Annotated in this window: 60 protein-coding genes, 2 tRNA genes, 1 other RNA gene, 1 pseudogene and 1 riboswitch (1 of these 65 running past the window's edge); of the genes and pseudogenes, 42 read left to right on the forward strand and 22 right to left on the reverse strand. The window is 73.4% G+C overall.

The window, feature by feature from the left end; all coding sequences use genetic code 11:
* Positions 1-279: 279 nt before the first annotated feature.
* Positions 280-1,179, reverse strand: a complete 900-nt coding sequence (locus tag A6V29_RS13960; RefSeq protein ID WP_137160856.1) for a helix-turn-helix transcriptional regulator — start codon at positions 1,177-1,179, stop codon at positions 280-282.
* Between the two features lie 161 nt (positions 1,180-1,340).
* Between A6V29_RS13960 and A6V29_RS13965 the strand changes: the two genes are divergently transcribed.
* The 6 genes and pseudogenes from A6V29_RS13965 to A6V29_RS13980 all read left to right on the forward strand — a co-directional run bounded on the left by A6V29_RS13965 (position 1,341) and on the right by A6V29_RS13980 (position 4,692).
* Complete coding sequence (locus A6V29_RS13965) at positions 1,341-2,219, forward strand: aldo/keto reductase (protein WP_137160857.1); 879 nt, start codon at positions 1,341-1,343, stop codon at positions 2,217-2,219.
* A 5-nt stretch (positions 2,220-2,224) separates the two neighbouring features.
* Positions 2,225-2,956, forward strand: coding sequence for an SDR family oxidoreductase (locus A6V29_RS13970; RefSeq protein ID WP_137160858.1), 732 nt, complete (start codon positions 2,225-2,227; stop codon positions 2,954-2,956).
* Positions 2,956-3,453 (forward strand): NADPH-dependent FMN reductase family protein, encoded by a 498-nt coding sequence (locus tag A6V29_RS13975; protein ID WP_212719396.1) that lies wholly within the window; start codon positions 2,956-2,958, stop codon positions 3,451-3,453. Before A6V29_RS13970 ends, A6V29_RS13975 begins: the two co-directional genes overlap by 1 nt.
* A complete protein-coding gene (locus tag A6V29_RS21335; RefSeq protein WP_249933227.1) occupies positions 3,437-3,655 on the forward strand; it encodes an NADPH-dependent FMN reductase family protein in 219 nt (72 codons plus the stop codon). Before A6V29_RS13975 ends, A6V29_RS21335 begins: the two co-directional genes overlap by 17 nt.
* Positions 3,656-3,778: 123 nt before the next feature.
* Positions 3,779-3,931, forward strand: a pseudogene (locus tag A6V29_RS21965) (aldo/keto reductase); the annotation flags it as partial.
* Positions 3,932-4,050: 119 nt separating this feature from the next.
* Positions 4,051-4,692, forward strand: coding sequence for an aldo/keto reductase (locus A6V29_RS13980; protein WP_283956364.1), 642 nt, complete (start codon positions 4,051-4,053; stop codon positions 4,690-4,692).
* Between the two features lie 211 nt (positions 4,693-4,903).
* Here the strand turns inward: A6V29_RS13980 and A6V29_RS13985 are convergent.
* Positions 4,904-4,977 (reverse strand) — tRNA-Ile (locus A6V29_RS13985).
* Positions 4,978-5,166: 189 nt separating this feature from the next.
* Positions 5,167-5,326: riboswitch (cyclic di-AMP (ydaO/yuaA leader) on the forward strand.
* Positions 5,327-5,436: 110 nt separating this feature from the next.
* Here A6V29_RS13985 and A6V29_RS13990 point away from each other — a divergent pair.
* Together A6V29_RS13990 and A6V29_RS13995 are read left to right on the forward strand one after the other, a co-directional pair.
* Positions 5,437-6,564, forward strand: coding sequence for a M23 family metallopeptidase (locus A6V29_RS13990; RefSeq protein ID WP_137160930.1), 1,128 nt, complete (start codon positions 5,437-5,439; stop codon positions 6,562-6,564).
* A 35-nt stretch (positions 6,565-6,599) separates the two neighbouring features.
* Positions 6,600-7,262, forward strand: coding sequence for a TVP38/TMEM64 family protein (locus A6V29_RS13995; RefSeq protein WP_137160859.1), 663 nt, complete (start codon positions 6,600-6,602; stop codon positions 7,260-7,262).
* Here the strand turns inward: A6V29_RS13995 and A6V29_RS14000 are convergent.
* The gene (locus tag A6V29_RS14000) at positions 7,249-8,142 is read right to left on the reverse strand and encodes a maleylpyruvate isomerase N-terminal domain-containing protein (protein ID WP_137160860.1); all 894 of its coding nucleotides are present in this window, start codon (positions 8,140-8,142) and stop codon (positions 7,249-7,251) included. The genes A6V29_RS13995 and A6V29_RS14000 overlap by 14 nt on opposite strands.
* A gap of 127 nt (positions 8,143-8,269) precedes the next feature.
* On the opposite strand from A6V29_RS14000, the gene A6V29_RS14005 reads away from it, so the two are divergent.
* Together A6V29_RS14005 and A6V29_RS14010 are read left to right on the forward strand one after the other, a co-directional pair.
* Entirely contained in the window at positions 8,270-9,418 is a 1,149-nt protein-coding gene (locus A6V29_RS14005; protein ID WP_137160861.1) for a GGDEF domain-containing protein, read from the forward strand.
* 435 nt (positions 9,419-9,853) lie between these two features.
* The gene (locus A6V29_RS14010) at positions 9,854-10,321 is read left to right on the forward strand and encodes a DUF3145 domain-containing protein (protein ID WP_249933228.1); all 468 of its coding nucleotides are present in this window, start codon (positions 9,854-9,856) and stop codon (positions 10,319-10,321) included.
* A 173-nt stretch (positions 10,322-10,494) separates the two neighbouring features.
* On the opposite strand, the gene A6V29_RS14015 is transcribed toward A6V29_RS14010, so the two are convergent.
* From A6V29_RS14015 to A6V29_RS14040, 6 genes are all read right to left on the reverse strand, one after another.
* Complete coding sequence (locus A6V29_RS14015; RefSeq protein ID WP_137160863.1) at positions 10,495-11,907, reverse strand: acyl-CoA carboxylase subunit beta; 1,413 nt, start codon at positions 11,905-11,907, stop codon at positions 10,495-10,497.
* Between the two features lie 19 nt (positions 11,908-11,926).
* On the reverse strand, positions 11,927-13,165 hold the full coding sequence (locus A6V29_RS14020; RefSeq protein ID WP_137160864.1) for a beta-ketoacyl-[acyl-carrier-protein] synthase family protein: 1,239 nt from the start codon (positions 13,163-13,165) through the stop codon (positions 11,927-11,929).
* 28 nt (positions 13,166-13,193) lie between these two features.
* Positions 13,194-13,436, reverse strand: a complete 243-nt coding sequence (locus A6V29_RS14025) for an acyl carrier protein (RefSeq protein WP_137160865.1) — start codon at positions 13,434-13,436, stop codon at positions 13,194-13,196.
* A 73-nt stretch (positions 13,437-13,509) separates the two neighbouring features.
* On the reverse strand, positions 13,510-14,478 hold the full coding sequence (locus A6V29_RS14030; RefSeq protein WP_137160866.1) for a beta-ketoacyl-ACP synthase III: 969 nt from the start codon (positions 14,476-14,478) through the stop codon (positions 13,510-13,512).
* The gene (locus A6V29_RS14035; RefSeq protein ID WP_137160867.1) at positions 14,475-15,677 is read right to left on the reverse strand and encodes an acyltransferase domain-containing protein; all 1,203 of its coding nucleotides are present in this window, start codon (positions 15,675-15,677) and stop codon (positions 14,475-14,477) included. Before A6V29_RS14035 ends, A6V29_RS14030 begins: the two co-directional genes overlap by 4 nt.
* Before the next feature lie 162 nt (positions 15,678-15,839).
* Entirely contained in the window at positions 15,840-17,000 is a 1,161-nt protein-coding gene (locus tag A6V29_RS14040; protein ID WP_137160868.1) for a PucR family transcriptional regulator, read from the reverse strand.
* 45 nt (positions 17,001-17,045) lie between these two features.
* On the opposite strand from A6V29_RS14040, the gene A6V29_RS14045 reads away from it, so the two are divergent.
* From A6V29_RS14045 to A6V29_RS14055, 3 genes are read left to right on the forward strand one after another with little or no spacing between them, the layout of a single operon-like run.
* The gene (locus tag A6V29_RS14045; protein ID WP_249933229.1) at positions 17,046-17,729 is read left to right on the forward strand and encodes a phosphatase PAP2 family protein; all 684 of its coding nucleotides are present in this window, start codon (positions 17,046-17,048) and stop codon (positions 17,727-17,729) included.
* Positions 17,726-18,277 (forward strand): pirin family protein, encoded by a 552-nt coding sequence (locus A6V29_RS14050; protein WP_137160869.1) that lies wholly within the window; start codon positions 17,726-17,728, stop codon positions 18,275-18,277. Before A6V29_RS14045 ends, A6V29_RS14050 begins: the two co-directional genes overlap by 4 nt.
* Before the next feature lie 37 nt (positions 18,278-18,314).
* Positions 18,315-19,517 carry a M20 metallopeptidase family protein gene (locus A6V29_RS14055; RefSeq protein ID WP_137160870.1) on the forward strand — a complete coding sequence of 401 codons (1,203 nt, stop codon included), beginning with the start codon at positions 18,315-18,317 and terminating at the stop codon, positions 19,515-19,517.
* Here A6V29_RS14055 and aceE read toward each other — a convergent pair.
* A complete protein-coding gene (gene aceE, locus A6V29_RS14060; RefSeq protein ID WP_137160871.1) occupies positions 19,510-22,329 on the reverse strand; it encodes a pyruvate dehydrogenase (acetyl-transferring), homodimeric type in 2,820 nt (939 codons plus the stop codon). The genes A6V29_RS14055 and aceE overlap by 8 nt on opposite strands.
* Positions 22,330-22,742: 413 nt before the next feature.
* Between aceE and A6V29_RS14065 the strand changes: the two genes are divergently transcribed.
* The 4 genes from A6V29_RS14065 (at position 22,743) to A6V29_RS14080 (ending at position 24,903) form a co-directional block, all read left to right on the forward strand.
* Positions 22,743-23,162, forward strand: coding sequence for a DUF3052 domain-containing protein (locus A6V29_RS14065; protein ID WP_137160872.1), 420 nt, complete (start codon positions 22,743-22,745; stop codon positions 23,160-23,162).
* A 22-nt stretch (positions 23,163-23,184) separates the two neighbouring features.
* Positions 23,185-23,646 carry a peroxiredoxin gene (locus A6V29_RS14070; RefSeq protein ID WP_137160873.1) on the forward strand — a complete coding sequence of 154 codons (462 nt, stop codon included), beginning with the start codon at positions 23,185-23,187 and terminating at the stop codon, positions 23,644-23,646.
* Positions 23,647-23,687: 41 nt separating this feature from the next.
* A tRNA-Val gene (locus tag A6V29_RS14075) sits at positions 23,688-23,759 on the forward strand.
* Positions 23,760-23,814: 55 nt separating this feature from the next.
* Positions 23,815-24,903, forward strand: coding sequence for a hypothetical protein (locus tag A6V29_RS14080; protein WP_137160874.1), 1,089 nt, complete (start codon positions 23,815-23,817; stop codon positions 24,901-24,903).
* 6 nt (positions 24,904-24,909) lie between these two features.
* Here the strand turns inward: A6V29_RS14080 and A6V29_RS14085 are convergent, their stop codons facing one another.
* On the reverse strand, positions 24,910-25,719 hold the full coding sequence (locus A6V29_RS14085) for an esterase/lipase family protein (RefSeq protein WP_212719402.1): 810 nt from the start codon (positions 25,717-25,719) through the stop codon (positions 24,910-24,912).
* Positions 25,720-25,934: 215 nt separating this feature from the next.
* Here A6V29_RS14085 and A6V29_RS14090 point away from each other — a divergent pair, with 215 nt between their 5' ends.
* Positions 25,935-26,846, forward strand: a complete 912-nt coding sequence (locus A6V29_RS14090) for an alpha/beta fold hydrolase (protein ID WP_137160876.1) — start codon at positions 25,935-25,937, stop codon at positions 26,844-26,846.
* 4 nt (positions 26,847-26,850) lie between these two features.
* Here the strand turns inward: A6V29_RS14090 and A6V29_RS14095 are convergent, their stop codons facing one another.
* From A6V29_RS14095 to A6V29_RS14105, 3 genes are all read right to left on the reverse strand, one after another.
* Positions 26,851-27,885 (reverse strand): NAD-dependent epimerase/dehydratase family protein, encoded by a 1,035-nt coding sequence (locus A6V29_RS14095; protein WP_137160877.1) that lies wholly within the window; start codon positions 27,883-27,885, stop codon positions 26,851-26,853.
* Entirely contained in the window at positions 27,882-29,369 is a 1,488-nt protein-coding gene (locus tag A6V29_RS14100; protein WP_249933241.1) for a WS/DGAT/MGAT family O-acyltransferase, read from the reverse strand. Before A6V29_RS14100 ends, A6V29_RS14095 begins: the two co-directional genes overlap by 4 nt.
* A 148-nt stretch (positions 29,370-29,517) precedes the next feature.
* Positions 29,518-30,483: an alpha/beta fold hydrolase gene (locus A6V29_RS14105; protein ID WP_137160879.1), complete on the reverse strand. Its 966-nt coding sequence runs from the start codon at positions 30,481-30,483 to the stop codon at positions 29,518-29,520.
* Between the two features lie 71 nt (positions 30,484-30,554).
* Here A6V29_RS14105 and A6V29_RS14110 point away from each other — a divergent pair, with 71 nt between their 5' ends.
* The 3 genes from A6V29_RS14110 to A6V29_RS14120 are packed head-to-tail and all read left to right on the forward strand — an operon-like array spanning position 30,555 to position 33,232.
* Positions 30,555-31,391, forward strand: a complete 837-nt coding sequence (locus A6V29_RS14110; protein ID WP_137160880.1) for a Nif3-like dinuclear metal center hexameric protein — start codon at positions 30,555-30,557, stop codon at positions 31,389-31,391.
* A 9-nt stretch (positions 31,392-31,400) separates the two neighbouring features.
* Positions 31,401-32,141: a zinc ribbon domain-containing protein gene (locus A6V29_RS14115; protein ID WP_137160881.1), complete on the forward strand. Its 741-nt coding sequence runs from the start codon at positions 31,401-31,403 to the stop codon at positions 32,139-32,141.
* Positions 32,138-33,232, forward strand: coding sequence for a bifunctional RNase H/acid phosphatase (locus A6V29_RS14120; protein WP_137160882.1), 1,095 nt, complete (start codon positions 32,138-32,140; stop codon positions 33,230-33,232). Before A6V29_RS14115 ends, A6V29_RS14120 begins: the two co-directional genes overlap by 4 nt.
* 10 nt (positions 33,233-33,242) lie before the next feature.
* On the opposite strand, the gene A6V29_RS14125 is transcribed toward A6V29_RS14120, so the two are convergent.
* Both A6V29_RS14125 and A6V29_RS14130 read right to left on the reverse strand, forming a co-directional pair.
* Entirely contained in the window at positions 33,243-33,998 is a 756-nt protein-coding gene (locus A6V29_RS14125; RefSeq protein WP_137160883.1) for a sulfite exporter TauE/SafE family protein, read from the reverse strand.
* Positions 33,999-34,026: 28 nt separating this feature from the next.
* Positions 34,027-34,503, reverse strand: coding sequence for a nucleoside deaminase (locus A6V29_RS14130; protein WP_137160884.1), 477 nt, complete (start codon positions 34,501-34,503; stop codon positions 34,027-34,029).
* Positions 34,504-34,530: 27 nt separating this feature from the next.
* Between A6V29_RS14130 and A6V29_RS14135 the strand changes: the two genes are divergently transcribed.
* From A6V29_RS14135 to A6V29_RS14150, 4 genes are all read left to right on the forward strand, one after another.
* Positions 34,531-35,250, forward strand: a complete 720-nt coding sequence (locus A6V29_RS14135) for a PIG-L deacetylase family protein (protein ID WP_137160885.1) — start codon at positions 34,531-34,533, stop codon at positions 35,248-35,250.
* Between the two features lie 122 nt (positions 35,251-35,372).
* Positions 35,373-35,787, forward strand: an RNA gene (gene rnpB, locus A6V29_RS14140) — RNase P RNA component class A.
* 89 nt (positions 35,788-35,876) lie between these two features.
* A complete protein-coding gene (locus tag A6V29_RS14145) occupies positions 35,877-36,557 on the forward strand; it encodes a hypothetical protein (protein ID WP_212719405.1) in 681 nt (226 codons plus the stop codon).
* 32 nt (positions 36,558-36,589) lie between these two features.
* Positions 36,590-36,874, forward strand: coding sequence for a hypothetical protein (locus tag A6V29_RS14150; protein WP_212719408.1), 285 nt, complete (start codon positions 36,590-36,592; stop codon positions 36,872-36,874).
* Here the strand turns inward: A6V29_RS14150 and A6V29_RS14155 are convergent.
* Positions 36,871-37,041 carry a DUF1059 domain-containing protein gene (locus A6V29_RS14155; RefSeq protein ID WP_137160886.1) on the reverse strand — a complete coding sequence of 57 codons (171 nt, stop codon included), beginning with the start codon at positions 37,039-37,041 and terminating at the stop codon, positions 36,871-36,873. The genes A6V29_RS14150 and A6V29_RS14155 overlap by 4 nt on opposite strands.
* Before the next feature lie 142 nt (positions 37,042-37,183).
* Between A6V29_RS14155 and A6V29_RS14160 the strand changes: the two genes are divergently transcribed.
* From A6V29_RS14160 to A6V29_RS14205, 10 genes are all read left to right on the forward strand, one after another.
* A complete protein-coding gene (locus A6V29_RS14160; RefSeq protein ID WP_137160887.1) occupies positions 37,184-37,834 on the forward strand; it encodes a class I SAM-dependent methyltransferase in 651 nt (216 codons plus the stop codon).
* A gap of 81 nt (positions 37,835-37,915) precedes the next feature.
* Positions 37,916-38,584 carry a prepilin peptidase gene (locus A6V29_RS14165; RefSeq protein ID WP_137160888.1) on the forward strand — a complete coding sequence of 223 codons (669 nt, stop codon included), beginning with the start codon at positions 37,916-37,918 and terminating at the stop codon, positions 38,582-38,584.
* Between the two features lie 230 nt (positions 38,585-38,814).
* Complete coding sequence (locus A6V29_RS14170; protein ID WP_249933230.1) at positions 38,815-39,051, forward strand: Flp family type IVb pilin; 237 nt, start codon at positions 38,815-38,817, stop codon at positions 39,049-39,051.
* 135 nt (positions 39,052-39,186) lie between these two features.
* A complete protein-coding gene (locus tag A6V29_RS14175) occupies positions 39,187-39,624 on the forward strand; it encodes a TadE/TadG family type IV pilus assembly protein (protein ID WP_249933231.1) in 438 nt (145 codons plus the stop codon).
* Positions 39,612-40,613: a pilus assembly protein TadG-related protein gene (locus tag A6V29_RS14180; protein WP_137160890.1), complete on the forward strand. Its 1,002-nt coding sequence runs from the start codon at positions 39,612-39,614 to the stop codon at positions 40,611-40,613. The genes A6V29_RS14175 and A6V29_RS14180 overlap by 13 nt, the downstream gene beginning before the upstream one ends.
* Positions 40,614-40,618: 5 nt before the next feature.
* Positions 40,619-41,272, forward strand: a complete 654-nt coding sequence (cpaB, locus tag A6V29_RS14185; RefSeq protein WP_137160891.1) for a Flp pilus assembly protein CpaB — start codon at positions 40,619-40,621, stop codon at positions 41,270-41,272.
* A 3-nt stretch (positions 41,273-41,275) separates the two neighbouring features.
* Positions 41,276-42,469 carry a CpaE/TadZ family protein gene (locus A6V29_RS14190; protein ID WP_137160892.1) on the forward strand — a complete coding sequence of 398 codons (1,194 nt, stop codon included), beginning with the start codon at positions 41,276-41,278 and terminating at the stop codon, positions 42,467-42,469.
* Positions 42,466-43,941 (forward strand): TadA family conjugal transfer-associated ATPase, encoded by a 1,476-nt coding sequence (locus A6V29_RS14195; RefSeq protein WP_170977874.1) that lies wholly within the window; start codon positions 42,466-42,468, stop codon positions 43,939-43,941. The genes A6V29_RS14190 and A6V29_RS14195 overlap by 4 nt, the downstream gene beginning before the upstream one ends.
* Entirely contained in the window at positions 43,941-44,879 is a 939-nt protein-coding gene (locus tag A6V29_RS14200; RefSeq protein WP_137160893.1) for a type II secretion system F family protein, read from the forward strand. Before A6V29_RS14195 ends, A6V29_RS14200 begins: the two co-directional genes overlap by 1 nt.
* Entirely contained in the window at positions 44,879-45,763 is an 885-nt protein-coding gene (locus A6V29_RS14205) for a type II secretion system F family protein (RefSeq protein ID WP_137160894.1), read from the forward strand. Before A6V29_RS14200 ends, A6V29_RS14205 begins: the two co-directional genes overlap by 1 nt.
* Before the next feature lie 82 nt (positions 45,764-45,845).
* Here A6V29_RS14205 and A6V29_RS14210 read toward each other — a convergent pair whose 3' ends face one another.
* Positions 45,846-46,181, reverse strand: coding sequence for a DUF8129 domain-containing protein (locus A6V29_RS14210; RefSeq protein ID WP_137160895.1), 336 nt, complete (start codon positions 46,179-46,181; stop codon positions 45,846-45,848).
* A gap of 140 nt (positions 46,182-46,321) precedes the next feature.
* Here A6V29_RS14210 and A6V29_RS14215 point away from each other — a divergent pair, with 140 nt between their 5' ends.
* The 3 genes from A6V29_RS14215 to A6V29_RS14225 all read left to right on the forward strand — a co-directional run bounded on the left by A6V29_RS14215 (position 46,322) and on the right by A6V29_RS14225 (position 48,210).
* The gene (locus A6V29_RS14215) at positions 46,322-47,446 is read left to right on the forward strand and encodes a baeRF2 domain-containing protein (protein ID WP_137160896.1); all 1,125 of its coding nucleotides are present in this window, start codon (positions 46,322-46,324) and stop codon (positions 47,444-47,446) included.
* 12 nt (positions 47,447-47,458) lie between these two features.
* The gene (locus A6V29_RS14220; protein WP_137160897.1) at positions 47,459-47,689 is read left to right on the forward strand and encodes a hypothetical protein; all 231 of its coding nucleotides are present in this window, start codon (positions 47,459-47,461) and stop codon (positions 47,687-47,689) included.
* An 80-nt stretch (positions 47,690-47,769) separates the two neighbouring features.
* Positions 47,770-48,210 (forward strand): ChaB family protein, encoded by a 441-nt coding sequence (locus A6V29_RS14225; RefSeq protein ID WP_137160898.1) that lies wholly within the window; start codon positions 47,770-47,772, stop codon positions 48,208-48,210.
* A 22-nt stretch (positions 48,211-48,232) separates the two neighbouring features.
* On the opposite strand, the gene A6V29_RS14230 is transcribed toward A6V29_RS14225, so the two are convergent.
* Together A6V29_RS14230 and A6V29_RS14235 are read right to left on the reverse strand one after the other, a co-directional pair.
* On the reverse strand, positions 48,233-49,555 hold the full coding sequence (locus A6V29_RS14230; protein WP_137160899.1) for a M24 family metallopeptidase: 1,323 nt from the start codon (positions 49,553-49,555) through the stop codon (positions 48,233-48,235).
* A 58-nt stretch (positions 49,556-49,613) separates the two neighbouring features.
* Entirely contained in the window at positions 49,614-50,750 is a 1,137-nt protein-coding gene (locus tag A6V29_RS14235; RefSeq protein WP_249933232.1) for a GGDEF domain-containing protein, read from the reverse strand.
* Between the two features lie 127 nt (positions 50,751-50,877).
* Between A6V29_RS14235 and A6V29_RS14240 the strand changes: the two genes are divergently transcribed.
* From A6V29_RS14240 to A6V29_RS14255, 4 genes are all read left to right on the forward strand, one after another.
* Positions 50,878-51,060, forward strand: a complete 183-nt coding sequence (locus tag A6V29_RS14240; RefSeq protein ID WP_137160900.1) for a hypothetical protein — start codon at positions 50,878-50,880, stop codon at positions 51,058-51,060.
* Between the two features lie 71 nt (positions 51,061-51,131).
* The gene (gene npdG, locus A6V29_RS14245; RefSeq protein WP_137160901.1) at positions 51,132-51,827 is read left to right on the forward strand and encodes an NADPH-dependent F420 reductase; all 696 of its coding nucleotides are present in this window, start codon (positions 51,132-51,134) and stop codon (positions 51,825-51,827) included.
* Positions 51,827-52,111: a DivIVA domain-containing protein gene (locus A6V29_RS14250; protein WP_137160902.1), complete on the forward strand. Its 285-nt coding sequence runs from the start codon at positions 51,827-51,829 to the stop codon at positions 52,109-52,111. Before npdG ends, A6V29_RS14250 begins: the two co-directional genes overlap by 1 nt.
* An 89-nt stretch (positions 52,112-52,200) precedes the next feature.
* Positions 52,201-52,620 (forward strand): DUF2784 domain-containing protein, encoded by a 420-nt coding sequence (locus tag A6V29_RS14255; RefSeq protein ID WP_249933233.1) that lies wholly within the window; start codon positions 52,201-52,203, stop codon positions 52,618-52,620.
* On the opposite strand, the gene panB is transcribed toward A6V29_RS14255, so the two are convergent.
* Both panB and A6V29_RS14265 read right to left on the reverse strand, forming a co-directional pair.
* Positions 52,547-53,377, reverse strand: coding sequence for a 3-methyl-2-oxobutanoate hydroxymethyltransferase (gene panB, locus A6V29_RS14260; RefSeq protein WP_137160903.1), 831 nt, complete (start codon positions 53,375-53,377; stop codon positions 52,547-52,549). The genes A6V29_RS14255 and panB overlap by 74 nt on opposite strands.
* Positions 53,374-54,605, reverse strand: the 3' portion of a protein-coding gene (locus tag A6V29_RS14265) for an NAD+ synthase (protein ID WP_249933234.1). It continues 601 nt past the right edge of the window; only the last 1,232 of its 1,833 coding nucleotides appear in the window; its start codon lies off the right edge, out of view — the gene reads right to left on this strand; its stop codon occupies positions 53,374-53,376. The genes panB and A6V29_RS14265 overlap by 4 nt, the downstream gene beginning before the upstream one ends.

Consider the following 54,605-nt stretch of genomic DNA (forward strand, 5'->3'; position numbering starts at 1 on the left):
CACCCCGCGGGACGTCACCCAACGCGCTGACCAGCGCTTATAACGGTGGGGCGGGTGGGGCTCGAACCCACGACCCAGGGATTATGAGTCAGGCGCAACGGGTGTCGGCCGTGACTGCTGATGGCCGAGTGCGCACGTTCGACCAGGTCAGACCACGTCGCTGGTCCGAAACCGTTCGCGCTCGATCGACTCTGCGTCGCGCGAATGTGCCCACTGTGTGCCCGCTGCGGTCCTTGGACCAAGGGGCACGCCTGGGCAGGTCATGCGAGGGCGGATGCGCTACTGCCGACGCGTCGACTCTTCGTGCTCCGACGGGGCGCGGCTGCTCCAGCTCGCGAGGAACGCAAGAGCCTGCTCCGACGGGCTGGCGGGCTCGACGGTGTAGACGACGATGCGCAGGCCGGGGTCACCAGGAAGTTCGAGAGCCTCGCCGGTGACCTCGAGGTCGCCGACGACGGAGTGGTGGATCTTCTTGGTGGAGGTGCGGTGGAACTTCACCGCGTGGGTAGCCCACCAGCCGGCGAATTCCTCGCTGCGGGTGGTCAGCTCGCCCACCAGGTCGGTGAGGCCGCGGTCGTAGGGGTTGCGGCCGGCGTAGGCGCGCAGCGAGGCGACCGAGTCGCGGGCGACGGTGTCCCACTCGAGGTAGAAGTCCCGTGAGCGGGGGTCGAGGAACAGGTACCGAGCGAGGTTGAAGCCGCTGCTCGTGTCCCCGTACGCGTCGGTGAACAGGGCACGGCCGAGCCGGTTGGTGGCCAGGACGTCCATCCGCCCGTTGGCCACGTAGGCCGGGGCGCCCTGGCTGTCGAGGATGCGGCGGACGCCCTCGCGCACGTTCGTTCGGGCCGAGGACCGCCGCGAGGCGTCGGCGGCCTGCCCGCGCGCACGCCCGGAAGGACTGGCCGCACCGGCCAGATCGAACAGGTGGGCCCGCTCGGCTTCGTCGAACTGCAGCGCGCGGGCCAGTGACTCCAGGACTGCTTCGGAGACGCCGGTCAGGTTCCCCCGCTCCAGGCGGGTGTAGTAGTCGGTGCTCATCCCGGCGAGCATCGCGACCTCCTCCCGGCGCAGTCCCTTGACCCGGCGCCGGTCGCCGTAGGAGGGCATTCCTGCCCGCTCCGGGGTCAGGCGCTCGCGACGGCTGGTGAGGAAGTCGCGCACCTCGGCCCGGTTGTCCATGTCCCAACCGTAGGGCGGGCGCCCACCGGCAGGGAGGGTCTGGCGTTACCGGTAAAGGCGTGCACTGCCACGCCCGCGCGGAAGGGGGTTCTGTAGTGCCAGCGGCGAAGAAGCCACCGCGGACAGCGCGAGTGCACCACCCGACCAGCAAGGGACAGGTCATGCAGACCATCACACTGAACAACGGCGTCGAGATGCCCGCTCTGGGCCTCGGGGTCTTCCAGACGCCGCCGGATGAGACGCGCTCTGCGGTCTCCGCGGCGCTGGACGCCGGTTACCGACACATCGACACCGCTGCGGCCTACGGCAACGAGCTGGAGGTCGGGGAGGCGGTCCGCGACTCCGACGTCGCCCGCGAGCAGGTCTTCCTGGAGACCAAGATCTGGATCAGCGACTACGGCTACGACCAGACGCTGCACGGCTTCGACAAGAGCGCCGCGAAGCTCGGGGTTGACCAGATCGACCTGCTGATCCTGCACCAGGCCCTGCCCTCGGAGTTCGACAAGACGATCGCCGCCTACAAGGCGCTCGAGCAGCTGCTGGCGGACGGCAAGGTCCGTGCCATCGGCGTCAGTAACTTCATGGTCGACCACCTCACCCGGCTGCTGGGAGAGGTCAGCGTCGTGCCGTCGGTCAACCAGATCGAGGTGCATCCGTACTTCCAGCAGCGCGAGGTGCAGGCGTTCGGTGCCGAGCGCGGCATCGTGACCCAAGCGTGGTCCCCGATCGGGGGCATCACGTTCTACCGCGACGGTGAGCACACCAGCACGCTGGCCGACCCGACGATCGTCGGCATCGCCGAGGCCCACTCCAAGAGCCCGGCGCAGGTCATGCTGCGCTGGCACCTGCAGCAGGGGCGCTCGGTCATCCCGAAGTCGACCAAGGCGCACCGGATCGCGGAGAACATCGACGTCTTCGACTTCGAGCTCAGCACCGACCAGCTCGCCGCCATCGACGGCCTCGACACCGGCAAGCGCGGTGGCCCCGAGCCCGAGGCCATCACCCTGGAGGCCTTCGGCCGCCCCATCCCGGAGGCCTGAGCACCATGGCCACCGCCAACAGCCAGAACCGCGTCGCCGTCGTCACCGGTGCGTCATCGGGCATCGGTGAGGCAACCGCCCGGGCGCTCGCGGCGAGCGGCTACCGGGTCGCGCTGCTGGCCCGCCGCCTGGATCGCATCACCGCACTGGCCGAGGAACTGGCCAACGGCTCGATCGCCATTGCCGCTGACGTCACCGACCGCGACAGTCTCGTGGCCGCAGCAGATCGAGTCCGCCAGGAGCTCGGCGGGGCCGACGTGCTGGTCAACAACGCCGGCGTCATGCTGCTGGGCCCCTTCATGGGGGACCAGCGCGACGACCACCGCCAAATGGTCGAGGTCAACCTGCTCGGCGCGCTCACCGCGACCGAGGTGTTCCTCGACCAGCTCAAGGACGGCGGTGGCGACATCGTCAACATCTCCTCGGTCGCCGGGCGGACCGCGCGGGCCGGCAACGGCGTCTACGCGGCCACCAAGTGGGGCCTCAACGGCTGGTCGGAGTCCCTGCGCCAGGAGTTATTGCCCGACGTCCGGGTCACGCTCATCGAGCCCGGCGTCGTGGCCACCGAGCTGCCCGGCCACATCACCCACGCGGAGACGCGAGAGGGCGTTCAGGCGCTCTACGACAAGGCCGAGGTCAGCGCCGCCGACATCGCCGAGATCATCGCCTTCGTCCTCAGCCGCCCCCGCCACCTGGCCATTCACGAGGTGCTCATCCGCCCGGCGGGACAGCTCTGATGCCTGCCCCGGCCACCGCGCTGGATCGGCGGGCGTTCCTGCGAACGGCCCTCACGATCGCCACCGGCGCGGTGGCCGGGGCCGGGCTTGCCGGCTGCAGCACGGCGACGCCGCGGACCACCAGCACAGCTCCCTCGACACAACCAACGGAGGCAGACTCGACCGTGCCCGGGACCAACGTGTTGCTCGCCTACTTCTCGCGGGCGGGGGAGAACTACCACTACGGCGGCCGACGGCGACTGAGCGTCGGCAACACCGAGGTGCTGGCCAACCTGATCCGGCGGCACCTCGACTGCGATGTCTACCGCATCGAGGCGGCCGACCCCTATTCCGAGGACTACGACGACACCGTCGCCCGCAACGTCCGCGAACAGGACGCTGACGCCCGCCCGGCCATCGCCCATCCGCTGCCGGCAGTCGGGCAGTACGACACCGTTCTGGTCGGGGAGCCCGATCTGGAACGTGCGCGCACCGATGATCATGTCCACGTTCGTTGAGGGCCTGGACCTGGCCGGGAGGACGGTCCTGCCGTTCACCACTCACGCCATGAGCCGCCGCGGGAACGCCCCACGCGACTACGCGCGACTGCTCCCCGCCTCGACCATCGGCGACGGGCTCGCCGTGCAAGGCGAGACAGTCGCGGACGCCGACGGCGACGTCCAGCGGTGGCTACGGACCACCGGGCTCCTGCCGGACTGACGTCCCTCCACTACCGAAAAACCGACCCAGCAGCATCCCTGACCGGAAGGAACAGCCATGCGGCACACCACTCTAGGCACCCTCGACGTCTCCCGGATCGGCCTGGGTGCCATGGGCATGTCCATGGCCTACGAGGGCGGCGGCGCCCTGGATGACGCAGAGTCCATCCGCACCGTGCACCGCGCGCTGGACTTGGGCGTCACCCTCATCGACACCGCCGAGATCTACGGCCCGTACGTCAACGAGGAGCTCATCGGCCGCGCCATCGCCGGCCGCCGCGACGACGTCGTGCTGGCTACGAAGTTCGGCTTGGTCTCCCACGCCGGCGGCGGGCCGGGGACCTCGACAGCAGCCCGGCCAACATCCGCACGGCGGTCGAGGGCTCGCTGCGTCGGCTGGGTACCGATCGCATCGACCTCTACTACCAGCATCGGGTCGACCCCAACACCCCGATCGAGGACACGGTCGGCGCGCTGGCCGAACTTGTCGCCGAGGGCAAGATCCGGCACATCGGCCTGTCCGAGGCATGGGTAGGCACCATCCGCCGCGCCCACGCCGTCCATCCGATCACCGCGCTGCAGTCGGAGTTCTCGCTGTGGACCCGTGATCCGGAGGGCGAGCTCCTGGACGTGCTGCGGGAGCTCGGCATCGGCTTCGTGGCCTACTCACCGCTCGGGCGGGGCTTCCTCACCGGCTCGATCAGCTCACCGGCCGACCTCGCCGACAGCGACTCCCGCAAGGGCCACCCGCGGTTCACGCCGGAGGCCTTCGCGCAGAACATGCGCATTGCCGAGGAGACCAAGGCTGTAGCCGCCCAGGTCGGCGCCACCCCCGCTCAGGTGGCACTGGCCTGGCTACTGGCCCAGGACGAGGGCATCGTGCCCATCCCCGGCACGCGCCGGGTGAGCCGGGTGGAGGAGAACGCGGCTGCCGATGACGTCGTCCTCACTCCCGAGCAGGTGCAGCGGCTGACCAACCTGCCGCCCGCGGTGGGGGGACACCACACCGACGAGCAGATGACCATGATCGAGCGATAAGGCCGCCCGACGCTTGGATCGCGTCCCTTGGCTGTGGGTCGGCGACCTGGTCGTCGACCCACAGGCGACAACCTCAGCGCGCTCGCCGAACGCGTAGATGCCGCGCAGGACGCCCACAAGGCCGCGCGATCTGTGGGCACCGTGTGGGCACCGGGCCCGTCGTCAAGATCGGCGAGGAAAGCACCGACCCTCTGACCTGCACATATATCGGTGGGGCGGGTGGGGCTCGAACCCACGACCCAGGGATTATGAGTCCCATGCTCTGACCGGCTGAGCTACCGCCCCCGGCCCGACAGCCTGCCAGAGAGGCGTGCCTCACACCGTAGAAACTTCAAGGAGTGAGGGTCGCTGGTCACGTCGGCGAGTCGGCCGGCAGCCACCTCCCGCCGTCGTTACGAGCCTGTGACTTTCCCGCGTCGCGCTATTACCGTCGCCCGCGGTCCACCGAGCACCGTCCTCGAACCCGAGGGCCTCGGTCGGACCCCGCCGAACTCGCCGGCCTGATGGTCGGCGGGACCGGGGACCCACCGCAGCACTGGGGTGAGTCCTGCCCGCGTACGGGGACGCCGGGCAGGTAGGGCACCTAACGGCCCGAACCCGTCAGCTAACTCGGTAGGCGGACGTGAGGAACGGAGACGCGTCGCGTTGGCGACCCTGCACAACCCGCACAGCACATCCCTCCCGTCCCCCCGCCGCAGGCGACTGCGCACTTCGCTCGCCCTGGCCGGAGTTCTCGTGGCCGCGATGGTCGGCGCGCCCGCGGCTCTCGCCGCCCCGGTGGACGACGCCCGCTCGGAGCACGACGCCGTCGCCGCGGAGGTCGCCGCCCTCGGCGCTCGGGTCGCCGAGGCCGAGCAGCACCTGCAGCGCATGACCCTCGAGGCCGAGGCAGCCGCCGGCCACGCGCTCGAAGCCCAGGCCGCACTGGACGCCGCCAACGGGCAGGCCTGGCTCGCCGGCATCGCGCTGGACGAGGCGGGCGAGGCGGTGGACCAGGCCCAGGACGAGGTGGGCGAGATCGGCCGGCAGGCCTACATGGGCGGCCAGCAGGAGGCATTCGGCGGCATCGACCTGCTCCTGGACGCCTCGGGCCCCGCCGAGCTCCTGCAGCAGGCCGCGACGCTCGACGTCCTCGGCGCCGGCCGGGCGAAGACCCTGGCGGAGATGAAGACCATCGAGGTGGAGCAGGCCCGCGCCGAGCGGACCGCCCGTGACGCCGCGGCCGAGCGGGACCGCGCGGCAGGCGAGGCCGCCGAGGCCCGCTACGCCGCCGAGGAGAAGCTGTCCGGCGCGCAGGCCGAGTTCGACGCGCTCGCGGCCGAGAAGGCGGCCCTCGACGAGCAGCTGCGCGCGGCGGAGATCCGCCTGCTGGAGATGCAGGGCGCGGCGGACGCCGCTGCGGCCTGGGAGGCGCAGCAGACCGTCCGGCTCGCCGCCGGTGCCGCGGCCAGCGCCGTCTCGGTGGCACCCGGCGGCGCCGTCGCCCCCACCACCGGCCGGGTCACCTCCTGCTACGGGCCGCGCTGGGGCACCATGCACTCGGGCGTCGACATCGCCGCCCCGATCGGCACGCCGGTGTACTCGCCCGAGGGCGGCGTCGTCCTCCAGGCCGGTCCGGCCAGCGGCTTCGGCCTGGCCGTCGCGGTGCAGCACGGCGACGGCACGATCACCCTCTACGGCCACGTCAACCAGTTCTTCGTGTCGGCCGGGCAGGTCGTCGCGGCGGGGGAGCGGATCGCCGAGGTCGGCAACCGCGGCCAGTCCACGGGCCCGCACCTGCACTTCGAGGTCCACAAGGGCGGCCTCTACGCCAACCGCACCAACCCGATGCCGTGGCTGAACGCCCGCGGCATCTCCCTCGGCGGCTGCTGACATCCCCGCCCGCACCCGTCCCGGATCATGGACGGGTGCGGACGCCGGGGGGAGCTGACACCACGTGGCTCCGGGCGACGGTCCTGGTCGGGCTGCTCGCCGTCGGCGCCGTCGTCGCCGTCAGCGTCGACCTGCCCGACGTCGACGTCGTCCGCGACTGGCTGCGGGACGCCGGGCCGTTCGGGTGGATGGGGCTCGGTGCCGGGGTGGCCCTGGTGCTGACCGCACCCGTGCCGCGCACCGCCGTCTCGGTGGCCCTCGGTCTCGTCGCAGGCTTCGTCCCCGGCCTCGTCGTCGCGCTGACCGGAGCGATGGTGGCCGCCGTCGTCAGCTTCGGGCTCAGCCGGTGGCTGGGCCGCGAAGCCGTCACCCGTCTGGCCGGGTCACGCCTGGAGCGGCTCGACGGCCTGCTGGCCGAGCGGGGCTTCGTCCCGCTGCTGGTCGGCCGGCTCCTGCCGGTGGTGCCCTTCGTCGTGCTCAGCTACGGCGCCGGGCTGACCGCGATGCGGCTGCTGCCGTACGTCGCGGCCACCGCCCTCGGCATCCTGCCCAGCACTGTCGTCCAGGTGGGCGTGGGCGCGTCGGCGCCGGCCCTCGCCTCCAGCGCGGCGGCGGCCGTCGCCGTCCCGGTGCTCGTCCTCGTCGTCGTCGCGGTGGTCTGGTTCCGACGTCGACGCGCGGGCCTCAGCCTCTCCTGAACAACCGGCCCAGCACCCCGCCCGCGCTGCCCATGGTGCGTGCGGCCAGCTGCAGGATCGGGCCGCCGGGGATGCCGGGCACCTTCTGGACGATCGGGGCCAGCTGCAGCAGCCCACCGACGTCGTGCACCTTGATCCGGCGCATGGCGGCCGCCGGCACGGGGTTGATCCGGCCCGACGCGGCCTCGAGCAGCAGATCGGCTGCCCCCTCGACGGCCGGGCCGTCGTAGGTGTCGGCGGGCACCGGGCGCACCACCCAGCCGTCGGGGTCGGCGGCGAACGACCAGCCGCCGTCGGGGGTCGCCAGGGTGACCCGGCCGGTGATGCCGCAGGAGACGGCCAGCGCTCCGGTGACGTCGGTGAGGGCGGCGAGACCGGCCTGCAGCACCTCCGCCGGTGGCGGCTCGGCACCGCACGAGACGAGGTCGAGGCCGTGGACGGCGAGCTCGTAGGCCTGGCCGAGCACGACGCTGAGCAGCGGCAGCCGCCCGACGACGGACACGGTCGGTGCGGTGTCCAGCTCCACCGGCTCCTCGGCGAGGTAGCGGGCGGTGGCCTCCCGGTTGCGGTGCAGCGCCGCGAGGACCTCCTCGCGCGAGGCGTCCCGATGGGCGGCGGTGACGCGGGCGTTCACGGCGTCGGGATCCGGCTGCGTCCCGGAGCCGCCGGACCGCGCCGAGGCGATCAGGTCGGCCATCGCGGTGTGGTCCGGCCAGCTGCCGAGGTGCACGCAGATCTCGTGCGCCCGCCATCCCGGCAGCCGGGAGTCGTGGTCGAGATCCACCTTCTCCGCCTCGGCGATGAAGGCGTCCCACGCTCCCAGCACCATGCCGCTGATCCGATCCCGGCCGGCGTCGGCCATGCCCTGTCGTCGCTCCACGGGCGCGCCTTACCCGGTCCGCCGTCCGACAGGCCTGGGGTATGTACCGATTCAGTCCGCAAGTGGTCTCCCTCCGCGGGGTGAGCGGGTGCTCAAGGGCGGGCCGACCGATGTCGATCTTGTCGACGTGAGCAGTGCACTGCCCGGGGACCGCCGCGACCGCGGCGCGTGGCCGGCGGACGCCCGCGGTGCGGGGCGGGTCCGCCGGCTCCTCGGCGCGCTGCTGGACGGGCTGTTCCCGCCGTTGGCTGCCGACGACGACCGCGTCGCCTACCTGGTGCGGCACGTCCGGTACGGCGTCCTGCTCAGCGAGCTCTGCGCGCTGGGCGTGCTCGTCTACGCGCTGTTCACCGACACCCCGGCCGGCCGGCACGCCTGGCTGGTGGTCGGTCTGGTGAGCATGGTCGTGGTGCTGTGCCCGGCGTTGCTGCTGCTGCCGCTCGACACGATCCTGCGGGACCGGCGCGGCCCGGTGATGTTCTACCTCTGGACCCTCGCCACCACGGTGGTCATCCTCGTCGCCACCGCTCTCGACGGTGGCTCGGCGAGCCCGCTGGACGCCCTGCTGTTCCTCACCCTGACCTACATGGCCGCGACCTATCCGCCGCACGGGGTCGTCGCCATCGGCGCGGTGATGACAGGGAGCTACGTCCTGGTGTTCGGCGCCGGTGGCCTGACGACGTCGGCCGCCTTCTTCACCGGCGTCATGGTCGCGTTCACGCTGATCTGCACGATGGCCTCGGCCAACACGTGGACCACCCAGGAGCGCCAGGCGATGCTGATCAGCACGCAGAAGGCACTGGCCGCCACCGATCCCGTCACCGGCATCCCCAATCGGCGGCTGTTCCTCGAGCGTCTCTCCGGAGCCGTCCGGGCCGCGTTCACCGGTGCCCGCGCGGTGGTCTGCCTCGTGGACCTCGACGGCTTCAAGGGCGTCAACGACCGCGACGGGCACGCTGCTGGTGACGCGCTGCTGCAGGCCGTCGCCACCGCCCTCGGCGTCGCCGTGCGCGAGACCGACACGGTGGCCCGCTTCGGCGGCGACGAGTTCGCCGTCCTGGCCGAGGTCACCGACACGTTCTCCAGCGACGAGCTCGCCGAGCGGCTGCGCGCCGCCGTCGCCCGGATCGGCGACGCCGGCGGCGTCACGGCCAGCATCGGCGTCGCCGACGTGCGCCCGGGGGACGCCGCTGCCGACCTGCTGCACCGAGCCGACGCTGCGATGTACCGGGCGAAGGCAGCCGGCGGCGACCGCGTCGTCCACTTGCTCAGCTGAGCCCTCCGGGGTCGCTCGGGACACGCCCACCGTGGTCGGGCGGCCACCGCGCGTCCTGGACGTCGACTACGCTCCGTGATCGCGGGCTACGCGGTGCGGACCGGGCACGCCGCCTGCCGTCCGGCGCCGAGCGTGGCGCTGCGTGGACCGTGGCTCGGTACGCCGGACCCGGTAGACGCCGGGCCACCTGCCGTGGTATTCCCGCTGACCTGCGATAAAACGGCCGATGCAGACTCATGTGTCACGTGCGGCACATCCGCACCATCCGGGCTGGCGCGACCTCGGCACCATCGTGCAGACTGGTCCGGCAAGCCCTGTTCCGCCACTGCCGAACACAGCGCGTCACCGAATCGATGGGTCCGTAGGGGAAGACGAGACCGATCGAGTCGATGGAGGTGCCCGGTGCAGCGACGGTCAACCCAGGGTGTCGTTTTCGTGCACGCGTGCCCGAAGGCGCTCTGCCAGCATGTCGAGTGGGCGCTGGAACGCGTCGTCGGCGCGCCGGTCTCCTTGTCGTGGGACGACCAGCCGGCCGCGCACGGCTCCTACCGGGCCGAGGTCGCCTGGACCGGAGCGCCGGGCACGGGTGCGCGGCTCGTCGCCGCCCTGCGCCAGTGGCCGATGCTGCGCTTCGAGGTCACCGAGGAAGCCAGTCACGGCAACGACGGCGAGCGCATGTCCTACGTGCCGGGGCAGGGCGTCTTCCGAGCCCCCACCAGCGCCAACGGTGACATCATGATCAGCGAGCAGCAGTTGCGGCACCTCGCGGCGACGGCGTCGTCCATCGAGGCATTCCGGCACGGGGTCGACGAGCTGCTCGGCGCGGCCTGGGACGCCGACCTCGAGGTCTACCGGCACGCCGGCGACGGCAGCCCCGTCACCTGGCTGCACCAGGTCGTCTGAGCGACCTACCCTGGGACCGGTCGTCCGGGCGCCGTCGGGGAAGCGGCACCCGGACGACCGTCGTCGTCCTGCGCTGTTGATCAGCTCTCCTGATCGTTCCGGGTCCTCCCTCACCGTCGACCACGAGGGAGGACCCAGTTCGATCAGGGAAGCTGATCACCAGGGCCGGTGGCTCAGAGGGGGATGTTGCCGTGCGCCCCGCGGCCGAGCGGCGCGGCGCCGAGCGCCTGCACCAGCCGCCGCCGGGTGTGCGCCGGCTCCACGACCTCGTCCACGACGCCGATCTCCAGCGCGCGGTTGACGCCACCGGCGATCCGCTCGTGCTCCTCGGCGAGCTGGGCGTGCAGCGCCTCCCGCTCGCCGGGCTGCGCGGCGGCGAGCTTCTTGCGGTGCAGGATGCCGACGGCGGCCTTCGCGCCCATGACGGCGACCTCGGCACCGGGCCAGGCGAACACCGTCGTGGCGCCCAGCGAGCGGGAGTTCATCGCGATGTAGGCGCCGCCGTAGGACTTGCGGGTCACCAGCGTCACCCGCGGCACCACCGCCTCGGCGAACGCGTGCAGCAGCTTGGCGCCGCGCCGCACGACGCCGTCCCACTCCTGGCCGACGCCGGGCAGGTAGCCGGGCACGTCGACGAGCACCACCAGCGGCACCCCGAACGCGTCGCACATCCGCACGAAGCGAGCCGCCTTCTCCGCCGACGACGAGTCCAGGCAGCCGCCCAGCCGGATCGGGTTGTTGGCGATGACGCCCACGGTGCGCCCGGCCAGCCGGCCGAGCGTGGTGACGACGTTCGGCGCGAACCGCGGGTGCAGCTCCAGCCCCGGCTCGTCCAGGACCGTGGAGATCAGCGGCTTCACGTCGTAGGCGCGCTGCGGCTGCTCCGGGAGCAGCGCCCGCAGGTCGACGTCGGGCTCGTCGGCGGCCGGACCGAAGGTGCCCTGAGCCGCGAGCAGGTCGACCGCCAGCCGCGCGGTCTCCAGCGCAGCCGCCTCGGAGTCGGTGACCACGTGCACGACGCCGGAGCGCCGGCCGTGGGTGTCGGGGCCGCCGAGGGTCTCCTGGTCGACGTCCTCACCGGTCACCGACCGGACCACGTCCGGGCCGGTGACGAACACCCGGCCCGCCGGGCCCATGATCACGATGTCGGTGAGCGCCGGCCCGTAGGCGGCTCCGCCGGCGGCGGCGCCGAGGACGACGGAGATCTGCGGGATCCGCCCGGAGGCGCGCACCATCGCCGCGAACACCTCGCCGACGGCGTGCAGGGCCGTGACGCCCTCGGCCAACCGGGCGCCGCCGGAGTGCCAGATCCCGACGACCGGCACGCGCTCGCGCAGCGCGGTGTCGATGGCGTCGACGATGTGCCGGCAGCCGTCGACCCCCATCGCGCCGCCCATCACGGTGGCGTCGGTGCAGAAGGCGATCGCGGGGCTGCCCGCGACGGTGCCGCGGGCGGCGAGCACGCCGGAGGTGTCCCGCGCGGCCAGCAGGCGCAGCGAGCCCGGGTCGAAGAACCGCGAGAGGCGGTCCTCGGGGTCCCGCGGATCGGGAGTGACGGGGGCGGGCGCGGCGTGCACTGTGGTCACGGGAACCTCCGGGTGCCGTTCAGGCCGTCGTGAAGACCAGCGCGATGTTGTGGCCGCCGAAGCCGAACGAGTCGTTGACCGCGGCGGTGAAGGTGGCCCGCCGCGGTTCGCGGCGCACGATGTCGAGGGCCTGGACGGCGGCGTCGTCGTCCGGGTCGTCGAGGTTGGCCGTCGCCGGCGCGATCTGCTCGCGCAGCGCGAGGACGGTGAACACCGACTCCAGCGCGCCGGCCGCGCCCAGCAGGTGACCGGTCTGGCTCTTGGTGGCGCTGACCAGCACGTGGTCGCCGATGGCGGAGCGGATGGCGGCCGCCTCGGCGGTGTCACCGACCGGGGTGGAGGTCGCGTGCGCGTTGACGTGGCCGACGTCGGTGGGGCTCAGGTCGGCGTCCCGCAGCGCGGCGCTGATCGCACGGCCGGCGCCCTCGCCCTCGGGGTGCGGAGCGACCAGGTCGTAGCCGTCGGCGGTGGCGCCCGCACCGGCCAGCCGGGCGTGGATGCGTGCTCCGCGGGCCCGGGCGGCGTCGGCGCGCTCGAGGACCATCGCCGCGGCCCCCTCGCCGAGGACGAAGCCGTCGCGGGCCTTGTCGAACGGACGGGACGCGCGCTCGGGCTCGTCGTTGCGGGTGGACATCGCCCGCATCGCGGCGAAGCCCGCCATGGGGAGCGGGTGTACGCACGCCTCGGTGCCCCCGACCAGGACGACGTCGGCCCGGTCGAAGCGCAGCAGGTCCAGGCCCCAACGGATCGCCTCGGCGCCAGAGGCGCACGCGCTCACCGGCGCGTGCACCCCGCCCTTGGCCCCGATCGACAGCCCCACCGCGGCGGCCGGGCCGTTGGGCATGAGCATCGGGATCGTGAAGGGCGAGACCCGCTTGGGCCCCTTCTGCTCCAGGACGTCGTCCTGGCCGAGCAGCGTGAGCGCCCCACCGATGCCGGTGCCGAAGACGACGGCGATGCGCTCGGGCGCGACCCCGGCGTCGGCGGCGCCCGAGTCCGCCCACGACTCCTCCGCGGCGACCACGGCCACCTGCTGGCTGCGGTCCAGCCGGCGGGCGCGGACCCGCTCGAGCTTCTCCGCCGGGTCGGCGGCCAGCCGAGCGACGAGCTGGGCCGGGTACTCCTGGATCCAGTCGTCGGTGATCCGGCTGATCCCCGACTGCCCGGCCAGGAGGGCGTCCCAGCTGCTGGCGACGTCCCCGCCGAGCGGGGTCGTGGCACCGAGTCCGGTGACGACGACGTCGGACGTGCTGCTCATGGGAACTCCTCCTGGACCGAGTGGTCGGTTACTGGTTCTTCTCGATGTAGCTGATGGCGTCGCCGACGGTCTTGATGTTGCCGAGCTCGTCGTCGGGGATGGCGACGCCGAACTTGTCCTCGACCGCGGTGGCGATCTCGACCATCGACAGCGAGTCGACGTCGAGGTCGTCGGTGAACGACTTCTCGGGGGTGGCGTCGGCGGTGGCTACTCCGGCGACCTCCTCCAGGATCTCGGCCAGACCGGACTGGATCTCCTGGGTGCTGCTCACGCGGCGTTTCCTCTCTCTGGTGGCGACGTACGTCGTCCGGGACGGGTGCCCCGGAGGTCTCTGGTGGGGGTGCTCACGGCAGGCGGAGCACCTGGCCGGCGAAGGTGAGCCCGGCGCCGTACCCCAGGATGAGCGCCAGGTCGCCGGAGCGCGCCTCGCCGGACTCGAGCAGGGCGGAGAGCGCCAGCGGGATGGAGGCGGCCGAGGTGTTGCCCGACTGGACGATGTCGCGGGCGACCACGGTGTCCGCGCCGAAGCCCAGCCGCTTGGTCATCGACTCGACGATCCGCAGGTTGGCCTGGTGCGGGGCGAACACGTCGATGTCGGCGGCGGTGACCCCGGCCCGGCTCATCGCCTCGTGGAGGGTGTCGGTCAGCTTCGTCGTCGCCCAGCGGTAGACCGTCTGGCCCGCCATGGTCATGGTCGAGCTGCCCGCGGCGATCTCGATGGCGGAGTGCTGGTCGCCGTCGCTGCCCCAGGCCACCGGGCCGATGCCCGGCTCGTCGGCAGCGCCGACCACCGCGGCGCCGGCGCCGTCGGCGAAGATCACCGCGGTCGACCGGTCCGCCATGTCGGTGACGTCGGTGAGCCGCTCGACGCCGATGACGATCGCGTTGCGCGCCGAGCCCGCCCGGATCGCGTCGGAGACCAGCCCGAGGGAGTAGCAGAAGCCGGCGCACCCGGCGTTGAGGTCGAACGCGCCCGGCCGGGGGATGCCCAGGCGGTGCGCGACCTGCGGCCCGATCCCGGGGATGGGCTCGCGCAGGCTCGCGCTGGCCAGCACGACGAGGTCGATCTCGTCGGGCGCCAGTCCGCTGGCAGCCAGCGCCTTGCCCCCGGCAGCGGTCGCCATCTCGACGAGGGTCTCGTCCTCGCCGGCCCAGCGCCGCTCGGCGATCCCGACGCGGCTCTGGATCCACTCGTCGCTGGTGTCCATGACCTGGACGAGCTCGTCGTTGGTCACCCGCCGGCGGGGGCGGTACTCGCCGAAGCCCAGGATCCGGGCGCCGGGTGCTTCCGAGCGCAGCTGGATGGCGGTCATGCGGGCACCTCCGGGTAGAGACGGGCGATCGGGTCGCCGGCGTCCACGAGGTCTCCCTCGTGGACCAGCCACTCGGCGAGGACGCCGTCGTAGCCGGCCGAGACGTTGACCTCCTCGCGGCGGCCGCGGATGCAGCCGAGAGGGGTGCCGGCGGGCAGCGAGGTGCCCTCGGCGATGGCCGCGGGGCTGACGGTCCCGCGGGCCGGGGCGACGACCATGCGCCAGTCGGGGAAGTGCTCGGCCTCCGAGCGGCCCCGTTCGGCGTCGATGAGCTCCCGGGCCCGGGCGAGGTCGTCCGGCCCGGTGAGGGCCAGGATCTCGATGCCGGCGCCCCTCCACTCGCGCTTGGCCAGGCCGGCGAGCGCGCCCGCCGGTGGCAGCTCGATGACGGCGGTGACCCCCAGCTCGCGCAGGGTGGCGAGGCAGGCGTCGAAGCGCACGGGGCTGGTCACCTGGCTGACCAGGCGGCGCAGGGTCTCCGCGCCGGAGTCGACCGCGGCACCGTCGGCGTTGGACAGCAGCAGCCGGCTCGGGTCGGTCGGCCGCAGCCCGCCCACCAGGCCCTCGAGCTCCTCGCGGGCCGAGGCCATGAACGGGGTGTGGAAGGCGCCGGCGACCGACAGCGGCATGACCCGGGCCTTCGCCGGCGGGTCGGCCTCGAGCGCCGCCAGGCCGTCCAGCGGGCCGGCGGCCACGATCTGCCCGGCGCCGTTCATGTTCGCGGGGCTGAGCCCGTGCTCCTCGATCGCGGCCAGCACCTCGTCGGGGTCGCCACCGAGGACCGCGGACATGCCGGTGGGCGTCCGGTCGCAGGCGGCGGCCATCGCCCGGCCGCGGACGGCGGTCAGCGCGATCGCCGCCTCGACGCTGAGCACCCCGGCCAGGGCTGCGGCGGTCAGCTCGCCGACGCTGTGCCCGGCGATCACGACGTCCCTCCCGTCGTGCGGCACGTGCGCGACCGGACCCGGGAGGCCGCCGAGCTCGCGGGCGACGAAGAGGCTCATCGCCACGACCAGCGGCTGGGTGACGGCGGTGTCGGTGATGGCCTCGGCGTCGCCCTCGGTGCCCAGCGTCAGCAGGTCGGCATCGGCGATCGCGCCGGCCCAGCGGAAGAACGGCTCCGCCCCGGGCAGATCCAGCCACGCGCTGAGCATTCCGGGCTTCTGGGCACCCTGACCGGGGGCGAGAACGGCGAGCACCTGCCTACCGTGCCAAACGCGGGCCGGTCCTCGCGGCGGCGAGCGGCACGAAAGCACACCGGTGATCTTTGGAGGGTTCCTACAACATCGACCCGACTCGAGCGCTTCGAGGTGCCTTCCGGTGGTGGAGACCGTACTGTTCGCGCGTTGCGGCGGCGGGCCTCACCCGGTCGACTCCAGGTAGGAGAGGGCGAGCGCGATTTGTAGGGTCCAGCTGCCCCGGGGGTCCGTGGCCGACTGCCCGGTCAGCTCCGCGGCCCGCTTCAACCGGTACCGGACGGTGTTCGGGTGGACGAAGATCGCTCGCGCGGTGGCCTCCAGGTTGCCGCCGCTGCTCAGCACCGCCTGGACCGTCTCCAGCACGCCACCCCCCGCGGAGCGCAGCGGGACGGCGATCTCGTCGCGCAGCGCGGCACGGGCCAGCGGGTCGCCGTCGAGGGCCCGCTCGGGGAGCAGGTCGTCCGCGGCGACCGGGCGCGGCGCCTCCGGCCAGGCGCGGGCCGCCCGGAGACCGGCCAGCGCCGCGGCGGCCGACTGCCCTGCCCGCCCCAGCCCGTCCACCACCGGTCCGCCGACGACGGGACCGGGTCCGAACTCCGCGGCGACGCGCTCGGCCACCGACCACAGGTCCTCGTGGCCGCCCAGCACGGCTACCAGCTGCTCGGCGTGCACCCCGACCAGCACGTCGCTGTCCACGGCCCGCGCGGCCCGGCGCACCGTGGCGTGCGGGTCGTCCACGTCCGGTGTGGCGCCGACGAGCACGGTGACAGGGGTCGCCGGCGACCAGCCGAGAGCGGCCGCGCGGCCGGAGATCTCCTCGGTCCGCTCCCCGCGCACCAGCGCGTCGACGAGCAGCGCCTCGAGGCGGGCGTCCCAGGCGCCGCGGTTCTCCGCGAAGCTGGCGTAGACGTGCGCGGTGGCGAAGGCGACCTCGCGGCTGAACTGCAGGACCGCCAGTCGCAGCGTGTCCTCGTCGCCGGGCTCGGCGACCGATCCCACGTGGTCCTCGAGGGTCTCGACGGTGACCTTGATCAGGTCGACGGTCTGCTTGAGCGCCACGACGCGGACCAGCTCGCGGGGTGCGGCGCCGAACACCTCACCGGTGAGCTTCGGCGGCCGGCCGGGGTGGCGGCACCACTCGACCAGCGAGGACAGCCCGGCCTGCGCGACCAGGGTCACCCAGGACCGCTGGTCGGCCGGCATGGCGCGGAACCAGGGCAGCTCCTCGTCCATCCGAGCCACGGCCTGGGTGGCCAGCGCACCGGACGACCGCTCGAGCCGACGGAGGGTCGCGTCGGTCGGCGAGCTCTCGCGACTCCTCACCCGGCCAGCGTGTCACGTGCGGCGTCGGTCGGGGAGAGTGGAGCGGTGAGCGTTCCCCCGTCCGGCAGCACGGCGGTCACCCGGACGCGTGCCGTCGGGCCGGTGCTCTCGGTCGTCGCCGGGTGCGCGGCGCTGGTCGCCCTGCTCGGGGTGGCCGTGTCCACGGACTTCGGCCCGCTGCTGCGGCTGGACCGCACCGTCAGCGAGGCGCTCTACGCGGGCGACGACAGGAGCGCCGCGCTCGACGTGCTGCTCGAGGTCCTCACCGCCCCCGGACTCTCCGTCGTCAGGTACGCGCTGGCGGTGCCCGTGCTGGTCTGGCTGGTCCGCCGGCGGGACTGGCGGACGGTGCTCTGGGTCGTGGTGACGGCGGTGTTCGTCCGGCACCTCACGTCGGCGCTCAAGGAGTTCTTCGACCGCGTGCGCCCGGACTTCGCCGAGGGCGGTGCGGGCTACGAGACCCTGAGCTTCCCCAGCGGGCACTCCTCGGGCATCGCCACGCTGGTGGTGATGGGCCTCGTCCTGGCCTGGCCGCACCTGTCCGCGGCCGGCCGGCGGCGCTCGGCCGTGATCGGGGCCGGGCTCGTCCTCCTCGTCGGTCTCACCCGGATGTGGCTGGGCGTGCACTACCTGTCCGACGTCGTCGCCGGGTGGGCCCTGGGCGTCGGCTGGACCCTGCTGACCGCCGTCGTCCTCGGCGTCCTGCCGGTCGTCCGGAGGACGCCATGAGCGGGCCGGACCTGCGCACCGTGCTCGCGCCCGACGACGGATCGCTCGGCCCGCTGCTCCGGGTGTCGGACGACCGGCTGATGCCGGGGCAGAGCTACGGGGCGCACGAGCACCGGTCGGTGGACGTGGTCGCCGTGCTGCTCGCCGGCTCCCTGCAGCACCGGTGGGGCGGGGGTGCGGAGCTGACCGCCGGCGACGTGGCCGTGCTGCGGGCCGGCCAGGGGCTCGTGCACGACGAGGCCGCCGGTGACGACGGTGCCCGGGTGCTGCAGTGCTACCTGCGACCGGACGACCCGGCGGCGCCTCCGGAGCACGAGGTCCACCGCGGCGCCGCGGGATGGGTGGACCTGCGCCGTCCCGACGCGCGGATCTGGCTCTCCCGCGGCGAGCCGGGCGTCACCGTCACGCCCCCGGCGGGGCTGCTGCTCACCGCGGGGGAGGACACCTCCGTGACCCGGCACGACGGTGGTCCGGTGGTGCTCCCAGCGCCGGCCACCCTGGTGGTCTGGCGGCTGGACACCGGCCGTCCCGCCTGGGCGGACGACTGAGCTGTCGGCCGACCCCGACCGTGTGAGAGTGGAGACCATGCCGACCAGCCCCGCAGAGCTGCTCTCCGCCGCCTATGAGGACGCCGATCGCACCATCGACCTGCGGCGCCGCCTGCACCGGCACCCGGAGATCGGGCTGCACCTGCCGCGCACCCAGGCCGCCGTGCTCGAGGCGTTCGCCGAGCTGCCGCTGGAGGTGACCACCGGCAAGCGCACCAGCTCCGTGGTCGGGGTGCTGCGCGGTGCCCGGCCCGGGCCCACGTACCTGCTGCGCGGCGACATGGATGCGCTGCCGGTGCAGGAGGAGACCGGCCTGCCGTTCGCCTCCGAGGTGCCGGGCGTGATGCACGCCTGCGGCCACGACACCCACGTGGCCATGCTGGTGGGGGCGGCCCGGCTGCTGGCCCAGCGCCGCGACGAGCTCGCCGGCCAGGTCGTGTTCATGGTCCAGCCGGGGGAGGAGGGCTTCCACGGCGCCCGCTTCATGCTCGAGGAAGGGCTGCTCTCCGTCGTCCCGGAGGCTCCGGTGAGCGGCGCGTTCGCGCTGCACGTCTCCTCGACGTTCACCAGCGGCAGCGTGCACGTCCGGCCCGGACCGGTGATGGCCGCCGCCGACCAGTGGAAGATCACGCTGCGCGGCCGGGGGGGCCACGCGTCGGCTCCGCACGACGCCTCCGACCCGATCCCGGCGGCGGCCGAGGTGGTGCTCGCACTCCAGTCGATGGTGACCCGCCGCGTCGACGTCTTCGATCCCGCCGTCGTCACCGTCGCCCACCTGCAGGCGGGCTCGACCAACAACGTGATCCCCGAGACGGCGTTCCTCGAGGGCACGATCCGGACGTTGTCGGCCGAGCGCCGTGCCGACGTCGTCGCCGCGGTGGAGCGCGTCGCGACCCACGTCGCCGCCGCCCACGAACTCGGTGTGGAGTTCGAGCACCAGCAGGGCTACCCGGTGACGATCAACGACCCGGACGCGGCCGCGCGCGTGCTGGAGACGGCGGCGTCCCTGCTCGGCGACCGGGGTGCGCTGCTGATGCCCGCCCCGCTGATGGGCGCCGAGGACTTCTCCTACGTGCTGCAGGAGGTCCCCGGCGCCCTGGCCTGGCTGGGCGCTTGCCCGCCGGGGACCGACCCGGCCGACGCCCCGCCCAACCACTCCAACCTCGTGGTCTTCGACGAGGAGCCCCTGCCGGCCGGCGTCGCCCTCTACGCGCAGATGGCCCTCAACGCGCTCAAGTAGCGGGGCTCGGGTCGGTGCGCTCCTCGGCGGGCGCGGCCTGCACGTCGCGGACCTGGTACTTCTCCACGGCCTCCCGGACGACGGAGCGGTCGAGCCGCCCCCAGTCGGCCAGCGAGGCCAACGTGCGCACCACGATCGACTCGGCGTCGACGGAGAAGTGCCGGCGCAGCGCCGGGCGGGTGTCGGACAGGCCGAACCCGTCGGTGCCCAGCGACTGCAGTCCGTGCGGGGCGTACGGCGCGATCAGGTCGGGGACGGCGCGCATCCAGTCCGACACCGCGACCACGGGGCCCTCGGCGTCCTGCAGTCGCTGCGTGACGTACGGCGTCTGCGGGTCATCCTCGGGGTGCAGCAGGTTGTGCCGCGCGACCTCGTCGGCCTGCCGCCGCAGCTCCGTCCACGAGGTCACCGACCACACGTCGGCCGAGACGTTCCAGTCCTGGGCCAGCAGTTCCTGGGCGCGCAGCGCCCACGGCACCGCGACCCCGGAGGCGAGGACCTGCGCCTTCTGCCCGCCCTCGAGCTGCGGGCCGTCGGCGTACCGGTACATCCCGGCCAGCAGCCCTTGGACGTCGAGGCCCTCCGGCTCGGCCGGCTGGTTGAACGGCTCGTTGTAGACGGTCAGGTAGTACATGACGTCGGGAGAGCGGCTGCCGCCGAGCGGGCCACCGGGGTCCTCGCCGTACATGCGGACCAGCGCGTCACGGGTGATGTGCGCGACCTCGTACGAGAACGCCGGGTCGTAGGCGACGACCGCCGGGTTGGTGGCCGCCAGCAGCAGCGAGTGCCCGTCCTCGTGCTGCAGGCCCTCGCCGTTGAGCGTCGTCCGCCCGGCCGTGGCGCCGAGCAGGAAGCCGCGGGTCATCTGGTCGGCGGCGGCCCACAGGCCGTCACCGGTCCGCTGGAACCCGAACATCGAGTAGAAGATGTAGATCGGGATCATCGGCTCGCCGTGCGTGGCGTACGAGGAGCCGACGGCGGTGAACGACGCCACCGAGCCGGCCTCGTTGATCCCCTCGTGCAGGATCACGCCCTGCTCGGACTCCTTGTAGGCCAGCATCAGCTCGCGGTCCACCGACGTGTAGCGCTGGCCGTGCGGCGAGTAGATCTTCTGCGTCGGGAACAGGGAGTCCATCCCGAAGGTGCGGGCCTCGTCCGGGATGATCGGCACGAAGCGCGGGCCGAGCTCCTTGTCCTTGAGCAGCTCCTTGAGCAGGCGGACGAACGCCATCGTCGTCGCCACCTCCTGCTTGCCCGAGCCGCGGCGCAAGACCTCCAGGGCCTTGTCCTCGGGCGCCTTGAGCTGCTTGAACTCCGCCCGGCGGCGGGGGATCGACCCGCCGAGCTGGCGGCGCCGCTCGAGCATGTACTCCATCTCCTCGGAGTCCGCCGGCGGCTTGTAGTAGGGCGGCAGCGTCGTGTCCAGCGCCTCGTCGGGGATGTCGAGGTAGAGGCGGTCGCGGAACATCTTGAGGTCGTCCGCGGTCAACTTCTTCATCTGGTGGGTCGAGTTGCGGCCCTCGAAGTGGCTGCCCAGCGTCCAGCCCTTGATCGTCTTGGCGAGGATGACGGTCGGCTGGCCCTTGTGCTCGAAGGCCGCCTTGTAGGCCGCGTACACCTTGCGGTAGTCGTGCCCGCCGCGGGAGAGGTCCCAGACCTCCTTGTCGCTGAGCTGCTCGACCATCTTGCGGGTGCGCGGGTCCCGGCCGAAGAAGTGCTCGCGGACGAAGGCGCCGTCCTCGGCCTTGTAGGTCTGGTAGTCGCCGTCGGGCGTGACGTTCATGAGATTGACCAGCGCGCCGTCGCGGTCCCCGGCCAGCAGCGGGTCCCACTCCCGGCCCCAGATCACCTTGATGACGTTCCAGCCGGCGCCGCGGAAGAACGACTCCATCTCCTGGATGATCTTGCCGTTGCCGCGCACCGGGCCGTCGAGCCGCTGCAGGTTGCAGTTGATGACGAACGTGAGGTTGTCCAGCTCCTCGCGGGCGGCGACGCCGATCGCGCCGAGCGACTCGACCTCGTCCATCTCGCCGTCGCCGAGGTAGGCCCACACGTGCTGGTCGGAGGTGTCCTTGATGCCGCGGTGGTGCAGGTAGCGGTTGAACCGCGCCTGGTAGATGGCGTTCAGCGGACCGAGCCCCATGGAGACCGTCGGGAACTCCCAGAAGTCCGACATCAGCCGCGGGTGCGGATAGGACGACAGCCCGCCGCCCGGGTGGCTGACCTCCTGGCGGAACCCGTCCATCTGGTGCTCGGTGAGCCGGCCCTCGAGGAAGGCGCGGGCGTAGATGCCGGGGGAGGAGTGCCCCTGGAAGAAGATCTGGTCGCCGCCGCCGGGGTGATCCTTGCCGCGGAAGAAGTGGTTGAAGCCGACCTCGTACAGCGAGGCCGACGACGCGTAGCTGGAGATGTGCCCGCCGACGCCGATCCCCGGCCGCTGCGCGCGGTGCACCATGATCGCGGCGTTCCAGCGGATGTAGGCACGGATGCGGCGCTCGACGTGCTCGTCGCCGGGGAACCACGGCTCCCGCGACGGCGGGATGGTGTTGATGTAGTCGGTGCTCCGCAGCGAGGGGACGCCGACCTGCTGCTCCCGGCTGCGCTCGAGCATCCGGAGCATCAGGTAGCGCGCCCGGTCGCGGCCGGCGTGCTGGACGACGGCGTCCAGGGAGTCGATCCACTCCTGGGTCTCGTCCGGGTCGATGTCGGGGAGCTGGCTCGGCAGACCGTCGGTGATGACCGCTCGGGGTGCGTTGGTCTCGGAGGCAGGTCCGTGGGCGGGATCGCCGCCCTGCTGCTGCGTGGCGCTCATGACCCCATGCTTCCCCTCCCGGGCGTCCGCGTCACGTCCTGCGGGGGTCCGAGGTCGCGCGTCGCCGGAGGACGCGACGGACGGTCCGGTCCCGGCGGGCTTGCGTCGTGGCGGCCATGCCCTACGCTTCCGCCCACGTGGCGCGGAGCCACGGGGTCGTGCCAGGTGGCACGGCCACGGTGAGGACGAGAGGGGTGACATGACCAGGCAGCGGGGAGGTCTCCCGCCGGTCGTGTCCGCGTTCCGCAGCCGTCCTCGGCCCCCGTGCGCCCGTCCGGGCAGCGACCGTCCACCGCCGGACCCACGTCCGTGAGGCGTCCGCGCGCGAGCGGCCGCCCGGCAGGGCAGCATCACGGCCACGAGCCACCCCACGATCGAGGAGCAGCAGGTCCACCCATGGAGGAGCAGCACGGATGAGCGTCGACAGCGCCGGCATGGCGGCCCGGCTGGGCATCAAGCCGGGCATGGTCGTGCAGGAGCTCGGCTGGGACGAGGACGCCGACGAGGACCTGCGCGATGCGATCATCGAGCTCTCCGGGGGCGAGATGGTCGACGAGGACACCGACGAGGTGGCCGACGTCGTCATCCTGTGGTGGCGGGAGGACGACGGCGACCTGTTCGACGCCCTGACCGACGCGATCACCTCGCTGGCCGACGAGGGCGTCGTCTGGCTGCTCGTGCCGAAGTCCGGCCGACCGGGCCACGTGGAGCCCGGTGACGTCACCGAGGTGGCTCCGACGGCGGGTCTGCAGCAGACCAGCAGCGTGTCGGCGGCCAAGGACTGGTCGGGCATCCGGCTGGTCAGCCCGAAGACCGCCCGCAACCGCCGATGACGGGTGCGGCACGATCGGAGCCATGAGTCTCTCCGTCGGCGACGTCGCGCCCGAGTTCAGCCTTCCCGACCAGGACAAGCAGGTCGTCTCCCTCGCCGAGCTGCGGGGCACGCCGGTGCTGCTGGTCTTCTACCCGTTCGCCTTCTCCGGCATCTGCACCGGTGAGCTGTGCCAGCTCCGCGACGAGCTGAGCAACTACACCGACGCCGGCGTGAAGGTCCTGGCGATCAGCACCGACCCGGTGTTCAGCCTCAAGGCGTTCAAGGCGCAGGAGGGCTTCGACTTCCCGCTGTTGTCGGACTTCTGGCCGCACGGCGCGACCGCGCAGGCCTACGGCGTGTTCAACGACAAGGCCGGGATGGCCGTCCGCGGCACGTTCCTCGTCGACGCCGACGGGAAGGTCGCCTTCGCCGAGGTCAACCAGCCCGGCGACGCCCGCGAGCAGTCCGGCTGGAAGGACGCCGTCGCCCAGCTCGCGGCCTGACCCCCGAGACCGATCGCGGCGCTCATTACTGTGGGCGCCGCGGGCGCGTAGCTCAGCGGTAGAGCCCTCGCCTTACAAGCGAGTGGTCGCAGGTTCGAACCCTGCCGCGCCCACCCCGTCCACGGCTCTCGTGCTTCTCCTGGCGGTCCGCCGGGGTATGGCGAGCGGATGACCGTGCTGGAAGGCGGCGCCACGGGCCGCCGGGCCTCGGTGGCGCTCGGCCGGGGACGACGCCAGGTGCTGCTGTTCCTCACCTTCGTCCTCGCGGCGGCGCCGATCGTCTACGTGGGCTACCGCGAGTTCGCCGTCGACGATCCGGCGACCGGCGGGGACACGGGCGACTCCGCGGCGTACGCGCGGATGGCGCTCACCGGCGAGCTCGACGACGTCCCCAAGCCGTTCCGCTACCGGGTCGTCGTCCCCTTCCTCGCCCACCTGTGGATGCGCCTGGCCGACCGGCAGGACCTGTACGAGCTGTACGTGGCGTTCGCCGTCCTGAACCTGGTGGGGCTCGCGCTCGCGGCCTGGGCCGTCCACCACCTCCTCCTGCGCTGGGGCTTCACCGCCCGGGAGGGGTTCACCGGCGGGCTGCTGTTCCTGGCCTCCTGGCCGGTGCTCCGCTTCGGTGGCGCCGTCCTGGTCGACGCCTGGAGCCACGCGGCGCTGGCCGGAGCGGCCTACGCCGTCGTGGCCCGGCGGTACCGGCTGTTGCTCGTGGTGGCGACCCTCGGCATGTTCGTGCGGGAGACGACGGTCTTCGCCGCCCTGCTGGTCCTCGTCGTGCCGGCGCCGTGGTCGGTCCGGCTCCGCCAGCTCGCCTGCTTCGTCCCGGGCGTGGTGGGCTACGCGCTCTTCCGCTTCGTCCTCGCGCCGACGGAGGTCGGGTACTCGTACAACGTGGACCGGTTCACCCGCCAGGTGACCGACGTGCTCGGCTGGTCGGGCCTGCCCTACACGCTCCGGGAGCTGGCGCTCACGTTCGGCGCGGCGGGGCTGCTGTTCGTCGTGGGGGTCATCCACAACCGCCGCGTCCGCGCGCTGCCCGGCAGCCTGTTCTGGCTCGTCCCCGTGGCGCTGGTGATCCCGTTCCTCATCGCCAGCAACCTCGCCCGGATCTGGTTCCTCGCCTTTCCCGCGGTCATCCCGCTCGCGGTGCTGGGGTTGCGGGCCCTCCTCGCCGACGACGGAGAGCGTCGGGACGAGGGGGCCGACAGCCGCCCGGCGGTCTACGCCGGCGTTCCTCCCGGCACGGGCTGAGGCTGCTCAGGCGGCGGAGTCGACCGCGGCGACGGGGGAGCCGGGGGCGGGCTCCGCCGGCTTCGGGAACGCCGGGCGCAGGAACGTCGGCGCCCGGAACGGCGACCACTCGCCCTCGGGCTGCGCGAGGCGGTCGGCGATCGCCCAGAGCGCGGCCGGGTGGTGCCCCAGCCCCAGGTGGCTGGCGGTCACGGCGATGTTCTCGCAGCGCTCGCCGGGGACGTCCAGGCACGTCTGCCAGTGCACGATCCCGTCGAGGTGGGAGTAGATCGAGGTGGCGGGGACCGGCAGCGGCACGCCCTCGGGTTCCAGCGGCAGCGTGCGCTGCTCGACGTGCAGGTGGGAGTATCTGTCGAACACCTTGGCCGCACGGGTCTGGCTGTACCTGGTGAGCCGGAACGGGCTGCCCAGCGTGACGACTTGGCGCACGGAGTCGGGGGAGCGGCGGGCGAGATCGCGGGCGAAGATGCCGCCCAGGCTCCAGCCGATGATCGTCACCGGTCGGCGGTAGCGGCCGTGCAGGTAGTCCAGCTTGTCGCGCAGGCCGTTGACGCACAGCGCCGTCGGCCCGATGTTGCGGCCCAGGCCCCAGCCGTGGACGCGGTAGTCCAGCCGGCGCAGCGTCCTGCGCAGCGCCAGGGTGGAGACGTCGTCGGCGAGCAGGCCGGGCACCACGAGCACCGGATGCCCGTCACCCTTGGGCAGGCGTGGCGCCAGCGGCCGGGTGGCCAGGTAGAGGCCGAAATCCGCGACCGCTCGCCCGGGCTCGCTCAGGTAGAGCGGTAGCCCGGGGCCGTCGTCCTGCCGAAACGCCACGTCGACCTCCATCAACCCCGTTGTGTGTGATGGGCAGTACCAACATGCGTTGTGGCTCACACGCGTCGGCCCACCACACGCAGGCACATGTTGCCGAAATGTGTCCCACGTCATATCGGACGTTCGCGTCCGTACATGCCGGAGGCCGTTCCTGGGGGTACGGCGATGCGGCGCCGTGGGAGCGTGAGCGCCGTCGTCCAGCCAAGAGGAGCGCCATGACCGAGGAGCACGTGCCGGGGGAGAGCCGCACGGTGGACCTCGACGGGCCGGTGCACTACGTCGACTTCGATGGCCCGGCGGACGGCCCGCGGGTCGTGCTGGTCCACGGGCTGGGCGGCTCCCACCTCAACTGGGACACGTTCGCTCCGCTGCTGCTGCCGCACGCCCGGGTGCTCGCCATCGACCTGCCGGGATTCGGCCGCAGCGAGCCGGGTGGGCGGCGCGCCACCGTGCAGGCCAACGTCGCGGTGCTGGACCGCTTCCTGGCCGAGGTCTCCGGCGAGCCCGCGGTCCTGGTCGGCAACTCGATGGGCGGGATGATCTCGATCCTGCAGGCCGAGCGGAACCCGGAGGCGGTCAGCGGCCTGGTCCTGCTCGATCCCGCCGTCCCCGGGCCGCACCGCTCGCTGGACCCGCTGGTGGCCGCCATGTTCGCGCTCTACGCCCTGCCCGTGGTGGGCCCGCGCTTCCTGTGGCTGCGCCGCGTCCGGCAGACGCCGCTGCAGCGGGTCCGGGAGATGCTGCGGTTGGTCGGCGTGGACCCCGACACGCTGCCGTCGGCCGTCATCGACCGCTCCGTGGCGCTGCTCGAGGCCCGGGAGGACCACGCCGCGATGGACCGGGCGTACCTCGCGGCGGCGCGCTCGCTGCTCGTGCAGCTGGCCGACCCGCGCGCCTACCGCCGGGCGATGGAAGGGCTGGCCCAGCCCGTCCTGCTGGTGCACGGCGATCTCGACCGGCTCGTCTCCGTGGAGTCGGCCCGCGACGTCGCGCGCCGCCACCCGAACTGGACCTACGTCGAGCTGGACGGGGTCGGGCACGTGCCGCAGCTGCAGTGCCCGGAGCGGCTCGCCGACGAGGTGCTGCCGTGGCTCGCCGGGATCGGCAGCGTCCGGGCCGACGGCTGACGGCTCATCCGGACCTGTCGCGGAGGGTGTCCCGCAGCGCCTCCAGGCCCGAGTACCGCGGCCGCCAGCCGAGCTCCTCCCGGGCGCGGGTGGTGTCCATGACGGCGGGATGGCTGGCCGCTTCGATCCACTGCGCCACCGGTGGCAGGAACGGCAGCCGGGAGATGGCCCGGGCGGCGAGCTGCCCGGGTGCCGGTGGCAGCGGGATGGGCCATGCGCCGAACTCGCGGGCGACGTCGGCGGCGGTCAGGACGCCGTCGCCGGCGATGTTGTAGGCGCCGGGTGGGCCCGCTCCGACCACGCACAGCAGGAGCGCCCGGCCGACGTCCTCCTCGTGGACGAACTGCAGCGGGTGCTCGGGGACGGGCAAGGGGATGGGCACCGGGAGCCGGCGTGGCCGGCCGAGCAGTCGCCGGCCCAGCGGCGCCAGCGGTCCGGGCAGCACGTCCTTGGCGCCGATCGCGTTCGGCCCCAGCACGACAGGTGGGCGGAGCAGGTACAGCGCCAGGTCGGGAGCGGCCGCGGACTCCTGCTCCAGGAGGTGCTCGAGCTCGGCCTTCTCCTGGGCGTAGAACAACCGGTGGGCCGGCCGGGTGGGCCAGTCCTCGGGGATCGGTTCGGGGTTGTCGGAGTGGAAGCCGTACGCGGCCACCGACGACGCGTAGACGAACCGGCGGGCACCGGAGGCGGCCGCGGCGCGGAACACGTCGAGCGTGCCGTCGACGTTGATCGCGCGTGTCGTCTCGCGCGAGGCGTTGCCGGTGATGAGGAAGGCCAGGTGGACGACGACGTCGGCGCCGCGGAAGGCCTCCCGCAGGGCGTCGGGGTCGCGGACGTCGCCCTGGCGGTACTCCATCTTCGTCCAGCCGCGCGCGGCCGGGTCGAACGGCCGGCGGGCCATCCCGATGATCCGGGTGATCCGGTCGTCGTCCTGCAGCAGCGGCACCAGCCCGGCGCCGAACGTGCCGGTCGGACCGGTGACCGCGACGGTGAGGTCGCGGTCCCACGGGCGCCGTCGCCGCTGCTGAGCCGGGCTCACCTGCCCGCGGCCGACGCCGACCGCTTGCGCGGCTTCGCCTTCGCCTCGGGCTCCGGCTGCGACACCTCGGGCTCCGGCTGCGACACGTCGGGCGTGGCCTTCTCGGCGCGGGCGAACTCGAGCAGCTCCTCGATCCCGCCGCGGATCCCGCGGGACAGCACGTCCACGTCGGAGAAGGCGTCGAAGTCGGCGTTGATGCCGAAGGTCATCGTGTCGAGGTAGCTGAAGATCCCGATCGAGCAGCGGGTACCGCCGGCGATCGGCACGTAGGCGTAGGCCGAGGACATGCGGCGGCCGAGCACGTAGAGCGGGATCGGCGGACCGGGCACGTTGGTGGTGACCGCCTGGCACCAGACCTGCCCGGCGGTGAGCGCGGCGCGCACGCCCAGGGACAGCAGCGTGGGCGCGACGAAGTCGCCCATCGAGATGATCGACGGCACGTCGACCGCCTGCATCGCCTTCTTGTACTCGTCCATCTGGCCGCGGATGGACTCCAGCCGGGACAGCGGGTCCGGATCGCCGACGGGCAGGTCGACGAACACGCAGGAGACGGCGTTGTTCAGCGTGCCGCGCTGGTTCTCCGCCCGGACCGACACCGGGACCATCGTCCGCACGACCAGCTTGTCCGAGGTGAGCTCGCCGCGACCCTTCAGCAGGTCGCGGAAGCCGGCGGTGATCGCGGTGAGGACGACGTCGTTCACCGTGCCACCGAGCGCCGTGCGGACCTCCTTGAGCTCGGCGAACTTCCCCGACGTCCAAGCCCAGCGGCGGTGTGGGCCGATCGGCCCGTTGAGCGAGCGCGCGGTCGGCGTCAGCGCCTGCTTGGCGAGCGAGGGGACCGTCGAGGCGAGGGTCTTGCCGGAGCCCACCAGTTCCTTGGCCACCCGGCGCGGACCGCCGAGGGCCGGCAGCGAGGAGAGCTGCCGCAGCGGGTTGGCCACGGCGTCGGCGATCGCGCCGGCCACCATGCCGGCGCCGGACGGGGACCGCTGCGGCGTCCAGTCCCGCGGCTCGTCGTGCGTCGCGTCGGGGGAGAGGTCGAACATCAGCTGCATGAGGTCGGTGCCGGCGACGCCGTCGACCATGCAGTGGTGGACCTTGGAGATGATCGCCCAGCGGTCGTCCTCCAGACCCTCGACCAGGAAGATCTCCCACAGCGGCTTGGACATGTCCAGGCGGTGGCCGAGGATACGGCCGGCGAGGTTGCGCAGCTGCTCGTCGCTGCCCGGACGGGGCACCGCGGTGTGCCGCACGTGGTAGAGGATCTGGAAGTGCGGGTCGTCGACCCACATGGGGCGGCCGAGCTGCAGTGGCACCTCGCGCACCCGCTGGCGGTAGCGGGGGACCAGCGGGAGCTTGCTGAGCAGGAGCCGGACGACGTCGCCGTAGCTGGGGGCGGGCCCGTCGAAGACGGCCACCGAGCCCACGTGCATGGGGGTGTTCTCGCTCTCCGCGAAGTAGAAGCCGCTGTCGAGCGCGCTCATCCGGTCCACGATCTGCTCCTCGCCGCTCCCGCCCGGCTGCTCGGACGGAATGCCGTTGGTGGGCGCCGAAACTAGGGGTGCCGCTCACCCCCCGCAAGCCGGGTGCGTGAGGCAGGCCACAGCTGCTCCTGCCCGCTCCGCCCGGCGGTCAACCAGCGAGTTCCCGGCCGGTCTCCACTCGGTCGAGCAGCGCCAGGAACGCCGTGTCCACGACCCGGGTGCGGGTGAGGTTCACGCTGTGCCCGGCACCCGGGACGAGGACCAGCTCCGCGCGGTCACCGATCTCCGCGGCCAGCCGCCGGCCGTGCTCGACGGGGGTCAGCCGGTCGTGGGTGGCGGCGACGACGGTGGTCGGCACCCGCCCGATCACCGGCAGCGACCCGTACTCCTCGTGGTCGAGGAAGGTCGCGTAGAACGCGGCGGAGACCGGGAAGGGCGTCTCCTCGAGGAGCTGCTGCACCAGCCGGACGGCGGCGGGATCGGCGTCCGCTCGATCTCCGAACAGCAGCCGGCGGGTGAACCACCGCCCGAACCTGCTGCCGCGGCGGCGGAAGCGCTCCAGCAGCGGCGCCAGGAGCTGCAGCACCCGCAGGTACAGCGGGAGCAGCCGCAGCCACCTGATGATCTTCACGATCCGGCCGAGGAGGCCGGTCTCCACCAGCCCACCCGCCGAGGTGGCCATGAGGAAGACGCCGACGACGCGGTCGCCGAACAGCTCGGGCCGCTGCCGCGCCAGGGCCATCACGCTCATCCCGCCCATCGAGTGCCCGGCCAGCACCACGGGCCCGGACGGGACCACGGCGTCGAGCACCTGGCCGAGGTCCCGGCCGGTGCGGTCGATGGTGGCGTCGGGCAGCGGGGTGGCGGCCGACCGGCCGTGGCCGCGCTGGTCCCAGAGCACCAGCCGCGCGCGCCCGCGCAGCGCCAGCCGCTGCAGCTCCCACTCGGCCAGGCGGGCGGTGAAGCCGTGGGAGAGGACGACGGTGAGCGGCGTGCCCACCGCCTCGTCCACCTCGACGTGCAGGTCGACGCCGTCGTCGGTGCGCACCGTGCGGGAGCCCGGCGGCGGCGGGCCGGTCAGCGGCGGGAGCGTGAGCACCGGGTCGGATCGCATCCCGCCCATCCCAGGCCGCCGGCCCGTCGCCGGCAACCCGAGCACCCGGCCGCTCACCTACAGTCCGGTCCGTGACGGTGCGGCTGGCTCAGGTGATCGACGCGCTGCAGGCGCGCTACGACCCGGCGCTCGCCGAGCCGTGGGACGCCGTCGGCCTGGTGTGCGGCGACCCCGACGAGCCCGTGGGCAGGGTGCTGTTCGCCGTCGACCCGACCGCCGCGGTGGTGGACGAGGTGGTCGCGACCGGTGCGGACCTGCTCGTGACGCACCACCCGCTGTTCCTCACCCCCGTCCACGGCGTGCCCGCGGACGACCCGAAGGGCCGGCTCGTGCACCGGCTGGTGCGCGCCGGAGCGGGCCTGTTCGTGGCGCACACCAACGCCGACCGGGCACCGGACACCGGCGTGAACGCCGCGCTGGCCGACGTCCTCGGCCTCACCGCGGCGGTGCCGCTGGACCCGTCGCCCGGACGGCCCGGCGCGGGCCTCGGCCGGGTCGGGGAGCTGCCGGAGGAGCTGAGCCTGGCGGAGTTCGCCGAGCTCGTGGCCCGGGTGCTGCCCGCGACCGCGAGCGGAGCCCGGATCGCCGGCGACCCGGGGCGGCGCGTGCGGCGGGTGGCCGTGTGCGGGGGGAGTGGCGGCTCGCTCCTGCCCGCCGCCGCGGCGGCCGGCGCCGACGTCCTGCTCACCAGCGACCTCAAGCACCACCCCGCCTCGGACGCGCTGGAGGTGGACGGCCCGGCGCTGTGCGACGTCGCGCACTTCGCCAGCGAGTGGCCGTGGCTGCCGGTCGCGGCCGCCGCGCTGCGGGAGGACCTGGGCGGTGCGGTGGAGGTGACCGTGTCCGAGCGGCGCACGGACCCCTGGAGCCTCTCGGTAGCTCAAGGGCGCGGCGAACCGGATGAGTAGGTTGTCTGCGTGAAGGTCGACCACTTCGAGCAGCAGAAGCTGCTGGATCTCGCGGCGGAGGACGTCGCGCTGACCCAGCTGGCGCACCGCAGGCGGACGCTGCCGGAGGTCGCGGCGGTGGAGGCCGCCGAGGAGGCCGAGCGCGCGACCGCGGCCGACGTCGTCCGCGCCGAGACCGAGGTCCGCGACCTGACCCGCGAGGTCAAGCGGCTGGAGTCCGACGTCGACACCGTGCGCCAGCGCGCCGCCCGCGACCAGGAGCGCCTGGACTCCGGTGCGGCCACGCCCAAGGAGATGACCAGCCTCCAGCACGAGATGGAGTCGCTGACCCGCCGGCAGGGCGACCTGGAGGACCAGCAGCTCGAGCTCATGGAGCGGTTGGAGGCGGCCGAGTCCGCCCTCGCCGCGGCGCAGCAGGGACAGGTCCGCGCGCGGGAGGAGCTCGAGCGCGCCCAGCAGCAGCGGGACGACGCCCTGGCCGACATCGCCGACGGCACCACGCGGCACGAGTCGGCGCGCGCCGAGGTGGCCGGCGGGCTGTCCGCGCCGCTGCTGAGCCTCTACGACCGCATCCGTGCCCAGACCGGCACCACCGGCGCGGCGATGCTCAAGGCCCGCCAGTGCCAGGGCTGCCGGATCGAGCTGTACGGCAACGAGCTGGCCGCGGTCCGCAACGCCGACCCGCACGAGGTGGTCCGCTGCGAGAACTGCGGCCGGATCCTGGTGCGGACCGCCGAGTCGGGGCTGTGAGCCCGCGCCGGTTCATCGTCGAGGCCGACGGCGGGTCGCGGGGCAACCCCGGCCCGGCCGGCTACGGCGCGCTGGTGCGCGACGCGGAGACCGGCCGGGTGCTGGCCGAGCGGGCCGCGTCGGTCGGCCGGGCGACGAACAACGTCGCCGAGTACGGCGGGCTGGTGGCCGGGCTGCAGGCCGCGCTCGACCTCGACCCCTCCGCCGAGGTGGAGGTCCGCATGGACTCCAAGCTCGTCGTCGAGCAGATGTCGGGTCGCTGGAAGATCAAGCACCCGGACATGCAGCAGCTCGCCCTGCAGGCCCGCGCGATCGCCCGGCAGCTCGCCGACGTCCGCTACACGTGGGTGCCGCGCGCGCAGAACCGCGCGGCCGACGCGCTGGCGAACAGCGCCATGGACGGCACGCCGGTGCACCGCGACACCGCCGCCGAACCGTCGGTGCGCTCGACCGACGTGCAGCCCGAGGAGCCGGCGCCCGTCGTCACCACCGTGACGCACCTGCTCCGGCACGGGCAGACCGAGCACACCCCGGAGCGTCGTTACAGCGGCCGTAACGACCTTCCGCTGTCCCGGACGGGGCGCGCCGAGGCCGAGGCGGCCGCCCACCGCCTGGCCGCGCTGGGCATCGACGTCGTCGTCGCCTCCCCGCTGCGCCGCACCCGGGAGACTGCCGAGATCGTCGCGGAGGTCCTCGGGCTGGCGGTCGAGTACGACGACGACCTGGTCGAACTGGACTTCGGCGACCTCGAGGGGCTCACCAGCGAGGAGGCCAGGGCCCGGCACCCGCTGGCCCAGCGGCGGTTCATGCTCGACCTCACCGTGGCCGCGCCCGGGGGCGAGTCGATCGCCGACGTGAGCGGCCGGGTCGCGCGTGCGCGACGGCGGATCCTCGAGCGGTACGCCGGCCGCAGCGTGCTGGTGATCAGCCACGTGACCCCGATCAAGCTCATGCTCGTCGCCGGGCTGGGCGTGGGGGACGAGGTCGTCCACCGGGTGTTCCTGGAGGCGGCGTCGCTGTCCACGGTCGCGTGGTCCTCGGACGGGCGGACGTCGGTGCGGCTGGTGAACGACACCGCGCACCTGCGCTGATCCGCCGCGGTCAGATCCGCAGGAACAGGTAGACCGAGACGGCGACGCCGAAGCAGACGATGAAGATGCGCAGCGGCGTCGTCGGCACCCGCATCGCGACGCGTGCGCCGAGGAAACCGCCCAGCAGGCTGGCCGGTGCCGCCACCGCCACCACTCCCCAGTGCACGGCGCCGAACAGGCCGAACACGACCACGGTGACGGTGGCGGTGATCGCCGAGAGCGCCGACTTGAGCGCGTTGGCGAGCTTGAGCCGGTGCAGCGCCAGGCCCAGCACGCCGACCAGGATCACGCCGAGCGCCCCGCCGAAGTAGCCGCCGTAGACGGTAGCCAGGAACAGCGCCACGTACAGCCACGCGGGGTCGGCCGTCTCGCCGTCGTCCTCCCCCCGGCGCAGCCGCGTGGTGAGCAGCGGCTGGACCGCGAGCAGCAGGCTGGCCAGCAGTACCAGCACCGGGACGACGACGTCGAAGGCCTCGCTGGGCGTGGTCAGCAGCAGCACGCTGCCCGTCGTCCCACCGAGAACGGCGACCAGCCCCAGCCGCAGGATGCGGTTCCGCTGGCCGCGGTACTCCGGCCGGAAGCCGGCGACGCCACCGAGGTAGCCCGGCCACTGGGACACCGAGTTGGTCACGTTCGCCTCGACGGTGCCGAGGCCGAGCGCGACGAGGGTGGGGAAGAGGATGAGCGAGCCGCCGCCGGCGATCGAGTTGATGCCGCCCGCCAGGAACGCCACCCCGGCCGCGATCAGCAGGTCGAGGGCGGACACGACCGCCGACCCTACGGCCCTCCTCCGGTCACCTCGCGAGGAACCTCCGGTGCAGCTCGCGCACCTCGTCGTCGAGGCCGGGCACGGGTCCCTCGACGACGACGCCGGGGACCACCTCCTGGATCGGCAGCGGCCGGACCGGCGCGGGCGGAGCGCCCAGCTCGGCGTACCAGCGGCTGGTCTGGGCAGCGGAGCTCGCGTAGACGATGCGGCCCAGCCCCACCCAGCCGTGCGCGGCCGCGCACATCGGGCAGTGCTCGCCGGAGGTGTAGACGGTGGCGGCGGCGCGCTCGTCCGGGGTGAGGTGCTCGGCCGCCCACCGGGCGATCGCGAACTCGGGGTGCCGGGTCGCGTCGCCACCGGCCACGTGGTTGTGGTCCTCGAAGCGGACCCGGCCGGAGGCGTCGACGAGCACGGAGCCGAACGGCTCGTCGCCGGCGTCGAGGGCGGCGCGGGCGAGTGCCACGCAGCGGCGCAGGTGGGCGCGATCGGTGTCGTCGACCATGACCCCATCCTGCGCCAGACTCGCGGCATGCCATCCAAGCCGATGCCCGACGACTGGCAGCGCGCCCTCGTCGTCGCCGCCCATCCCGACGACATCGAGTACGGCCTCGCCGCGGCGGTCGCGGTCTGGACGGCGGCCGGCAAGGAGGTGCACTACCTGCTCGCGACCCGCGGCGAGGCGGGGATGGCCGGGGTGCCGCCCGAGGAGGCCGGGCCCCTGCGCGAGGACGAGGAGCGGCGTTCCGCCGCGGTCGTCGGCGTCACCGAGGTGGAATTCCTCGACCACCGGGACGGCGTCCTCGTGGCCGGGCCCGAGCTGCGGCGCGACCTCGCCGGGGCCATCCGGCGGCACCGGCCGGAGCTCGTCGTCACCGGCTACTTCGGCCCGACCTGGACGCCGCCCGGGGTCTCACCGGCGTACCTCAACTCCGCCGACCACCAGGCGCTCGGGCAGAGCGTGCTCGACGCGGTGGCCGACGCCGGCAACGAGTGGATCTTCCCGGATCTCGCCGAGGAGCCGTGGCGCGGTGTCCAGTACATCGCCGTCGGCGAGCTGCTCGACCCGCCGCACGAGGTCGACGTGAGCGGGACCGTCGAGCTGGCGGTGCAGTCGCTGTCGGAGCACCGCCGGTACCTGGAGCTGCTGTCGGACGACCCTGTCGACATGCAGGCACGTCAGGTCGTCGACATGTCGACCCTCAAGGAGGACGGCGGGCGGCGCGTCGGCTTCCGCCTCTACTGGGGCTGACCCGCGCGCTGCAGCCGAGTTGATCATCGTCGGCGTGCGCGCCGTCGCGGCGTGCCGGCGTGTGTCGCGCGCACGGAGACGATGATCGACTGGCGAGGTTCTAGACTGGCCGGCACGACGGACGAGTCGGCTGGGCGGTCGCGTCGGCGGGGGAGACCCCGTCGCCGAGGAACGTCCGGGCTCCACAGGGCAGGGTGGTCGTCAACAGCGACCCGGGGTGACCCGCGGGACAGTGCCACAGAGAACAGACCGCCAGCGGTTCGCCGCTGGTAAGGGTGAAACGGTGGTGTAAGAGACCACCGCACACCGGGTGACCGGTGTGGCTCGGTAAACCCCACCCGGAGCAAGGTCAAGAGGGAACGGCGGCTCCAGTTCGCTGGATCGGTCGTCCTGCGCAGGCGTTCGAGGGCGGCCCGCCCGAGCCTGCGGGTAGACCGCTCGAGCCTGCCGGCAACGGCAGGCCTAGATGGATGACCGCCCATCGGGAGGCCGTGAGGCACCCGTGGACAGAACCCGGCGTACAGGCCGACTCGTCCGTCGTCCCGCGCCTCGACGGGTTCCCCCTCGCGCCGCACCGGCCTAGCGTCGGTCCTCCCACGGGGGCCGACGACGGCGGGAGGCTCGCCATGTTCGCTCAGCTCATCCAGGGCAGGACGTCGGACGCCGAAGCGGTGCGCGCGGCGCTGGACACGTGGATGGAGGAGCTGCAGCCCGGCTCGATCGGGTGGCTGGGCAGCACGATCGGGGTGGCCGACGACGGCCGGGTGGTCGTCCTGGCGCGGTTCGAATCGGCGGACGCCGCGGCCCGCAACTCCGAGCGCCCGGAGCAGTCCCGGTGGTGGGAGCGGACCCAACGTCTCTTCGACGGCGAGGTGACCTTCGCCGACAGCGAGGACGTCGAGGTCGACCTGGCCGGCGACCCGGACCGTGCCGGCTTCGTGCAGGTGATGCACGGCCGGGTGACCGACCGGGAACGGGCCCGGGAACTCATGGCGCGGATGTCCGCCGAGGACATGCGCAGCTTCCGGCCCGACATCCTCGGCGGCGTGATGATCAACCAGGGGCCGGACCGGTGGACCCAGATCCCCTACTTCACCTCCGAGGCGGAGGCGCGCGAGGGCGAGCGCAAGGACATGCCGCCGGAGCTGCAGCAGGTCATGGCGGAGCTCATGGCCCTCACCCCGGAGCCGATCGAGTTCGTCGACCTCCGGCAGCCGATGCTGCGCTCCCGACCCGGTGCCGATTCCGAGGTGCCCGGGCCGCGTCCGGCGGCGGAGGCATCCGAGACGGCCGAGCAGTCGACCTGAGCGTCATCAGACCCGAACGCCAGGAGAGCGCCATGGGGCAACGAGGTCGAGCAGGACAGCTCAGCAGGAAGGACCGCCCGGTCGTCCTGGCCCGTCCACTGGAGGTCCGGGCCGTGGCCGTCCGCGCGCTGGCTCTCGGCGCCGCGTCGGCCGGCGCGTTCGCGGTCGGCGCGCTGGCCGTCGGAGCAGCGGCGGTCGGCGCGCTGGCCGTGGGCCGGCTCGCGATCGGCAGCGCCCGGATCCGCCGTCTCCGGGTGGACCGGCTGGAGGTCGGGGAGCTCGTCGTCACGCGGACGACGGGAGCATCTCCGGCCTAGGTGTCGCGGACGAGCGCCCGCAGCTGCCCGGCCATCTCCGGGGTGACGCGCAGGCCGTGGACCTCCTCCGCGTGCGGCCGGGCCTGGGCCATCACCTCGTCCATCGTGTCCCCGCGCACGACGGCCTCGCAGTCGAATCCGGCGTCGCGGCACCTGAGTTCCTTCACTGTCGCCTCCCACGGTCGGCACGACGGCACCACCATGGCCCTACCGGTTCCGCGCTGCCAGCCCTTCGCGCGCCGGACTCGACGGCCGGGGGTCTGGCTCGGCGCGCGGTGACCGTGGCAGGTTGACCCCGGAGGTGGGGTCATGAGTCCTCGCGGGCGCCAGGCGACCGTGCACCACCCGCTGTTCGCCCGGTGCTACGCCCGGCTGGCGACGGCGATGGAGGCACAGGGCGCCGCCGACCTGCGCGACGAGCTGCTCCAGGACACCACCGGCCGGGTGCTCGAGGTCGGAGCCGGCAGCGGAGCGAACTTCGCCCACTACCCGCGGGGTGTCGACCAGGTCGTGGCGGTCGAGCCGGAGGCATACCTGCGCGAGCTCGCCGAGCAGGCGGCGGCCCGGGCGCCCGTGCCGGTCACTGTCGTGGACGGCCTCGCCGAGCAGTTGCCCGTCGCCGACGGGAGCGTGGACACCGCGGTCCTGAGCCTCGTGCTGTGCAGCGTGCCGGACCAGGCCGCCGCCCTGGCCGAGGTCCACCGCGTGCTGCGCCCCGGCGGCCGGCTGCACTTCTGGGAGCACGTCCGCTCCGAGCGGCCCCGGCATGCCCGCATCCAGGGCGTGCTCGACGCGACGGTCTGGCCGCGGCTCGGTGGCGGCTGCCACGCCGCCCGCGACACGGCCTCCGCGATCGAGGCGGCCGGCTTCGGCGTCGAGCGGATGCGACGCTTCCCGTTCCCCGAGCGGGGGCTCACGCCCACTCGGCCGCAGATCCTGGGCGTCGCGATCCGCCCCTGACCCGCCGCGGTCTCCTCCGCAGGGGGAAGACGGAGGCGCGCTCGGCTCCTGTGCCGGCGGCGCGTTGCCGAGACAGGATGTGTGGAGTCGGTGATCGCCCTGCTCGTCGTCGCGGTCTGCGGCGCCCTGGTGGGCGGAGCCGTGGACCGGGTGGCCCACCGCGGCCCGTGGAGGTCCGGCAGCGAACCCTCCGCCACGTCCGCGGCGTGGACGGCGCTGGCGGGAGCGGCACTGTTCGCCGCCGTCGTGCTGCGCTTCGGCTTCTCCGCGCAGCTGCCGGCCTGGCTGTGGTTCGCCGCGCTCGGCCTGCTCCTGGCGGTCGTCGACCTGCGGACCACGCTGCTGCCCAACCGCCTGCTGCTCCCCGGAACCGGCGTGGCGCTGGTGCTGCTGGTCGGAGCCGCCGCGGTGGACGACGCGTGGCCCGACCTGCGCCGCGCGGTCCTCGCCGCCGCCGCCTCCTTCGCCGTCCTGCTGGTGATGGCGCTGATGGCGCCGTCCGGCCTCGGCATGGGCGACGTCAAGCTCGCCGCCCTGCTCGGGTTGATGCTGGGCTGGCTGTCCGGGCCGCTGGTGATCACCGGTTTCCTGCTCGGCTTCGTGGCCCAGGCACTCGTCGGGCTGGGCCTCCTGGCGACCCGCCGGGCCGGGCGCCGTACCGAGCTGCCCTTCGGTCCCGCCCTGCTGCTCGGCGCGCTCGCGGCCGCGCTGCTCAGCGGCGAGTGGATCGGCCTGGACCAGCTCGTCTGAACCCTCGGACGTGACTCTCCGTCACCGGGTCGAGCGATCGGTGGACACCCGATCCGGTGGGCCGAGGCCGCCCGCGACCGGGTGCAGCCCCCCGGACGGAGGTCCCCCCTCGGGGTGACGGCGACCCCCGCACCTCTATCGCCCCGTGTGGCAGCGCCCGATCTTGGTGGAGCCGCGACCCCGGTCACCACGGCCCGATCAGTCGACGGCGGACCTCCTAGGAGATCACCGTGATCAACCCGCTCATCGCTCTGCAGCTGCTCGGCTACATGGCCCAGGACCGCCTGCAGGCCGTCAAGAACGACGAGAAGGGCGCGACCGCTGTCGAGTACGCCCTGATCGTCGCCGCCGTCGCCGCCGTCATCGCCGGCGCGATGGTGATCTTCGGCAACAAGATCACCGGGCTCTTCAACGGCATCTCGCTGGGTGGTGGCGGCGGCACCGGCGGTGCTGGCGGCGGCAGCTGACCCACAGCACCCCGGGTCGTGGTCGGCGGCGCGGTCGCTTCGTGGCGACCGCGCCGCCCCACGCCCCCGCGTCACCCCATGCCCCCGGGTGACGCCGCAGACCCCACCACCGACACACAGGAAGGAGCCCGCGAGGTGTCCAGCCCGATCCGCACATCCGCTTCCGGTCGACGCCGGATCGCTGCCCGCCTGCTCGGCGAGCGCGGCGCGGCCGCCGTCGAGTTCGCGCTCATCGCGCCGGTGCTCCTCCTCCTGCTGCTCGGCATCGTCGAGTTCAGCAAGGCCTTCCACGACCAGGCGTCGCTGTCCGCGGCGGCCCGCGAGGGTGCCCGCGCGATGGCGCTCGGCAACACCCCGGCCGAGGCTCGCGCCGCCGTCCGGTCCGCCGCCAACGGGCTGTCCCTGACCGACGCGCAGATCACCCTGTCGCCGGCGAACTGCACCGCACTGGTGAACGGCAAGCCCGCGACCATCACCGTGACGGTGCGGCACCACCAGACCTTCGTCGCCGGGCTCCTCGGCGGAGCCGGACTCGACCTCACCGGCAAGGCGGCCATGCGATGCGGCGGCTGACCTTCCGCAGCTGGCGCGAGCGTGCTCGCGACGAGCGCGGCGCGGTGGGCGTGATGGTCGCCCTCATGATGGTGCCGCTCCTGGGCTGCGCCGCCATCGCCATCGACGTCTCGGCGCTGCGCTCCGAGCAGCAGCAGCTGCGCAACGGGGCCGACGCCGCCGCCCTGGCCATCGCCACCGACTGCGCCTGGAACGACTGCGGCGACACGGCCGCGACGGCCGGCTCGCTGGTGACCCGGAACTCCGGGCAGGTCGGCGCCACGCTGGCCACCCCGTCGGTCGCCGTCGACCTCCCCGGCAAGGCGGTCTCGGTGACCGCCCGTGCCGCACAGCGGCACTGGTTCGCGCCGGTCCTCGGCCACGACTCCTCCACGGTCTCCGCGACCTCCACGGCAGCGTGGGGCGGCATCAGCCGCGCAACGGCGGACATGCCGGTCGCGATCTCGCGGTGCCACTACGAGAAGCTGGCTCGCGGCGCGGCGATCACGCTCTACCCGGGCGAGGCCGGCGTATGTGGCACCGGCTCGTCCGCCGTGCCGGCCCTCATCTGGCTGAACACCGGTACGACCGCGTGCAAGGTCAGCAACGTCGCGGTCGGCGCGACGCTGTCCCGGTACGTGCCCACCAGCCGTACCGACATGCCCACCGCCTGTCGCCCCAGCGGGATGAGCTTCCCGCTGAGCAACATGGTCGGCAAGCAGGTGCACATCCCGGTGTTCGACCAGGCCACGGCCACGTCAGCTCCGACGGTGTACGGCTTCGTCGCCTTCGACGTCGACGACGTCAAGGTCAACGAGCGCTCCTTCAAGGTCACCAACTGGTGGCAGTTGATCCTCTGGATCATCGCCTGGTGGTTCGACCGCCTGCCCGAGGACCACGGCTTCAAGGCGATCGGCTCGATCGGTACGTCCGTCGTCCTCTCCGACGCCCCCGTCCAGAACCCGGCTCCCGACCTGGGTGCCCGGGCCGTCTTCCTCACGGAACGGTGATTGCCATGCAACGTCGAATCCTCGCCGCGGTCGCGGCCTTCGTGCTGGCTGCGGTCGGTGCGGTGCTGCTGATCGACTACGTCGGCGGCGCCGACGACCGCGCCCGGGCCGACGAGGAGACCATCGAGATCCTCGTCGCGCAGGCGGACATCCCGATCGGGACGCCGGCCAACCAGCTGGCGGCCAAGGTGAAGCTCGAGCCGGTTCCGGAGCGCCTGCTGCGCGGCCGCGAGGACGCGATCAGCGACCTCGCCGAGCTCGGCGAGCGCCGGACCGCGACCGCCATGCTGCAGGGCGACTATCTCAGCGAGGCCCGGTTCAGCGAGGCCACCGCCAAGACCCGCGACGACGGCCGGGAGCAGCTCAGCCTGACCCTGGACGCGCAGCGGGCCGTGGGCGGCAACCTGAGCGACGGCGATCGCGTCGCCGTGTACCGGACCAGCACCACGCCGGACGGCGCGAGGACGACCGAGCGCCTCTACGACGACATCCCGGTCACCCGGGTCACCGAGCTCGACAGCTCCGCGGTCGCGGGCGGTGCCGTCACCGTCACCCTGGCCCTGGACGAGGTCGAGGCGGCCACCGTCATCGCCGGCATGCACGACGGCTCCATCTGGCTGTCGCTGGTCGACGCCGCCACCTCGAGCAAGGAGGACTGACCGATGAGCCAGGTCCTGATCATCGGCGCGGACACCGCGCTGGAGCAGCAGTTCGCCCGGGCGACCGACGGCGACCTGGTGCACCTCACCGTCGAGCACCTCGAGGTCCACGGCGGGCTGCTGGCCCGGATCGAGGAGGCCGGCTTCCCCAACGTCGTCGTCCTCGGCCAGGACGTCGCCCTCGAGCGGGCGCTCCAGCTGACGCAGGCCGTCGACCTCGCCCGGCCGTCGACCAGCGTCGTCATCGTCGCCGAGGCCGACGCCGACCTCTGGGTCACCGCGATGCGCGCCGGCGTGCGGGACGTCCTCACCCCGGACGCGTCGCTGGCCGAGATCACCGGCGTCCTGGAGCGTGCCGAGGAGCGCGCCCAGACCCGGCTGCAGGCCACCATCCAGGAGACCTCGCGCCAGCCCGACCACCGGCTGATCGTGGTCGCGTCGCCGAAGGGCGGGGTCGGCAAGACCACCGTCTCGACGAACCTGGCCGTGGGGCTGGCGCAGTCCGGGGTCGGGTCGACCGTGCTGGTCGACCTGGACATGCAGTTCGGCGACGTGGCGAGCGCGCTCGCCCTCGTGCCGGACTACACCCTCCCGGACACCGTGCACGGCGCGGCCAGCACCGACCCGCTGGTGCTCAAGACGTTCCTCAGCCGGCACCCCACGGGGCTCTACGTCGTGGCGGGCAGCGACTCGCCGGCCTCCGGCGACGCCGTCTCCGCCGAGCAGGTCGCCCGGCTGCTGGACACGCTGGCCCACGAGTTCCGGCACGTCATCGTGGACACCGCCCCCGGCCTGTCCGACCACACCCTGGTCGCCCTGGAGCGGGCCACCGACCTGGTGCTCATGAGCAGCGGGGACGTGCCCGGCGTGCGCGGGTTGCGCAAGGAGCTCGACGTCCTCCGGGAGCTGGCGCTGGTGCCCGAGGAACTGCACCTGGTCCTCAACATGACCGACCCCTCCAACGGCCTGTCGCTCGCCGACGTCGAGAAGGCCGTCGGCGAGCCCCTGGACATCGTGCTGCCGCGCAACTCGTCGGTCTCGCTGTCCACCAACACCGGCGTCCCGCTGCTGCAGGACAGCAACCGCGACGCCGTCAGCCGGGGGCTGCGCGAGCTGCTGGCGCGCTTCCTGCCCGACACCGAGGAGCGCTCGACCGGCCTGTTCGGCCGGCTGCCGTTCCGGGTGGGTGCCCGGTGAGCCTCAACGAGCGCCTGGCCGAGGCGCGAGGGGAGCAGGCGCTGGGCCCCGATCCGGTCCGGCTCGCCCGCGAGGCGGCGGCCGAGGAGGCCAAGAGCCTGGCGGCCCGCGCGGGCTCGGTCCCGAAGCAGCGGGGCGACGGAGGCTCCGCCGCGACCGAGGTCAACGCGCGGGGGGAGGGGCTCAACCGACTCCGGGAGCGGGCCACGCTGGCCCTCTTCGACCGGCTGGGCACCAAGCTCAACGACCCGAACCTGCCCGAGGAGCAGCTGCACGCGCTGGTGCGCGCGGAGCTGCAGCGGGTGCTGGCCAACGAGCAGACCCCGCTGACCGCCGAGGACCGCCAGCGGCTGAGCGCCGAGGTCGTCGACGAGGTGCTGGGCCACGGCCCGCTGCAGCCGCTGCTCGACGACCCGACGGTCAGCGAGATCATGGTCAACGGGCCCGACATGGTCTACGTCGAGCGCGCGGGCAAGCTCTCCCGGTCGACGGTCTCCTTCGCCAACGAGGAGCACCTGCGCCGGGTCATCGAGCGCATCGTCTCCCGCGTGGGACGCCGCATCGACGAGTCCTCGCCGCTGGTGGACGCCCGCCTCGCCGACGGCTCCCGCGTCAACGCGATCATCCCGCCGCTGGCGTTCGGCGGTTCGTCGCTGACGATCCGGAAGTTCAGCCGCAAGCCGTTCCAGGTCAGCGACCTCGTCGCCTTCGGCACCATGTCGCCGGAGATGGCCGAGCTGCTGCGCGCCTGCGTGGAGGCCCGGCTCAACATCGTCGTCTCCGGCGGTACCGGTACCGGCAAGACCACGCTGCTCAACGTGCTGTCCTCGTTCATCCCCGCCAACGAGCGGATCATCACGATCGAGGACGCCGTCGAGCTGCAGCTGCAGCAGGACCACGTCGTCCGGCTGGAGTCCCGGCCGGCGAACATCGAGGGCAAGGGTGCCGTGGGCATCCGCGAGCTGGTCCGCAACTCGCTGCGCATGCGCCCGGACCGCATCGTCGTCGGTGAGGTCCGCGGCGGGGAGAGCCTGGACATGCTCCAGGCGATGAACACCGGCCACGACGGCTCGCTGTCGACGGTGCACGCCAACTCCCCGCGCGACGCGGTGTCCCGGCTCGAGACCCTCGTGCTGATGGCCGGCATGGACCTGCCGCTGCGCGCGGTCCGCGAGCAGGTGGCCTCCGCCGTCGACGTGATCGTGCAGATCAGCCGGCTGCGCGACGGCACTCGCCGGGTCACCCACGTGACCGAGGTCCAGGGACTGGAGGGCGACACCGTCACGCTGCAGGACGCCTTCCTGTTCGACTACTCGGCGGGCACCGACCTCAACGGCCGGTTCCTGGGCAAGGCCGTCCCCACCGGGGTGCGGCCGCGCTTCGCCGAGCGGTTCGCCGACCTCGGCATCTCGCTGTCTCCCCGCGTGTTCGGGGCGGCGACGGAGCGGCCGCGGATGCGGGGGGCCGGCTGATGGACGGCCTCGTGCTCGTCGGCCTGCTGTGCGTCGGGGCCGCGCTGCTCATCGCGGTCGCGCTGCTCATGGGCGCCGGCCGGGCGCGGGTGTCGCTGCACCGCCTCGACCCGAGCGCCGCTCCGGCGGCGTCGCGGCTGGCCGGAGCCCTGCAGGACGCCACCGCGGTGGCCGACCGGCTGCTCCGGCGGGTCGGTCGCCAGCACCTCCTGGAGCAGGCGCTCGAGCGGGCCGGCATCACGCGCCGGCCGGCGGAGGTCGTCGTCCTCACGGCGGCCGGCGCCGTCGTCGCCGCGCTGGTCGGCGGCGTCCTGGGCGGCCCGCTGCTCGCGGTGCTGTTCGCGCTCCTGGCGCCGCTGGTCGCGAAGGTCGTCGTCGACAGGTACCGCAGCCGGCGGCAGGCGGCGTTCGTCGACCAGCTCGACGACACGCTGCACCTGCTGGCCAGCAGCCTCCGCGCCGGGCACAGCGTGCTCCGCGCCGTCGACGCCGTCTCCCACGACGCCCAGGCGCCGACGTCCGAGGAGTTCACCCGGGTCATCAACGAGACCCGCGTCGGGCGCGACATCAACGACGCGCTCGAGGAGGTCGCCGAGCGGACCGGGAGCCAGGACTTCGCCTGGGTCGTCCAGGCGATCGCCATCCACCGCGAGGTCGGCGGCAACCTGGCCGAGGTACTGGACCGGGTGAGCACCACCATCCGCGAGCGCAACCAGATCCGGCGGCACGCGGAGTCGCTCTCGGCGGAGGGCCGGCTGTCCGGCGTGGTCCTCATGGCCCTGCCGATCCTGGTGTTCGTCGTGCTGAGCATCGTCTCGCCCAACTACACGGCGTCCCTCACCGGCACCGGCTCGGGCCGGATGCTGCTCGTCCTGGCCGCGGGCCTGCTGACAGTCGGCGGCCTCTGGCTGCGCTCCACCGTGAAGGTGAGGTTCTGATGCCCGCGACAGTGGTCCTCGGCGTCCTCCTGGTCGTCGTCCCCGCCGCCTTCCTGGTCAACCAGGCGCTCGCCACGTCCGGCCGCACCCTGGCCATCGCGCGGCGCAACCTCACCCGGGGCCTCGGCGCCCGGGTGCTGGAGGTCGGCTCGCTCGAGTCCCGCGGCACCGGCCTCGACGCGCTGCTCCGCGTGCTGACCCCGGACCGGGCGGCGGCTCGCATGCGCCGGCTGATCGGGCTCGCCGGGTTCGCCGGCGGACGCGGGATGAGCCGTGCTCTCTGGTCCAAGCTGATCGCGGCCACCGGCGGCGCGCTCATCGGGCTGCTGCTCGTCGCGGCGAGCCCGGGACTGCTCACGCTGGTGCTCGCCGTCGGCCTCGCCGCCGGCGGGTACTTCGTGCCCGACCTGGTCGTCTACGGCCGGGGCGTGGAGCGCCAGGACGCCATCCGCAGCGCGCTGCCCGACACCCTCGACCAGATGACCATCGCCGTCGAGGCGGGCCTCGGGTTCGACGCCGCCCTCACCCGGGCGGCCGCCAACGGGAAGGGCCCGCTCGCCGAGGAGCTCACCCGGACGCTGCACGACATCACCGTGGGACGCCCCCGCCGGGAGGCGTACACCGCGCTCGCCCAGCGCACGGACGTGGAGGACCTGCGCCGCTTCGTCGCGGCGGTCAACCAGGCCGACTCCTACGGCATCGCGGTCTCCGACGTGCTGCGGGCGCAGGCGGAGGACCTGCGGGACAAGCGACGTCAGCGCGCCGAGAAGAAGGCGATGGAGATCCCCGTCAAGGTGGTCTTCCCGCTGATGGCCTGCATCCTCCCGGCGCTGATGATCATCGTCGTCGGGCCTGCGGTCATGGAACTCATGCGGGTGCTCTGACCACCGCGAGATCTGCACACTCGGGGCTGTCGGCGCACCGAAGACCCCGAGTGTGCAGATCTCGTTCCTGGAGTGGCTGCCCTCAGCGCGGCTGGGCGGGGTTGGTCGGGTCGCCGTGGGACGGCGGGTTCACCGGCGGGCCGCTGGTCGCGGAGGAGACCGGCGAGCCGGCCGCGGTGTGCGACGGGTCGTCGGCCGCCGGGGCGGCGGGATCACCGCCGGAGGGCTGCTCGCCGTCCTCCAGCCCCTGGAGGCGGTGCTCCATCATCCGCACCACCTGGATGCGGTTGGCGTGGCTCCGCTCGTGGGCGAGCAGCGTCCGGAGCCCCTGCGCGTCCAGGGTGCGGATCCGCGAGGTCAGCCCTCCCGCCGGCAGCTGGTCGTAGTCGGGAATCGGCAACTGGTCGTGCGCGGTCATGCGGGTCGGCCTACCCCCGGTCCCCGCGATCGACACCGGGTGTGAGGGCACGGGCGGTGGGTAGGCGGGTGGACGTCGTGCCGCGCCCCGGTCGTCGGGTGTCGCGTCCGCCACCCGATCCGAGGAGTTGCCCCGCCGTCATGGATGTGTCCTTCCTGCAGCCGGTCTTCGCCGCGCCAGGGCCGTACGCCACGGTCTGCGCCGACGTCACGCACACCACCGAGAGCGCCGACGCCGAGCTGGACCTCCGCGTCCGGGCCCTCACGGAGAAGCTCACCGAGCAGGGCGCCCCGGAGGTGGTCCTCGACGCGGTCCGCAGCCGGCTGCTCGAAGGCAACGAGGGCGGTCAGGCCGGCACCCTGCGCGGCCGCGCGCTCGTCGTCGCCTCCGACGGCGCCGTGGTGCTGGACGAGGTCCTGGCCGCGGCACCGGGCCAGGAGACGGCGGTCTGGTCGCCGCAGCCCGACCTGGTCCCCGTCCTGCGCCAGCTGGCCGGGCGGGTGCCGCACGCGATCGTGATCGGCGACCGGGTCGGCGCCGACATCGTCGTCGTCGGTGACTCCGGCGAGGTCGAGGAGAAGCAGGTCGACGGCGACACCTTCCACATGCAGAAGGTGAAGGTCGGCGGCTGGGCGCACAGCACCTACATGAACACCGCCGAGAACCGGTGGGAGGAGAACCTGGGCCTGGTCGCCGACGAACTGGACTCGATCGCGCGCCGCCTCCCGCTCCGCTTCGTCCTCGTCGCCGGTGACGTGCGCGCCCGCCAGATCCTGGCGGACAAGGCAGCCCCGGCGTGGTCGGACCTGCTGGTCGACACCGACGAGGGCGGCCGGGCGGCCGGCGCCGATCGCGAGCCGGTGGCACGGCGCGCGGCGGAACTGGTCGCCGAGCACGAGGCGCGGCACATCGCCGAGAGCGCCGAGAAGGTCCAGGCCTCCGCCGCGCACGGGCTGTCGGTCACCGGGACCGAGCACGTCGTCGAGGCGCTGCGCAAGGGCCAGGTCGAGACGTTGCTGCTCACCGAGGACCTGGGAGGCGCCACGCTGCTGGTCGGCCGCTCGCCGCTGGAGCTCGGGGTGAAGCAGCAGGACATGGACGCCCTCGGCACGCACGGCGACGTCGTGCCCGCCGACCGCGCGATGCTCGAGGCCGCGGTGGCCAGTGCTGCCGACGTCGTCCTCGTCCCCGCCTCCGAGATCGGCGGGGCACCCGCGGCCGCCATCCTGCGCTACGCCCACGACTCCACCGACCAGGCACGGTGAGCAGGGACTGAGATGACGACGCAGAAGAAGCCCAGCCCCGAGGCGCTGGCCAACCTCACCGAGGCGAACGTCGGCACCCGCGCGGAGCTGCTGCCGGAGGAGGAGGCGATGCGCGGCAGCGGCATGGAGAAGGTCGCCGCCGAGGTGATCCTCGCCGAGTCGGAGGAGCGCACCGTCAACGCCGATCCGGACGACGCCCAGGGCGGCCACCGGCAGTCCTCGGACACCGCCGACCTGCCCTGACCCCCTGATCGGGTGGCGCGGATGTGATCGTGCTGAGCCGCCCGGGTAGGGGTCGCGCCAGCATCCGAGGAGGAGAGGTCATGCCGAAGACCACGAAGAAGGGCGACGCCAAGAAGTCCGAGCTGCCCAGCACCTTGCAGCGCTCGCCGAAGAAGGCGCAGCGGACCTTCGCCAAGGCGCACGACTCCGCCGCCGATGAGTACGGCGACGAGCGCCGCGCCAACCAGGTCGCGTGGGCTGCGGTCAAGCACTCCTTCGAGAAGGTGGGTGACCGCTGGGAGCCGAAGGAGGGCGGCAAGAAGGGCCCGTCGGACGAGCAGGCCAAGGGCGGCCGGGGGACGAACAAGGCGACCAAGGGCGGCGTCGACGCCAACGCGTCGAAGGACCACCTGAGGAAGATCGCCAAGAAGCTGGACATCTCGGGGCGCTCGACGATGAAGAAGAAGGAACTGGTCGACGCCATCCAGAAGGCCAGCACCAAGAAGACCGCCGACGCCCGCAAGAAGTCGAAGAAGAAGTAGCGCTCGTCGTCCCGGTCGGCGGTCAGCCGGCCGGGACGACGATCAGCTCGGTCTGCCGGCCGTCGAGGTACTGGACGCCGGCGTCGGTCACCGCGATGCCCTGCTCCAGGCCCATGCGCACGCACTGGCCGTCCCACTCGGGCACCGACCCGCGGACGGCGAGCTCGAGGGCGTAGACGGTGTCGACGTGCACCGGATGGTCGCCGGCTCCGGGGACGCCGTCCTGGGCGTCCCACTGCCCGATGGCCGGGCCCGCCCCGTGGCCGTGCACCCCGACCGGGTGGGAGTAGACGTCGGCGACGATGCCCTCGTCGGCGGCGGCCTTCCGGGCGGCTGCCAGCACCTCGTTGCCGGTCCGCCCCGGCACCAGCCTCGCGGTGGTGAGGTCCTGCATCCGGTTGCCGACGGCCAGCAGGTCGGTCAGCCCGCGCGGCGCCGCCGCCTCACCGGGCCGCAGCACGTAGGCGTTGCGCTGGGTGTCGGTGTGCAGGCCGAGGCTGGTCAGCCCGACGTCGCAGTGCAGCAGGTCACCGGGCTCGATCACCGCGTCGTACGGCACCGCCGGCAGCAGCGTGCCGCTCTGCTCGGCCAGCGGCACGCCGGCGCGCTGGAGCGCCACCGAGGGCTGGAACCACGGCTCGACGCCGAGGTCGTGCAGCCGCTGGCGCAGCCACCAGGCGACGTCGAGCGCGGTGGTGCTCCCTGGCACGACGACGGCGGGGGAGAAGGCCTCGGCGATGACCTCGTGCGCCAACCTGTTGAGGGCGTGCAGGGCGGCGATCTCCTCGGGGAGCCGCGTCTCGAGCCAGCCGACGGCGAGCGCCTCGGCGGAGACCAGGCGGTCGGCGTGCGGTCCGAGCGCCGCCACGAGCAGGCGGTGCTCGGTGTGCGCGAGCCCGTCGGCCAGGGCGAAGTCGGTCGAGACGTCGATGCCGATCCGGGCGGGGCGGGCCTGCTCGACGAAGCGGCGCACCACGCCCCACTCGTCGTCCGGCCCGTCGACGTCGTCCCTGCCCCCGAGGCCGCCGCCGACCGCGGCGGCCGGGAGGAACTGGCCCACGGGGTACCGGGAGACCGCGGCCGGCGTGACGCCGTCGTCGCTGCGGTGCAGCAGGAGGATCGTGCGCCGCCGGGCGGACAACCAGGTCGCCGGCAGGAGGGTCGCGAGCACCGGGTCCTCGTTGTACTCGCGGCCGGCCACGATCCACAGGTCGATCCCGGCCCGGTCCATGAGCCCGGGCAGCAGGTCGAGCAGCCGCTGGGTCAGCCAGCGGTCCCGCACGTCGGCCTGCTCCCGGAGCGGCAGGGGCACCGTCCGGGTCGGGTCCGGCGCGTCGAGGGGCATGGGCACAGCGAAACAGAGAACCGCCCGCTGCACCCGGTGAGGCCCGAGCAGGAGGCCGTCAGCCGTGCGGCTGCGCCGGGGTGGGCTCCTCGGGCCGGGGCGGCCGGGCGCGCGGGATGTCGGCGGCGACCACCACGCGGTCGCGTCCGGTCCGCTTGGCCTCGTACATGGCGGCGTCGGCCCGGTCGATGAGCCGCCACAGGGCGGCCGCCGGCTCCTCGCCGTCGACCGGCCGGGCCAGGGCCAGCCCCACGGAGGCGGTCACCCACGGGCGCCGGTCGCCGGCCGTGGCGACCGCCGCACGGAGCCGCTCGGCCAGCTTGCGGGCCTCGGTGAGGTCCGCCACGGACCCCAGGGCCACCAGCTCCTCGCCCCCCGTGCGGGCCAGGACGTCGGTGGGCCGCACCGCCGCCGACAGCGCCCGTGCGACGGCGCCCAGGACGGAGTCGCCGGCGGCGTGCCCGAACTGGTCGTTGAGCCGCTTGAAGTGGTCGAGGTCGAGCACCACCGCGCTCAGGTGGCTGCCCTCGCGGCGGGTCTGCCGCCACAGCCGCGGTGCCTGCTCGACCAGGTACCGGCGGTCGTAGAGGCCGGTGAGCGGGTCCAGCCGGCTGAGGTCCTCGGTGGCGACCAGCAGCCGCTCGACCCGTCGGCGCAGGACGAACACACCGATGGCTGCGGCGTTCAGCATGCCGGCGCTCATGCCGGCCTGGACGACCAGCCCGGCGTTGCTGTCGTAGCTCGGGGCCAGTGCGGCGAAGCAGACCGCGGTCGTGACGGCCAGGTGCACGCACAGCGGCCGCACGTCCAGGAGGCAGGCCGCGGCCAGCGCGGGGAACAGCAGCATCAAGGGCGTCGCGTAGCGCAGGGGTTCCTCGATGCACAGGACGATGACCAGGTAGGTGAGGTCACCGAGCAGCACCATGGCCAGCGTCTGCGCGCGGCCGGCCCGGCCGCGCACGACCAGCTGTGCGCCCAGCAGGAACAGCAGCACCATGGTCGCGGCGTAGGCCCAGCGGAGCCCGCCGTCGCGGAGCACCCCGTCGAGGAGCAGGTTCACCGAGCCCATGAGCGCGACGAGCAGCAGGAGGGCCGCGAGCGTGAACGCGGCCACCCGGCCGTCCCAGCCGCGCAGCGCGCCCGGCCCGGTGGGCGGCCTCCCGACGTCGACGGTGGTCGCGTGCCGGCCGGTCACGGCAGCAGGATGCCGCACGTCCGGGCTTTTCGGGGCCCTCCTGCGCGCCGCCCCGGATCAGCTGTGCCGAACCGGGCGGTGACCTATCCTGCTGGGGACCGCGAGCCGTTCCGGAGGGGAGCCGAGCATGGCCCAGGGGCCCTGGTTCTACTGCCTGAAGCACCGCGCCGTCGAGCCGCGGGACGGGTGCGCCGAGCGGCACCGGCTCGGCCCCTACGAGACCCGCGAGGAGGCCGAACGCGCGGTGGAGTCCGTGGCCGAGCGCGAGGAGCGGCTGGAGGCCGAGGACCGCGCCTGGCAGGGCGACTGAGGCAGGCCGCCGGGCTCCCGGCATGATCGACGCGGAGGGCCGGGCCGTCCGGCGCCGGGAAGGGGGCTGACGTGACCGAGGGTCGTGCGGTGGAGGAACTGGTCGTCGGGATCCTGGGCGGCACCGGGCCGCAGGGACGCGGGCTCGCCGTACGCCTGGCCGCGGCGGGGCAGCGCATCCTGCTCGGCTCCCGGGACGCCCAGCGCGCCGCCGAGGTCGGCACCGAGGTCGAGAGCCGGGCCTCCACCGCCGCCGCGGGCGCGCGGGTGTCGGTGCAGGGCGGTTCGAACGCCGACGTCGCGGGCGCGGCGGACCTGGTCATCGTCGCCGTCCCGTTCGCCGGGCACGCCGACACGCTGCGCGAACTGGTCGAGCCGCTCGCCGGGAAGATCGTCGTCGACTGTGTCGTGCCCATGGGGTTCGACGAGCTCGGCGCCTACGTCATCGACGTCGAGGAGGGCAGCGTGGCCCAGCAGGCGGCCGCGCTGCTGCCCGACTCGCACGTCGTCGGCGCCTTCCACCACCTCTCGGCCCGGCTGCTCGAGGACCTCTCGAAGCCCACCATCGACGGCGACGTGATGGTGGTCGGCGACGACCGCGCCTCGATGGACACCGTGCAGGCGCTGGCCGGGCGGCTGCCGGGCATGCGCGGCATCTACGCCGGCCGGCTGCGCAACGCCCGCCAGGTCGAGGCGCTCACGGTCAACCTCGTCTCGGTCAACCGCCGGTACAAGGTGCACGCCGGCATCCGCGTCACCGACGTCTGATGCCGGGTGCCATCACGGCCGACGAACTCCGGGCGGTACGGCTCGGTACGCCCGGCTGGGGAAGGAAGGGCTACCGCACCGAGGAGGTCGACGACTTCCTGGCCCGGGTGGCCGAGGCGCTGACGGCGCTGGCCCTCCGCCGGGCGCCGCAGCTGACCGCCGACGCGGTGCGCGACGTCCGGTTCCGGAAGCAGGGCTTCGGCCGCGGGCGGGGATACGACGAGGACCAGGTGGACGAGCTCCTCGACCGGATCGAGGCCACCTTCCGCGCGGCCGCCGGCTGACGATGTGCGCCCGCGGCGCGTTCTGCCGCGAGGAATGCGCCGCGGCCGCACACTGATCGAGCCGGTCCGGGTCCGGCACACTGGCAGACGTGCTGGTGCTCGCCTCCGGGGTGGCCGCCCTGCACGGGCTGGCCGTCCTGTTCATGCTCACCGGGGCGCTGCTCGCGCTGCGGTGGCCCCGGCTGCTGCTGCTCCACGCGCCGGTGGCCCTGGCGATCCTCGCCGTCAACCTGGCCGGCGCCGACTGTCCGCTGACCGACCTGGAGCTCTGGCTGCGGGAGCGGGCGGGCGCGCCGGGTTACGCGAACGGGTTCCTCGGCCACTACCTCCTCGACCCGCTCGGCCTGGACGTCGACGCCGCCGCCACGCAGCTCGGCATCTACGTGACGGCGTTCGGCCTCAACGCCCTCGGCTACGGCCTGCTCGCGGCCCGGGCTACTCGAAGGAGTGCTCGGGGCCGGGGAAGGTTCCCCCGAGGACCTCGTCGGCGTACTCCTGCGCCGCTCTGAGCAGCTCGCCGCGCAGGTCGGCGTACTTCTTCACGAACTTCGGTACCCGGCCGCCGTTCAGCCCGGCCATGTCCGGCCAGACCAGCACCTGGGCGTCGCAGTCCGGCCCCGCTCCGATGCCGATCGTCGGGATGGTCAGCTCCCTGGTCACCTCGCCGGCGATCGCCGCGGGCACCATCTCCAGGACGACGGCGAACGCCCCGGCCTCCTGCACCGCGCGGGCGTCGGCGAGCAACTGCTCGGCGCCCGCCCCGCGGCCCTGCACCCGGAATCCGCCCAGGGCGTGCTCGCTCTGCGGGGTGAAGCCGATGTGCGCCATGACCGGGATGCCCGAGTCGTGCAGCAGCTCGATCTGCGGCGCCACCCGCTCGCCACCCTCGAGCTTGACGGCCTGCGCCCCGCCCTCCTTCATCAGCCGGACGGCGGTCGCGAACGCCTGCTGCGGGCCCGACTCGTAGGACCCGAACGGCAGGTCGGCCACGATCAGCGACCGCTTCGTCGAGCGGGTCACCGCCTTGGTCAGCAGCAGCATGTCCTCGACGGTCACCGGGACCGTGCTGCTGTGGCCCATGACGACGTTGCCCGCGGAGTCGCCGACGAGCATCACCGGGATGCCGGCCTCCTCGAAGATGGCCGCGCTGTAGGTGTCGTAGGCGGTGAGCATCGCCCACTTCTCGCCCCGCTCCTTGGCCTGCTGCAGGTGGTGGATGCGCACCCGCGCCGTCGAGGTCCCGCCGTACAGCACCGACTCGCTCACTGCTCTGCTCCTTCGCGCACGGTGGGCAGGGTCTCCCGCCACCTGTTGGTGATCGGCAGCCGCCGGTCGCGACCGAAGGCCTTGAGGCTGATCTTGGTACCAGGGGCGGACTGCCGGCGCTTGAACTCCGCGCCGTCGACCAGCCGGAGCACCCGGGCCACGACCTCGGGGTCGTGCCCGCGCTCGAGCAGCTGGGCCAGGCCGAGGTCCCGGTCGACGTAGTCGGCGATGACCGCGTCCAGCACCTCGTAGGCCGGCAGCGAGTCGCTGTCCTGCTGCCCGGGGGCGAGCTCGGCCGAGGGTGGCTTGTCGATGGAGTTCTGCGGGATCGGCTCGGTCTCGCCGCGCTCGCGGGCCCAGGCGTTGCGCCACCGGGCCAGCTCCCAGACCAGCGTCTTGGGCACGTCCTTGATCGGGGCGAACCCTCCGGCCGCGTCGCCGTAGAGCGTCGAGTAGCCGACGGCCACCTCGCTCTTGTTCGACGTCGCGAGCAGCAGGTGGCCGTGCTGGTTGGACAGGCCCATGAGCAGCGTGCCGCGCACCCGGGCCTGCAGGTTCTCCGCGGCCACCCCGCTGAGCTCGACGGCCTGCTCGTACGCCTCGACCATCGGCGCGATCGGGACGACCGAGTAGTGCATGCCCAGCCGCGCCGCGGAGTCCTCCGCGTCGGACAGCGAGTGCTCGCTGGACCACTTCGACGGCAGCCCGACGCCGTGCACGCGGTCAGGACCCAGCGCGTCGACGGCGATCGCGGCGACCAGCGCCGAGTCGATGCCCCCGGACATGCCGAGCACGACCGACGGCATGCCGTTCTTGTCGATGAAGTCGCGCAGGCCGAGGACCAGCGCGCGCCAGACCTCCTCGGTGTCGCCGAGCGGCTCGGCGACCGTCGCGGGCCGCCGCGCGAACGGCGGCACCGGCTCGTCCGAGACGACGTGCCGGGTGACGGTCATGGGGCCGATCCGGCCCTCGGCCCGGTCGGGCGCCGACGAGGGGTCGATGTCCAGGTCGACGGTGGCCAGGTGCTCGACGAACTGCGGGGAGCGCGCCAGCAGGGTGCCGTCGGCCGCGACGGCCATCGAGTCGCCGTCGAAGACCAGCTCGTCCTGCCCGCCCACCTGGTTGCAGTACAGGATCGTCGCCCGCGCCTCGGCGGCGCGCCGCCGGACCAGCGGCAGCCGCAGGTCGTCCTTGGCCCGCTCGTAGGGGGAGGCGTTGGGGGAGACGA

This window comes from Blastococcus sp. CCUG 61487 (assembly GCF_005222955.1).
In the GTDB taxonomy this organism is placed as follows: Bacteria; Actinomycetota; Actinomycetes; order Mycobacteriales; family Geodermatophilaceae; genus Blastococcus.

Bases quoted from the DNA above. Each gene is read 5' to 3' on its own strand.
- A6V29_RS13960 (WP_137160856.1), bottom strand. From the start codon at position 1,179: ATGGACAACCGGGCCGAGGTGCGCGACTTCCTCACCAGCCGTCGCGAG.
- A6V29_RS13965 (WP_137160857.1), top strand. From the start codon at position 1,341: ATGCAGACCATCACACTGAACAACGGCGTCGAGATGCCCGCTCTGGGC.
- A6V29_RS13970 (WP_137160858.1), top strand. From the start codon at position 2,225: ATGGCCACCGCCAACAGCCAGAACCGCGTCGCCGTCGTCACCGGTGCG.
- A6V29_RS13975 (WP_212719396.1), top strand. From the start codon at position 2,956: ATGCCTGCCCCGGCCACCGCGCTGGATCGGCGGGCGTTCCTGCGAACG.
- A6V29_RS21335 (WP_249933227.1), top strand. From the start codon at position 3,437: ATGTCCACGTTCGTTGAGGGCCTGGACCTGGCCGGGAGGACGGTCCTG.
- A6V29_RS13990 (WP_137160930.1), top strand. From the start codon at position 5,437: ATGGTCGGCGCGCCCGCGGCTCTCGCCGCCCCGGTGGACGACGCCCGC.
- A6V29_RS14020 (WP_137160864.1), bottom strand. From the start codon at position 13,165: ATGAGCAGCACGTCCGACGTCGTCGTCACCGGACTCGGTGCCACGACC.
- A6V29_RS14030 (WP_137160866.1), bottom strand. From the start codon at position 14,478: ATGACCGCCATCCAGCTGCGCTCGGAAGCACCCGGCGCCCGGATCCTG.
- A6V29_RS14050 (WP_137160869.1), top strand. From the start codon at position 17,726: ATGAGCGGGCCGGACCTGCGCACCGTGCTCGCGCCCGACGACGGATCG.
- A6V29_RS14055 (WP_137160870.1), top strand. From the start codon at position 18,315: ATGCCGACCAGCCCCGCAGAGCTGCTCTCCGCCGCCTATGAGGACGCC.
- aceE (WP_137160871.1), bottom strand. From the start codon at position 22,329: ATGAGCGCCACGCAGCAGCAGGGCGGCGATCCCGCCCACGGACCTGCC.
- A6V29_RS14065 (WP_137160872.1), top strand. From the start codon at position 22,743: ATGAGCGTCGACAGCGCCGGCATGGCGGCCCGGCTGGGCATCAAGCCG.
- A6V29_RS14070 (WP_137160873.1), top strand. From the start codon at position 23,185: ATGAGTCTCTCCGTCGGCGACGTCGCGCCCGAGTTCAGCCTTCCCGAC.
- A6V29_RS14080 (WP_137160874.1), top strand. From the start codon at position 23,815: ATGACCGTGCTGGAAGGCGGCGCCACGGGCCGCCGGGCCTCGGTGGCG.
- A6V29_RS14090 (WP_137160876.1), top strand. From the start codon at position 25,935: ATGACCGAGGAGCACGTGCCGGGGGAGAGCCGCACGGTGGACCTCGAC.
- A6V29_RS14100 (WP_249933241.1), bottom strand. From the start codon at position 29,369: ATGAGCGCGCTCGACAGCGGCTTCTACTTCGCGGAGAGCGAGAACACC.
- A6V29_RS14105 (WP_137160879.1), bottom strand. From the start codon at position 30,483: ATGCGATCCGACCCGGTGCTCACGCTCCCGCCGCTGACCGGCCCGCCG.
- A6V29_RS14130 (WP_137160884.1), bottom strand. From the start codon at position 34,503: ATGGTCGACGACACCGATCGCGCCCACCTGCGCCGCTGCGTGGCACTC.
- A6V29_RS14135 (WP_137160885.1), top strand. From the start codon at position 34,531: ATGCCATCCAAGCCGATGCCCGACGACTGGCAGCGCGCCCTCGTCGTC.
- A6V29_RS14145 (WP_212719405.1), top strand. From the start codon at position 35,877: ATGTTCGCTCAGCTCATCCAGGGCAGGACGTCGGACGCCGAAGCGGTG.
- A6V29_RS14150 (WP_212719408.1), top strand. From the start codon at position 36,590: ATGGGGCAACGAGGTCGAGCAGGACAGCTCAGCAGGAAGGACCGCCCG.
- A6V29_RS14160 (WP_137160887.1), top strand. From the start codon at position 37,184: ATGAGTCCTCGCGGGCGCCAGGCGACCGTGCACCACCCGCTGTTCGCC.
- A6V29_RS14180 (WP_137160890.1), top strand. From the start codon at position 39,612: ATGCGGCGGCTGACCTTCCGCAGCTGGCGCGAGCGTGCTCGCGACGAG.
- cpaB (WP_137160891.1), top strand. From the start codon at position 40,619: ATGCAACGTCGAATCCTCGCCGCGGTCGCGGCCTTCGTGCTGGCTGCG.
- A6V29_RS14190 (WP_137160892.1), top strand. From the start codon at position 41,276: ATGAGCCAGGTCCTGATCATCGGCGCGGACACCGCGCTGGAGCAGCAG.
- A6V29_RS14200 (WP_137160893.1), top strand. From the start codon at position 43,941: ATGGACGGCCTCGTGCTCGTCGGCCTGCTGTGCGTCGGGGCCGCGCTG.
- A6V29_RS14205 (WP_137160894.1), top strand. From the start codon at position 44,879: ATGCCCGCGACAGTGGTCCTCGGCGTCCTCCTGGTCGTCGTCCCCGCC.
- A6V29_RS14210 (WP_137160895.1), bottom strand. From the start codon at position 46,181: ATGACCGCGCACGACCAGTTGCCGATTCCCGACTACGACCAGCTGCCG.
- A6V29_RS14215 (WP_137160896.1), top strand. From the start codon at position 46,322: ATGGATGTGTCCTTCCTGCAGCCGGTCTTCGCCGCGCCAGGGCCGTAC.
- A6V29_RS14220 (WP_137160897.1), top strand. From the start codon at position 47,459: ATGACGACGCAGAAGAAGCCCAGCCCCGAGGCGCTGGCCAACCTCACC.
- A6V29_RS14225 (WP_137160898.1), top strand. From the start codon at position 47,770: ATGCCGAAGACCACGAAGAAGGGCGACGCCAAGAAGTCCGAGCTGCCC.
- A6V29_RS14230 (WP_137160899.1), bottom strand. From the start codon at position 49,555: ATGCCCCTCGACGCGCCGGACCCGACCCGGACGGTGCCCCTGCCGCTC.
- A6V29_RS14240 (WP_137160900.1), top strand. From the start codon at position 50,878: ATGGCCCAGGGGCCCTGGTTCTACTGCCTGAAGCACCGCGCCGTCGAG.
- A6V29_RS14250 (WP_137160902.1), top strand. From the start codon at position 51,827: ATGCCGGGTGCCATCACGGCCGACGAACTCCGGGCGGTACGGCTCGGT.